Origin of the sequence: Bradyrhizobium monzae (assembly GCF_021458635.1) — a bacterium.
Classification (GTDB): Bacteria; Pseudomonadota; Alphaproteobacteria; order Rhizobiales; family Xanthobacteraceae; genus Bradyrhizobium.
Genome location: NZ_JAIRDQ010000006.1, coordinates 115,005 through 172,675 on the forward strand (window position 1 = coordinate 115,005; position 57,671 = coordinate 172,675).

The window sequence follows — 57,671 nt, forward strand, 5'->3', positions numbered from 1 at the left end:
GAGGCCGGGATGCGCATCGACTTCACCATCGTCGACACCGTGCCCCGCGGGGTCGACACGCCGGCGGACCTCGAGACCGCCCGCGGCATCCTTTCCAAATCCTGAGCCGCTGCTACAAGGCCCGTCATGAGCAAGATGAAGATCGCATTCCAGGGCGAACCTGGCGCCAATTCCCATATCGCCATTGCCGAGGCCTATCCCGACGCCGAGCCGATGCCCTGCGCCACCTTCGAGGACGCGCTGTCGGCGATCTCCTCGGGCGAAGCCGATCTCGGCATGATCCCGATCGAGAATTCGGTCGCCGGCCGCGTCGCCGACATTCATCATCTTTTGCCGGCCTCTGGCCTCTTCATCATCGGCGAATGGTTCCTGCCGGTCCGGCATCAATTGATGGCGATCAAGGGCACGAAGCTGTCCGACATCAAGTCCGTCGAGAGCCATGTGCACGCGCTCGGCCAGTGCCGCCGCATCATCCGCAAGCTCGGCATCAAGGGCATCGTGCACGCCGACACCGCCGGCAGCGCCCGCGACATCTCCGAGCGCAAGGACAAGACCGTCGCCGCGATCGCCTCGCGGCTGGCCGCGCAGATCTACGGCCTCGACATTCTTGCCGAGGACATCGAGGACGAGGCCCACAACACCACGCGCTTCGTGGTGTTGGCGCGCGAGCCGAAATGGGCGGCACAAGGTTCGGGCCCGCTGGTTACCACTTTTGTATTTCGGGTCCGCAACCTCCCCGCCGCGCTCTACAAGGCGCTCGGCGGCTTTGCCACCAACGGCGTCAACATGACCAAGCTCGAGAGCTACATGGTCGACGGCAATTTCTTTGCCACGCAGTTTTATGCCGACGTCGACGGCCACCCTGACGACAAGGGCCTTGCGTTTGCGATCGAGGAGCTGAAATTCTTTTCGCGCGAATTTCGTATCGTCGGCGTGTATCCCGGCCACCCGTTCCGGGCGACGTTCAGCGAGACGCAGCAGGACTAGTCGCATGTCCCGGACGCGCGAAGCGCGAGCCGGGACCTAGGCTGCCTGCTTCGCCAGCCCGAACGCCTCGGCCAGCAGCGAATACGATTTCTTGCGCGCCTCGTGATCGTACACGGCCGTAATCACCATCAACTCGTCCGGCCTGCTCGCATCCATCAGCGGCTGCAGCTTCTTCCGCACCGTCGCCGGATTGCCGACGAACAGGCGCGAGCGGTTGCGCGCGATCGAGACACGCTCGGAATCCGTATAAGGATGGGCCAACGCCTCCTGGGGGCTCGGCAGCGGCAGATATTGGCCGCGGTCGCGGCGCAGGCGGTTGAGGTCAAAAGACGCGGCGAGCTTTTCGGCCTCTTCGTCCGTATCGGCCGTAATGACGGCGACCGCGAGGATCGCGTGTGGGCTTGCGTTCCAGGCCGAAGGCTGAAAGCGGTTGCGGTAATGCACCATCGCGTCGATCGCATCGTGAGACGCAAAATGATGAGCGAAGGCGAAGCCCATGCCGACTTGCGCGGCAAGCTCCGACGAATAATCGCTGGAGCCGAGCAACCATATCGGCGGCAGCCGACTGTCGTCAGGCATCGCGACGACGTTGTGATAGGGGTGCCCTGCGGGGAATTCACGGGTCTCCCACAGGATCAATTCGTGCAGCCGCTCCAGAAAGTCGTCACCTTCGCGGCGGTCGAGCCGGCTTCGCAGCGCATAGGCCGTAGCGCCATCAGTACCGGGGGCGCGGCCGAGGCCGAGGTCGATGCGGCCTGGAAACAATGCCTCCAGCATCTTGAAGCGCTCGGCCACCACCAGCGGCGCGTGGTTGGGCAGCATCACGCCGCCGGAGCCGACGCGGATGTGCTTCGTCACCGCAGCGATCTGCCCGATCATCACGTCGGGCGCCGGGCTCGCGACCGAGGCGAGGTTGTGGTGCTCGGCGAGCCAGTAGCGGACGTAGCCAAGCCCATCGACATGGCGCGCCAGGTCGATGCTGTTGCGCAGCGCCGCGGCGGGCTTTGTGCCTGTGGTGACGACGGAGAGATCGAGGACTGAAAGCGGGATCATGGCGCGCTAACCTAGTGGAGGGCCGCGCGGCGGCAATGGGCCAACAGCGCAGGTCTGGCGTGTGCGGGCGCAAAGGTCGCGGGCGTGGCAACAGCGGTGTGTTGGGACAACCGTAGAGCACGTAACACAAAATACGTTCTGCCCACCCAACGTAGGCCAATTTTATCGGCCGATTGGATGGATCTATATTATTGATACTAATTGATAATAAATCCTTCTAGCCGATATCCCACTGCCATCCTCCGTATGCCAATATTTGACTCCATTCCATAAAAAGTGGGCGACTTCCCATCACCGATGGGCTGTCGAGAAACCTGCCTTTGTCCTATCTTAGCCTCTCCCAAGCTAGACCCGACCGCCGCCGCCAGACCGCTGGCGAATGCTCTGGAGTGAGTGGTGCCATGACCGATTTGACGACGCCTGCCCACACTGACGGGCAAGACGGGCACCTCGCCGCAAGGCGGCCTGCGATCTCCTTCGAGTTCTTTCCGCCCAAGACCGAAGATATGGAGCGGAATCTCTGGGAGACCATCAACCGGCTGGCCCCGCTCGACCCGAAATTCGTCTCCGTGACCTATGGCGCCGGCGGCTCGACTCGCGAACGCACCCATTCGACCATCTCTCGCATCCTCAAAGAGACTGCGCTGCTGCCGGCTGCGCATCTGACCTGTGTCGGTGCCTCGCGCGGCGAAATCGACGAGATCGTTGACCGCTATCACGAGGTCGGCGTCCGCCACATCGTCGGCCTGCGCGGCGATCCCGCCGGCGGCATCGGCACGCCCTACTCTGCCCATCCCGACGGATATCAGACGTCCGACGCGCTCGTCGCGGGCATCAAGAAGCGGCACCCCGACATCGAAGTGTCCGTCTCCGCCTATCCCGAGAAACACCCAGAAGCACGCGACTTCGACGCCGATATCGATACGCTGAAGGCCAAGGTCGATGCCGGCGCGACGCGCGCCATCACCCAGGTGTTCTTCGATAACGACCTCTACTTCCGTTATCTCGACCGCGTCCGCGCCCGCGGCATCAACATCCCGATCGTGCCGGGCATCATGCCGATGCACAATTTCAAGCAGGCCCGCAATTTCGTCACCCGCGCCGGCACCACCGTGCCGGACTGGTTCGCCGCGAAATTCGATGGCCTCGACGACGACGCCGAGACCCGCAAGCTGGTGGCCGCAACCGTTGCGGCCGGCCAGGTGCAGAAGCTCGCCAAGAACGGCGTCGACACCTTCCACTTCTACACCATGAACCGCGCCGATCTCGTGTTCGCGATCAGCCATTTGCTCGGCATTCGCGCCAAGAGCGCGCAGAAGGCGGCTTAAGACACCATGACTGTACCCACCTCGCCCAAGCGAACCGCCCTCATCAACGCCGCGCGCGAGCGCATTCTCGTGCTCGACGGCGCCATGGGCACGATGATCCAGAACCTGCAGTTCGACGAGGCCGCCTTCCGCGGCGAACGCTTCAAGAATTTCCATCGCGACCTGCGCGGCAACAACGATCTCCTGATCCTGACCCAGCCGCAGGCGATCGAGGACATCCACGCCGCCTATTTGCGCGCCGGCGCCGACATCGTCGCGACCAACACCTTCTCGACGACCTCGATTGCGCAGGCCGATTACGACCTCACCGACATCGTCTACGAGATGGCAAGCGAAGGCGCCCGCCTCGCCGGCAACGCCGCCAAGCGTGTCGCGGCCGAGGACGGCAAGCCGCGCTTCGTCGCAGGCGCCATCGGCCCCACCAACCGCACCGCCTCGATCTCGCCCGACGTTTCGAATCCCGGCTACCGCGCCGTCACCTTCGACGACCTGCGCAAGTCCTATGGCGAGCAGATCCGCGGTCTGATCGACGGCGGCGTCGACCTGCTGCTGGTCGAGACCATTTTTGATACGCTGAACGCCAAGGCCGCGCTCTATGCCATCGCCGAGATCACCGAAGAGCTCGGCATCGACATGCCGGTGATGGTGTCGGGCACCATCACCGACAAATCCGGCCGCCTGCTCTCGGGCCAGATGCCGGAAGCGTTCTGGAATTCGGTGCGGCACGCCAAGCCCGTCACCATCGGCTTCAACTGTGCGCTCGGCGCGGAAGATCTGCGCGCGCACATCGCCGACATCGGCCGCGTGGCCGATACGCTGGTCTGCGCCTACCCCAATGCCGGCCTGCCCAACGAGTTCGGCCAGTATGACGAGACGCCGGAGTACATGGCGCGACTGGTCGGCGAGTTCGCTGCGTCCGGCCTCGTCAACATCGTCGGCGGCTGCTGCGGCACCACGCCGGATCATATCGCGGCCATTGCCGCCGCGGTTGCCCCGCACAAGCCGCGCATCGTGCCGGAGATCGCGCCAAAGCTGCGCCTCTCCGGCCTCGAGCCCTTCATTCTGACCGACGCCATCCCCTTCGTGAACGTCGGCGAGCGCACCAATGTCACGGGCTCGGCCCGCTTCCGCAAGCTGATCACCAATGGCGACTACACGGCTGCGCTGCAGGTCGCACGCGACCAGGTCGAGAACGGCGCGCAGATCATCGACGTCAACATGGACGAGGGTCTTCTGGACTCGGAAGCCGCGATGGTGACCTTCCTCAACCTCGTCGCCGCAGAGCCCGACATCGCCCGCGTTCCCGTGATGGTCGACTCGTCGAAATTCTCGGTGATCGAAGCCGGCCTGAAATGCGTGCAGGGCAAGCCGGTCGTCAATTCGATCTCGATGAAGGAAGGCGAGGACAAGTTCATCCACGAGGCCAAGATCGCCCGCCGTCACGGCGCGGCCGTCGTGGTGATGGCCTTCGACGAGGTCGGTCAGGCCGACACGTTCGCGCGCAAGACCGAGATCTGCAAGCGCGCCTACGACATCCTGGTCAACCGCGTCGGCTTTCCGCCGGAAGACATCATCTTCGATCCGAATATCTTCGCGATCGCGACCGGCATCGAGGAGCACAACAATTACGGCGTCGACTTCATCGAGGCGACGCGCTGGATCCGCCAGAATCTGCCGGGCGCGCACATCTCGGGCGGCGTGTCGAACCTGTCGTTTTCGTTCCGCGGCAACGAGCCGGTGCGCGAGGCCATGCACTCGGTGTTCCTGTATCACGCCATCAAGGCCGGCATGGATATGGGCATCGTCAATGCCGGGCAGATGATCGTCTATGACGACATCGATCCTGAACTGCGTCAGGTGTGCGAGGACGTCATCCTCAACCGCGATCCGGGCGCGTCCGAGCGACTGCTGGCGCTCGCGGAGAAATTCCGGGGCAACAAGACCCAGACCAAGGAAGCCGATCTGGCCTGGCGCGAATGGCCGGTCGCGAAGCGGCTGTCGCATTCGCTGGTGCACGGCATCACCGAGTTCATCGAGCAGGACACCGAGGAAGCCCGCAAGAATTCGTCGCGCCCGCTCGACGTGATCGAGGGGCCGCTGATGGCCGGCATGAACGTGGTCGGCGACCTCTTCGGCGACGGCAAGATGTTCTTGCCGCAGGTGGTGAAGTCCGCCCGCGTGATGAAGCAGGCGGTCGCCTGGCTGATGCCGTTCATGGAAGAGGAAAAGGCACGCAACGCCGCGAACGGCATCGAGAGCGGCGCCACTTCGTCGGCCGGCAAGATCGTGCTCGCGACCGTCAAGGGCGACGTCCACGACATCGGCAAGAACATCGTCGGCATCGTGCTCCAGTGCAACAATTACGAGGTGATCGACCTCGGCGTGATGGTGCCGGCTGCAAAAATCGTCGAGACGGTGAAGGCGGAGAAGGCCGACATCGTCGGCTTGTCCGGCCTGATCACGCCGTCCCTCGACGAGATGGCGTTCTTCGCCGGCGAATTGCAGCGCGAAGGCCTCAAGCTGCCGCTCTTGATCGGTGGCGCCACCACCAGCCGCGTGCACACCGCCGTGAAGATCGATCCGAGCTATCGCGCTGGCCCCGTCGTCCACGTCAACGACGCCAGCCGCGCGGTCGGCGTCGCATCCTCGCTGCTGAGCCCTGAGAAGCGCGACGCCTATGCCGCCGACGTGCGCGCCGAATACGCCAAGATCTCGGATGCGCATATGCGCGCGCAGGCTGACAAGAAGCGGCTGAAGCTGGAGGCGGCACGCAAGAACCGCGTGCCGGTCGACTTTGCCGCCAACAAGCCGGTGAAGCCGACCTTCCTCGGCATCAAGAGCTTCGACGACTACGATCTCGCCGAGCTCGTGCCCTATATCGACTGGACGCCGTTCTTCCAGACCTGGGAACTGGCCGGCCGCTTCCCCGCGATTCTCGACGACGCCAAGGTCGGCGAAGTCGCGCGCTCGCTCTATGACGATGCGCGGAAAATGCTCGACCTGATCGTCAAGGAAAAATGGTTCCGGGCGCGCGCCACCGTCGGCTTCTGGCCGGCGAACGCGCAGGGCGACGACATCGTGCTCTATGCCGACGAGAGCCGCACCAAGCGCATCGCGACGCTGCACACGCTGCGCCAGCAGCTCGAGAAGCGCGAGGGCCGCTTCAACGCGGCGCTCGCCGACTTCATCGCGCCTGCGGGCGTGCCCGACTATGTCGGCGGCTTCGTGGTCACCGCCGGCATCGGCGAGGATGCGGTCGCCGATCGCTTCAAGATGGCCAATGACGACTACTCGTCGATCCTGTGCAAGGCGCTGGCCGATCGGCTGGCCGAGGCTTTCGCCGAACGCATGCATGCGCGCGTACGCCGCGAGTTCTGGGCCTATGCGCCGGACGAGGCGCTGTCGACCGACGATCTGATCCTGGAGAAGTACCAGGGCATCCGCCCCGCACCCGGCTATCCCGCGCAGCCCGATCACACCGAGAAGGCGACGCTGTTCGAGTTGCTCGACGCTGAGAACACCGCCGGCGTGAAGCTCACCGAGAGCTTCGCGATGTGGCCTGGCTCCTCCGTCTCCGGGCTCTACTTCGCGAACCCCGAGAGCTATTATTTCGGCGTCGGCAAGATCGAGCGCGACCAGGTCGAGGACTACGCCGCGCGCAAGGGCATGAGTGTGGCCGAGACCGAGCGCTGGCTCGCGCCGGTGCTGAACTACATCCCGTCGCGCGAGGACGCCGACAAGGCTTTTGCGGCGACACCCGCCAACGACGAGACCTCAAAGGACCTCGCCTCGCATCCGCCCGGCTGCACCTGCGCGGTGCATCTGGTCTGGCAGAAGAAGCGCGCAGGCGCGGGATAGCCGTCCCGGCGCTCAAAAGCGAAAAACAACCCCATGCACAGTAGGGATGGGGTTGAAAGGCTCGAGAGATTTTCGGTCTTACCGAAAATCACTTGCTCCGTCGGGCAAAACAGCTGTATCAAGGCAGGATCGGGTCGCGTGCCAATCACGGTCATTCCGGGGCGCGCCCCTTGGCGCGAGCCCGGAATCCATTTGTCCACATCACCCGCCGCACGATGGATTCCGGGCTCGCGCTACGCGCGCCCCGGAATGACGAGAGCCCTCACCCCTTCGGCAGCGCGGCTGCATGATCTCCTTGAACGGTGCCAGCGCCGTGAACGCAACGCGCGCTCGTCGCGACCAATGCCAGTCGCGGTCGGGGAGCAGGAATCAGATGCTGGATGCCCAAGGATTGATGTGGACGCAGATTGCCGCCGGCATCTCGACGCTGCTGTTTGGATTGATGTCGTTCAATCTGGTCCGCATGCGGGGCCGGATGCAGGCCGCGCGGAGCTGGGACAAGGTCGAGGGCATCATCACGGTCTCCAGGGTCGACCAACCGGCGGCGCACGTCTCGGACGATCAGAACGATGCCAAGCCTGTGGTCCGCTATCGCTATCATGCTGGCGGCGAGGAGCTTGAAAGCGACAAGGTCTTTGTCGGCGGCATCGCCATGATGACAAGGGTGCTCGCCGCCAAACTGGCCGGACGATATCCGGTCGGCGCCCATGTCGACGTCTATGTCGATCCGGCGTGCCCGGCCGAAGCGCTGCTGGAGCCCGCCGCAGCGCAGAACGTCGCGGCGCTCGTGGCATTCGCGATCGTGTTCGGTTTCATTGCCACCATCCTGACCGCGCATTCGCTCGCGGGGCACGTGCTTTACGCCGACAAGGGCGTTCCGCTGTTCGTGTTCGCGCTACCGATCATCGTGCTCGTGGGCGGCGTGTTCTGCGTCGCCGAGTATGTCAGCACCCGCCGGCTGGCGAGCGCCAGCCTGCGCTGGCCGACCGCGGCCGGCAGGGTTACCCATTGCGCCGTGATCGAGGAAATCATCGAGGACAAGGGCAACGACGACGACAAGTCACGGACCAGCAAGTTCCAGCACCGCTATCAGGTCGACCTCCGCTACGCCTACAAGGTCGGCAAGCGCGACTTCACCGGCACCGAAGTCAATTGGGGCGGCACCATGATCTCCGGGCTGCGCGAGGTCGCGGAAGAGGCCGCGGCGAAATATCATCCCGGGCAAAACGTCAAAGTTTATTACGATCCGGAACGGCCGGGACATGCGGTGCTGGAGCCTGCAAGCCGGGAAGGCGCGCTGGGGCCGCTGATCGGCGCCGCGGTCTGCGCGATCGTCGGAGGTCTTTTCCTGACATTCCTGATCAAGGTCGGGTTCGCATAGCGGCGCTTGATGTCCTTCCGGGCGAGCGCGCGCATCGGAATGACATCATGGGACTCACCCCTTCGGCGGCGCCAGCGGCTGCACGATCTCCCTGAACGGGGCCAGCGCCTCGCAGCGCTCGGCATGTGCCGCCAGCGCCGGGTAACTCGCCGTGTCGAACAATTGCGGATGCGCCTCGCGGGTGAAGCGGGTGACGCAGGCGACCGCGATGTCGGCGTGGCCGAGGCGGTCACCGAGCCAGTACGGCGTGGTCACCTTGGCACGTTCGGCCTCCAGCACGGCGAGCACGTCGCCGATCTGCGCCTGGCAGCGCTCGACCCACAGCGTGAGCTGCTCCTTCCGCAACACGCGCTCATAGAGCAGGCTGACCGCCTTGTCGCCGAGGCCGGTGGCGAGCGCGCAGATGCGCAAGTGTTTCCGGCGATCAACGCCGCTTCGCGGCAGCATCGCCTTGTCCGCACCGATGAGCTCGTCGAGATAGTCCAGGATGATCGTGCTCTCGATCAGCGCCTCGCCATCGTCGAGCACCAGCGTCGGCACGCGGCGCAGCGGATTGTACGGCGCGATTCTGTCGGCATCGCCGAAGGTCGACCACGGTCTGTGCTCGAAGGCGAGCCCGTAAAGCCGCAACGCAATCGCGACACGGCGGACGAAGGGGGAATCATATTGGCCGATCAGGAACATGGTTCTCGCTCTTCATTGGCAGGACAAGGCAGGGCCGGTCAGCTTCCACGATGAGATCGCAGCGACGCAAGCGAAATCCTGGACATGCAGCATTGCGCCCAATGCAATGGCGCTCGCGACAACGTCGCCCGGATGGGCTATCAAGGACGGCATCATGACAGCGACATCAGACATCACGCGCGAGCGGATCACGGCGACCGAGGCCGTCATCCGCCCGCACATCCGGCGCACGCCGCTGCTCGCAGCTGATCTGGCCGATTTCGGGCTTGCACCCGCGCCCGTCATCTTCAAGCTCGAGCTGCTGCAGCATTCCGGGTCGTTCAAGGCGCGGGGGGCGTTTGCCAATCTGCTGCTGCGGCAGGTGCGGCAAGCCGGTGTCGTCGCCGCATCCGGCGGCAATCACGGCGCGGCCGTCGCCTATGCGGCGCAGCGGCTCGGCATTCCCGCCACGATCTTCGTTCCTGACATCACCTCGCCCGCCAAGGCCGAGCGGATCAGAAGCTATGGCGCCGCGCTCGTGATCGCGGGCAACCGCTATGCCGATGCGCTTGCGGCTAGCGAGGCGCATGTCGCGCGCACCGGCGCCATGGCCGTTCACGCCTACGACCAGCCCGAGACTCTGCTCGGCCAGGGCAGCGTCGGACTGGAGCTGGAGCAGGATGCACCTGATGTCGACACGCTGCTGGTGGCCGTGGGCGGCGGCGGGCTGATCGGCGGCATTGCGGCGTGGAGTGGCGGGAGGACGCGCATCATTGCCGTTGAGCCGGAGCTATCGCCGACCCTGCACGCCGCCTTCGCAGCGGGAGCGCCGGTCGACGCGCCGGCCAGCGGCCTCGCCGCCGACAGCCTCGCGCCGCGGCGTGTTGGAGAGCTGATGTTTCCGATCGCGCGCGCCCATGTCGAGCACGTCGTCCTCGTCAGTGACGACGCGATCCGGCAGGCGCAGGGTGCACTATGGTCACGCCTGCGCCTGGTCGCCGAACCCGGCGGCGCGGCGGCCTTCGCAGCGCTGCTCTCCGGCGGCTATCGGCCGTCGCCGGGTGAACGTGTCGCGGTGCTGGTGTGTGGCGCCAACACGACGGCGGTGAACTTCGACAGCTAGTTGGGCTGCGCTTGCAATGACGGCGCGGAGAGAGCCGTGTGATCCCATTCAACAACGAGGCTTTGCGGCAACAGCCGCAGGTTTCCTTCGGTGTCCTCGTCAACTGCGTCTTGCCGAACAAATTGTCGCATGGTTCCATCCCCAAGAACTCGGGGGAGTGGCAATGGCTCGGCGGGCAATCCGCACCGCATCGATCGGCATGATCCTGGCCGCGGTGGCGTCTGGCGGAACGAGCGCACTGGCCGCCGATCTGCCGCTGAAAGCCGCGCCAAAACCGTTTAATTTCAATCCGTTCTGGGCCGAGGTCGACTATCTTGCCTGGAGTGTGACCGGCGACAAGCTGCCGGCGCTGGTGACGACGGCGCCTGCCGGCACGCCGTTCGGCCTGGCCGGCGTGCTCGGTCAACCGACCACGACGGTTCTATTCGGCAATTCCACCGTCAACAATGACTGGCGCTCGGGCGGACGGATCACCGCCGGCTATTGGTTCGATCCGCAGCGCAGCCGCGGCATCGAAACCTCGTTCTTCGGGCTGGAGAATATCGGAACCCGCTTTGCGGCCGACAGCAACACTTATCCGATCCTGACGCGGCCTTTCTTCAACGTCGCGACCGGGGGGCAGGATGCACTGATCGCGGCTTTTCCGGGGATCAGCACCGGTAGCGTCAAGGCCAACGAGACTTCATACCTGCTCGGCGCCGGCGCGCTCTATCGCCAGGACCTTGGCATGTGGAGTGGGCAGCGCGTCAGCGCGCTGATCGGCTATCGCTATTTGCGTTCATCCGACACGCTTTGGATCACCGACACCAGCAACGCCCCGGCCTTCGGCTCGTTCATCCCCACCGACAATTTCAAGGCGGCGAGCAATTTCCACGGCCTCGATCTCGGCCTCACCGGCGAATGGCGGAACGGCCCGTGGTCGCTGGAATGGCGCGGCAAGGTCGCGCTCGGCGCCAATTTCAGCACCGCTGATATCTCGGGCTCCACGACCAGCACCCTCTTCGGCGTCACTACGACGACTGCGGGCGGCTTCCTGACCGCCCCCAGCAATATCGGCCATTTCGAGCAGACCCGCTTTGCCGTCGTGCCGGAGATCTCGCTGAAGGCCGGCTATCAGGTCGCACCTGGCTGGCGGCTGATCGCCGGTTACGACGTCATGTACTGGACCGGCGTGCAGCGCGCCGGCGGGCTGATCGACACCAGCGTCAATCCAACCCTGGTGCCGGGCCCCGGCGTCGGACCGGTGCGGCCGCTGCCGGTGCTCAACACGACGAACCTGCTTGCGCAGGGTTTTAGTTTCGGCGTGCGGTATAATTATTGAGGGCGCGACGCGCGATCGCCACACTCGGTCATTGCGAGCGTAGCGAAGCAATCCAGAATCGTTCTGCGGAGGCATTCTGGATTGCTTCGTCGCAAGAGCTCCTCGCAATGACGGTGGAAGGAGCCGTCTTTTTTACTCAATGAGCAGGGTCCAAGAACCTGAAGGAGCGCCAGGTGGATCGTCACGGCGCGGAGCGTGTGCGGTCATCTCCAGATGGATGACGACAGCGGCGATCTTGCCGGCGGAGATGTCGGAATAGCCGTCGGGGAGGATCACGGAGGTGGCTTGTTCAGTTTAGTCAAAGCGGCGGTGCATTCCCTCCCCCCTTGTGGGGGAGGGCTAGGGAGGGGGGTAGCCCAGGAAAAGGTGCCGGTTGTTGATGATGCAGAGAGCGGGTGCGCGATCGATAGAATCCCTGTGTGGTTACCCCCCTCCCTGCCCCTCCCCACAAGGGGGGAGGGAACAGAGAGAGCTCTCGCTCACCGCGGCGTCAGCGTGATCGCTTCCGCGGTTGCGGCTTCGACCGCGGAGAGGCTGTAGAGCAACGGCACATACTGGCCGGTCGCCCAGAGCGGCGCGAGGTCGCGGTAGTGGCCGCTGAAGGGATCGCCGGACTGGCCGGGCGTGTTGATGGTGCGGCTCGCATCCCAATTGCCGACGTCGAGCACCATGCGGAACGAAGCGCCCGCAGTGAGCCGGTAATCCGAGCGCCGATAGGTGGCGGCGCGCGGCACGTTGGCGGCGCCGCCATAGGCGAGCGGGCCGACCGACAATTGCGCTGCGGTCGCCTTGTCGGCGAGCGGCATCAGCGCGTGATCGAATTTTGCGACATGCAGGCGGCCCCAGCGCCACGTGGAGGGATCAGGACCGAGCTTGCTGGCGACATCGGCCACGGCCGCACCGAGGCTGTCGCGCAGGATCTGGTCGCGCCCTGCCGCGGGATCGGAGCCGAACGACGCATCCGGAGCTTCCAGCGCGGCGACGAGCGCCGAGATGCTGGAGGCCTCGGGCGCGATCAAGTCCGCGGCCTTGGGCGCTGTGACCTTCAGCAGCACCGGACCGAGATGATTGGCGATCCAGACCTCGAACACGGCGGCCGCCGCGCTATCGGCGGAATCGCGCGCGTCCCACGGCTTGAGCAGATCGAGGCCCTGTTTCACATTGGCGTCGTCCGACGACAAACGCTGCAACAGTTTGACCAGCCGGCGCCCCATCATGGCGGTGTCGTCGTTCTGCAAATCCATGGCGTCGGCAATCGTCACTTTGTTGTTCGCCGCGAGCACCTCGGTAATCCGCTGCCAGCGTGCGCTGTCCGACCATTCGAAGCCGACCCTGCGCTCGTTGACGGGATAGTCAGACGGCAGGTTCATGTGGTTCGCTGTGGCGAAAAAGCCCTGCTTCGGCTGATACGATTTCGGCAGCTCGTCGAGCGACAAAAATCCCTGCCACTCGTAGCGGCCATCGCCGGGCACCGGCATCAGGCCGTCGAAGTTCAGGCGGCGCGGCGTCTTGCCGGCGGCGACCCAGCCGATATTGCCCTTGGTGTCGGCATAGACCTGATTCTCCGACGGCGCGCCCCAGCGCCGCATGGCGCCGAGAAAGCCGGTCCAGTCCTTCGCGGTCATGTAATCCGACGAGCCGAAATAGGCCGACGTGCCGGGCTCGAACCAGATCGAGCGCACGGCGAAGGCGCGGTTGTTCTTGTCATCAACGAAGATCACAGGGCCGTGGCGGGTGAATTTCAGCTCGAGGTCGCGGTCGGCCTCGCCCTTCACCTGCTCTTTCTCGTGAACGTTGCGCATGTCTTCCCAGCCATTGCCGTAGCGATACTGGTTGGGATTTTGCGGATTGAGCTCGTAGACGTAGAGGTCTTCCTGGTCGACGTTGAAGATGGTGAGGCCGAAGGCGATGGTGTCGTTGTGGCCGATCGAGATACCGGGCAGCGCCGGCTCGCCGGCGCCGATCACGGAGAGGCCGGGCGCATTCAGCCCGACGATATAGCGCAGCGAGGGCACGCTGTGCTCGCGATGCGGATCGTTGGCGAGGATCGGACGGCCCGTCGCGGTGCGCGAGGCCGCGATCACCCAATTGTTGGAGCCGATGGTGTCGCGCTGCTGGTCGGCTTCGGTGAGATATTTGTCGGGATCGTGCGCGAGCGCGGCCTTCTGGTCCTTTGGCGCGGCAAAGGCCACCGGGCGCGTCGCGAGGTCATAGGCCGCGAGCACCGCCTTCGGCACGCTGCAGGCGTCGAGACCATCTGGGATTTTCGTGGTCCAGGCCGGCTCGAGCTTCACACGAAACCGATCCGCATCGAGACCGGCCGCGCAGGCGACCAGCGAGCGCTTGACCTCGGAAGAGACGTTGCGCGTCAGCCCGTGGCTGCGGATGCGGACGACATCGTCCGCGGTCCAGGCATCAGGCATGGTGCCAGCGATCCTGAACTCGATCGGCAACGGACGTTTTCCCGCGCGCACGTCGGCGACATAGGCGTTGACGCCGGCGACAAAGGCCTCCGCATAGGTCTTGGCCTTGGGACCGTAGGCCGCCCACTCCGCCTTCATGTCGCCGCGATAGAGAAACAGCCGCAGCGCCTTGTCCTGCTCGACATAGGGCTGGCCGAAATCCTTCGCGAGCAGGCCGAGGCCTCGTTTGCGCCAGAGATCGATCTGCCAGAGCCGGTCGCGCGCGGCGTTGAAACCCTGCAGGAAAAACAGGTCGTGCTCGTTGCCGGCATAGATGTGCGGGATGCCCCAGACGTCGACCAGAATCTGGGCGGGCGCGTCGAGACCGGCGACGTCCGTTTTGGTTTGCCGCGCGCTGCCGAGCGGGTTCGGTTTTTCGCGCGCCATGGCTGGCGAGGCGAGCAACGCGGCGCAGATGGCCGCGCTGCTGAGCTTCTGGATGACCCGGTTGAAATCCGTGTTCATTGTTGGTCCTCTCGTTTGTTGTTGATTGGGGCGCAGCGCGCCCGCTCACTCCCCTTCGTCGCTTGCCAGCACGCCCTTCACCGCGCGGGCCCAGCCGGCGAGCTTTCGATCGCGTGTGGCCTGGCTCATGTTCGGCTTGAAGCGGTGCTCGAGCCGCCAATTGTCGGCGAACTTCGTCGGCTCGGGATAGACATCGGCCTGGAGGCCGGCGAGATAGGCCGCGCCGAGCGCCGTTGTTTCCTGGATCACGGGACGGTCGACCGGCGCGTCCAGGAGATCGGCGAGGCGCTGCATGGTCCAGTCCGACGCCGTCATGCCGCCGTCGACGCGGAGCACGACGCTCGCGGTTTCCGAGCTCGGCCAGTCCGCGCGCATCGCGGCCCAGAGATCGAAGGTCTGGTAGCAGACGCTTTCCAGTGCGGCATGCGCAAGCTCGGCCGGGCCGGTGTTGCGGGTGAGGCCGAACAGCGCGCCACGCACACGCGGATTCCAGTAAGGCGCGCCCATGCCGACGAAGGCCGGCACCAGATAGACGCTCTGCATGGAATCGGATTGATCGGCAAGAGGTCCGGTCTCGGCCGCGTGCTTGATGATGCCGAGGCCGTCGCGCAGCCACTGCACCGCCGAGCCCGCAACGAAGATCGAGCCTTCGAGCGCATAGGTGCGTTTTCCCCCGAGCTGGTAGGCGATGGTGGTGAGCAGCTTGTTCTTCGACGCCACCGGCGTGGAGCCGGTGTTGAGCAGGGCAAAGCAGCCGGTGCCATAGGTCGATTTCATCATGCCCGGGCGGAAGCAGGCTTGCCCAATGGTCGCGGCCTGCTGGTCGCCGGCGATGCCCGCGATCACAATCGGGCCGCCGAACAAATCCGGCGTGCTCTCGCCGAAATAGGCCGAGGAGTCCTTCACCTCGGGCAGCATCGAGCGCGGCACGCCGATGATCTCCAACAGCTCGTCATCCCACTGGCCGGTGTGGATGTTGAACAGCAGCGTGCGCGAGGCGTTGGTGGCATCGGTGGCGTGCACCTTGCCGCCGGTGAGGCGCCACAGCAGGTAGCAGTCGACGGTGCCGAACATCAGCTCGCCGCGCGCGGCGCGTCCCCGCGCGCCAGGGACGTGGTCGAGGATCCAGGCGACCTTGGTGCCGGAAAAATAAGGATCGATGATCAGGCCGGTCTTTTGCGAGATTAGCGGCTCGTGGCCTTCGTGCTTGAGCTTCGCGCAGATATCAGCGGTGCGGCGATCCTGCCAGACGATGGCGCGGTGCACGGCCTGCCCGGTGGCGCGGTCCCACACCACGGTGGTTTCGCGCTGGTTGGTGATGCCGATCGCGGCGATATCCTTGGCCGTGATGCCGGCCTGCGCGATCGCGTCGCGGCAGACCATCACGGTCGAGGTCCAGATGTCCTCCGGCTCGTGCTCGACCCAGCCCGAGGCCGGAAAATGCTGCGGAAACTCCTGCTGCGCTTTCGCCGCGATGGAAATGTCGCCACGAAACACGATCGCGCGCGAGGAGGTGGTGCCCTGGTCGATGGCGAGGACGAAAGACATGGAAGCTTACCTTGGCGTTTTCTTGGCGTTTCCCGGTGACGGTCATGGTGTCGGGCCAAAGAAACGAGATTGCCGGCAAGAGGTCAAGGTCGGATGAGCGGGCGCGATCCTTACCCTCCCGTGGAGGGGGAGGGTCGGGTCGCATTGAGCGCAGCGAAATGTGAGACGGGGTGGGGTGATCTCTCAACACGGGCGGCGTTCAATGCGGAGAGACCGTCACCCCACCCCGCTACGCATTCCGCTGCGCTGCATGCGTATCGACCCTCCCCCTCCAGGGGAGGGTAAGAGAAGAGCGCCCCGTCGCTAAGTCCGGCGATGCCTCAAGAGTGCGGCCTCCGCTTCGCGCGAACCGTACAGCTCGACATAGATGCGTTCGAGGACGGCGGTGAGATTGCCCGCGATCTCGGAATTCCAAAACCGGACAACACGGTATCCTTCGCTCTCGAGCCAACGTTGGCGTTCGAGGTCTCGTTTGGCCGTTTCATCTTCGTTGTGGTGCCCGCCGTCGAGCTCGATAATGAGGCGCTTGGCAGGACAGAAGAAATCAACGACGTAACGGCCGATCGGCGCTTGCCTGCGAAAATGCGATCCTTCGATCGGAATATCCTTCAGAGCCCGCCAGAGCTTGCGCTCGTGGGGCGTCGTGTTCGCCCGGAGCCTCTTCGCCGCTGCGCGTCGGATTGATGTTGAGACCATTTGCGCGGCTTCACCCCACCCCGGCTCGCGTTGCGCTTTGCGCAACACGAACTGACCCACGAGCGAGCTCCGCTCGTCTCGGACCCTTCCAGGGGAGGGTAAGCGAGACAGCGCATTCCGGCAACTACAAGTCGCGCCCACCCAAGGGGGTCAACAAGGCTATGACCATCTCGGCCAAAGTGGTACATGCCGGACGGGACAATCCGGGGCGGCATGAGTTTCACTTCGTTTCAGTTCGGCGTCTTCGTCGCGGTGGTGTTCGGCGCCTATTATTTGCCGCCGTTGCGCCGCTTCCAGGTGCAGCTGCTGGTGCTCGCAAGCCTGGTATTCTATGGCTCCGGCCAGCCGGACCTGCTGCCGCTGCTGCTGCTCGCCGTGCTCGGGACCTATCTCTGCCTGGTGCTGGCGTTCGACAACCGCGCGGTCTGGATGCCGGCCGGCATCGTGTTCAATCTCGCGCTATTGGCGTTCTTCAAATACAAGCTGCTGTTCATCGACCCGGGTGCGGTTCACCCGACCGGCGTCGCGCCGCTGGATGTACTGCTGCGGCTGCCGCTGCCGATCGGCATCTCGTTCTTCGTGTTCCACAATATCAGCCTGCTGGTCGACCTGACGCGGGAGAAGCGGTCGCCGCCGCTGCGGGATGTGTTTCTCTACATCATCTTCTTTCCGCAGCTGGTCTCGGGGCCGATCACCCGCGCGGGGCAGTTCATGCCGCAGATCGCGCCCAAGCAACTGGGCGACGTGGACTTCGTGGCGGCGGCCAAATGGATCCTGACCGGCTTCTTCTTCAAGCTCTACGTCGCGAACAATCTCAACGAGATGACGTCCTATATGGACTATCCGCTCTACGAGACCGTGGCGACGCCGGACCGCTGGCTGCTCGTGTTCCTGTACAGCTACCAGATCTATGCCGACTTCTTCGGCTATTCGGCGATCGCGCTCGGCCTGGGGCTGCTGTTCGGCTACCGCCTGCCCGTCAACTTCGACCTGCCCTACATCTCGGTCTCGTTCTCCGAGTTCTGGACCCGCTGGCACATCTCGCTGTCCACCTGGCTCAGGACCTATCTCTACATCCCGCTCGGGGGAAATCGGAAGGGGCCGGTGTGGACCTGCCTCAATCTGATGATCGTGATGACGCTCGGCGGGCTCTGGCACGGCGCGAGCCTGAGCTACGCCTTGTGGGGCATGCTGCACGGCCTGCTGCTGGTCGTTGAACGGCCGTTTCTGAAACTGCTCGGCGAAGCCGGGCCCGTGGTGCGGGTCGTCCGCATGGGCGTGGTGTTTTTCTGCGTGACGATGCTGTGGATCTTCTTCAAGCTGCCGAACTTCGATCACGCACTCGGCTATCTCTCGGGCATGTTCGCGCCGACGGACAATCCCAATCCGACAAAGCTGTTCCGCAACATGGCGCTGCTCTACGCCCTGCCCGTCCTGATCCAGCACCTCGGCATCGGCGCGCTGCTGGAGGGCAGATTGCGGCGATGGGAGCCGTATCTCTATGGCGCGCTGGCGGCGATGGCCTGGCTCGAGGCAGGTCCCGACGCCGCCTTCATCTATTTCCAGTTCTGACCATGCAGCACGCATCCAGGTTTTCATGGCTGATCAAATGCGCCGGCGTCGCAGTGGCGCTGCTGCTGGCCTGCGGCCTGGCGACGGAACGGTTCGGCCTGGCTCTGCAGCAGCCAGCCGTTACCACCCGCGACAGCAGCCTCGTCACCCTCGACCGCTACGCGCGGGAGCCGACGCCGGACATCGTGCTGGTCGGCAGCTCGGTCATGTGGCGCCTCAAGGAAGAGTATTTCTCGCTTCCCCAAGTCCGCAACCTGGCTCTGGCCGGAGGCACGCCAGTGACCAGCATGGAGATCCTTGCAGGGCGGCGAAACCTGCCGAAGCTCATCCTCATCGAGACAAACGTCCTCACGCGCGCGCCGGACACCACACTGATCGAGAAATTTTCGGGCGGCGTTGGCGCAGAAAGGCTGTTTCTACGTCCGATACGCGCGGCAACCGCGGCGTATGAGACCTGGAATCATGCCGCTCCCAGTCCCGCTCAGGCGCGAGCACAGCAGGATCACCTGCTCAGCCAGCCACCAAGCACGTTCGACAACAAGGTCTATCTCGACCGCGCAGTGGAACAGATGAACACGGAAGATCCGACCAGGTCGACGCGCACAAATGTCGCCCTTATCAGGACGCTCATCGAAGACCTGCAGCGGCGCGGTACGCGCGCCCTTCTGGTCCATGTCCCCTTCGCACCCGAGATCGAGGACTCCCGCTTCGTCCGGACCACCAAGGAGATCGTCGACCAAGCCTTCCCCGATCGCGGGCTTTGGCTACCGATCAATCCGCCGATCGGCGAACTGCGCTGGGATGACGGCGTACATCTCGACGAGCGCTCGGCCCTGCTCGTCGTGCGTGCTATCGAGAGCGCGCTGGCCGAGCGCGACGACGTACAGCGTCGCTAAAGCTACACCGAAGCCGTGGTCACGCCGCCGTCGATGACGATGGTCTGGCCGGTCATGAAGCTCGACGCATCCGAGGCGAGATAAGCGACCGCGCCGGCGATCTCGTCGGGCTCGCCGATACGTCGCAGCGGCGTGGTCGCGGTGCGACGCTTGAGGTTGGCTTCGTCCTCCCACAGCGCGCGGGCGAAATCGGTTTTCACAAGGCCCGGCGCGATGCAATTGATCCGGACGCCTTTCGGGCCCCATTCGCCGGCGAGCGAGCGGCACAGCGCGAAGTCGGCGGCCTTGGAGATACCGTAGGCGCCGATCACGGTCGAGCCGCGCAAGCCGCCGATCGAGGAGATGATGACGACAGAGCCGTTGCCGCGCTCGGCCATCTGCGGGATCGCGAGCGCGGAGAGCCAGATGTTGCTCTTGACGTTCGAGCCCATGATCTTGTCGAAGGCCTCGTCGGTGATGTCGAGCAGCGGGCCGTAATACGGGTTCACCGCGGCGTTGCAGACGAGGATATCGATCTTGCCGTAGTGTTTCGTGGCGCCCGCAATCAACGCCTCGACCTCGGCCTTGCGCGCGATGTTGCAGGGGATGACGGTGGCGTCACCGCCGGACGCATTGATGCCGTCGGCGACCTCCTTGCAGGCGTCGGCCTTGCGCGAGGAGACCACGACCTTGGCGCCGAGTTTTGCCAGCAGCTCGGCGGAGGAGCGGCCGATGCCGCGGCTGGAGCCGGTGACCACGGCGACTTTTCCGGTGAGATCGAACGGGGTGTTTTTCATTGACTGTCTCCCTCTTCTATTTCGTGCTCGCAGCTCCATCGTCATGGCCGGGCTTGTCCCGGCCATCCACGTTCTTCACTTGCCGCCAAGACGTGGATGCCCGGGACAAGCCCGGGCATGACGATCATTGTGCGGCTGCCGTCTCGCGATACGGCGATTAGACCAACCCACCCGCATCCGCGACGCGGCGCTGGTGGTAGTCGGTGTCGCCGAAGGTGTTCTCGATCATGGTCAGGCGCTTGAAGTAGTGGCCGATCTTCGCCTCCATGGTCATGCCGATGCCGCCGTGAAGCTGGATCGACTGCTGACCGACGAACTTCAGCGACTTGCCGATCTGCACCTTGGCCGCGGCGATCGCGTTGGAGCGTTCCCTGGCGTCCTCGAAATCGCCCGCCATGGTCGCGAACATCGACATCGAGCGCGCCTGCTCGGCGGCGACGAACATGTCCGAGGCGCGGTGCTGCAGCGACTGGAACGATCCGATCGCGACGCCGAATTGCTTGCGTGTCTTGATGTACTCGACGGTGGTCTTGAGCGATTCGTCCATCAGGCCGACCGCCTCGGCGCAGAGCGCGATGCGGGCCTCGTCCACCACGCGCTCGATCAGGGCGAGCGCGTCGTCGGGGTTGCCGATCGCAGCGTCGCTGCCGACCTCGACACCCGTCAGGGTGATGTCGGCGGCGTGCAGGCCGTCCTGCGTCGGGTACGACTTCTTGGTCACGCCCTTGGCATTCGCGGGCACCAGGAACACGCCGATGCCGGTCGTATCGCGGCGGTTGCCCCTGGTGCGCGCGGTGACGATGAGCGTGTCGGCATTCTCGCCGTTGAGCACGACGAATTTCTCGCCGTCGATGACCCAGCCGTCGCCCTTCTTCTTCGCCGTCGTGGCGACATCGAACAGATCATAGCGCGAGTTCTTCTCGAGCTGGGCGAACGCCAGCGTCTTGCTGCCGTCGACGATGCCGGGCACGTGCGCGGCCTTCTGCGCGTCGGTGCCGGCATGGCGCAGGAAGCCGCCGCCGATCACGACCGTCGCGAGATAAGGCTCGAGCACCAGCGCCTTGCCGAGGGCTTCCATCACGATCATGGTCTCGACACCGCCGCCGCCGAAGCCGCCATCGGCTTCCGCGAAGGGCAGGCCAAGCAGACCCTGCTCGGCGAGCTTGCCCCAGACGGCTTTGCTCCAGCCGCCCTTCTCCTTCATGTACTTCTTGCGGCTCTCGAAATCGTAGGAATCGGTCAGCAGGCCGTCGATGCTGTCCTTCAGGAGCCGCTGCTCCTCGGTCAAATCAAAATCCATGGTTCTCTCATCTCCCGGTGTCGATTTCGTCATGCCCGGGCTTGTGCCGGGCATCCACGTTCTTCGTGCGGTTAGGCGTGGATGGCCGGGTCAAGCCCGGCCATGACGGCGAGTGTGTGGCGGCGGGTAGAATTCACAATCCCAGCACCGCCTTGGCGATGATGTTGCGCTGGATCTCGTTGGAGCCGCCGTAGATCGAGACCTTGCGGTTGTTGAAGTAGCTCGGCGCGATCTGGGCGGTCCAGTCCATGGCCTCGTTCGAGCCGTCGTCGCCGTGCACGTCGTAGGGAGCGGCGAACGGGCCGATCACTTCCATGAGCAGCTCGGTGGTGGTCTGCTGGATCTCGGAGCCCTTGATCTTCAGCACCGATGAGGCCGGATTGGGCTTGCCCTTGCCGTGCTTGCCTTCGTCGGCGACGACGCGGAGCTGGGTGAGCTCGAGCGCCTTCAGCTCGATCTCGCAGGCCGCCAGCTTCTCGCGGAACGCGGCGTCCTGGATGATCGGCTTGCCGCCGGATTCGACCTTGGAGGCCAAATCGCGGATGCGGCGCAGCCGCTCCTTGGAGACGCCGACCCGCGCGATGCCGGTGCGCTCATTGCCAAGCAGGAATTTGGCGTAATCCCAGCCCTTGTTCTCCTCGCCGATCAGGTTCTCGTAGGGAACCTCGACGTCATCGAAGAAGACCTCGTTGACCTCTACGCCGCCGTCGATGGTCTGGATCGGGCGCACGGTAACGCCCTTCGACTTCATCGGGAACACGATGAAGGAGATGCCCATCTGCTTCTTGGCATTGTTGTCGGTGCGGCAGAGGCAGAAGATCATGTCGGCGTGCTGGGCGAGCGTGGTCCAGGTCTTCTGGCCGTTGATGATCCACTTGTCGCCCTTGCGCTCGGCTTTCGTCTTCAGCGAAGCGAGATCGGAGCCGGAGCCAGGCTCCGAGAAGCCCTGGCACCACCAGTCGTCGACATTGGCAATGCGCGGCAGGTACTTCTTCTTCTGCTCTTCGTTGCCGAAGGTGTAGATGACGGGGCCGACCATGCTGACGCCGAAGGCGAGCGGCTGCGGCGCCGGATAGGACTGCAGCTCCTCGTTGAAGATGTAGTGCTGCACCGAGGTCCACCCCGTTCCGCCATACTGCGTCGGCCAGTGGCTGGTGCCCCAGCCCTTCTTGTTGAGGATGCGCCACCACGTCACCATCTCGTCCTTCGAGAGATGACGGCCCTCGACCAGCTTGCGCCGCGTATCCGGCGGCACGTTGTCGCGGAAGAATGACCGCACTTCCTCGCGAAACGCCTGCTCTTCCTTCGTGAATGCGAGATCCATCGGATCCTCCTGTGAACTACTGCAAAATCTCGAACAAGCCGGCCGCGCCCATGCCGCCGCCGACGCACATCGTGACGACCGCGTACTTCGCCTTGCGGCGACGGCCTTCGATCAGAGCGTGGCCGGTCAGGCGCGCGCCCGACATGCCGTAGGGGTGGCCGACCGCGATCGCACCGCCGTCGACGTTGATCTTCTCGGGGTCGATCCCGAGCTTGTCGCGGCAATACAGCACCTGCACCGCGAACGCCTCGTTCAACTCCCAGAGATCGATGTCGTCGACCTTGAGCCCATGACGCTTGAGCAGCCGCGGCACCGCGAAGACGGGGCCGATGCCCATCTCGTCCGGCTCGCAGCCGGCGGAGACGAAGCCGCGAAAAATGCCGAGCGGCTTGAGACCGCGTTTCGAAGCTTCCTTGTCGCTCATGATCACCGAGGCGCTGGCGCCATCCGAGAGCTGGCTGGCATTGCCGGCGGTGACGGAGAAACCTTCGCCGCGCACGGCCTTGAGGCCAGCAAGGCCTTCAGCGGTGGTCTCGGGACGCGGACCTTCGTCCTGCGACAGCGTCACTTCCTTCATCGACACGGCGCCGGTCGCCTTGTCGGTGACCGCCATCTGCGTGGTGATCGGCGCGAGCTCGTCCTTGAACTTGCCGCCCTGCTGGGCCGCGGCGGTGCGGCGCTGGCTCTCCAGCGAATATTCGTCCTGCTTCTCGCGCGAGATGCCGTAGCGCTTGGCAACGATCTCGGCGGTGTCGATCATGGGCATGTAGACCTCGCCCTTGATCTTGAGCAGCGCGGGATCTTGCGCGTGGAAGCCGTTCATCTTGTCATTCTGTACCAGCGAGATCGACTCGCCGCCGCCGCCGACCGCGACCTCGACGCCGTCGAAGATCACCGAGCGTGCGGCAAGCGCAATCGCCTGCAGGCCCGAGGCGCACTGACGGTCGATCGTGGTGCCGGCAACGGTGACGGGCAGACCGGCTCGGAGCAGCGCCTTGCGCGCGATGTTGCCGCCGGTCGCGCCCTGCTGCAGCGCCGCGCCCATCACGACATCCTCGATCTCCTTCGGATCGACCTTTGCGCGCGCGACGGCTTCGCCGATGGCGTGGCCGAGCAGCGTGGCGCCCTCGGTGGCGTTGAGCATGCCGCGATAGGCCTTGCCGATCGGCGTGCGGGCGGTGGAAACGATGACGGCGTCGGTCAAGAGCGACCTCCTGGTTGCTTGGATTGTGACGGTTTCTGCTGCTGACGCAATTCGTGGCGCGACAGCTTTCCAACCGGCGTGCGCGGCAGATCGTCGACGTACTCGACCTCTGCCGGCAATTCGTGCTTGCCGACCTTGCCGGTAAGCTGCGCACGAAGCTCGTCGAGCGAGAACGGCTTTGCGTCCGGCTTCAGCTTGATGAAGGCCTTTGCGGCCTCGCCGCGATACTGGTCGGGAATGCCGAGCACGATCACCTCGTGCACGCCGGGAACGGTGTAGATCGCCTGCTCGATCATCTGCGGATAGACGTTGAAGCCGCCGGAGATGATCATGTCCTTCTTGCGATCGACGAGGAAGAAATAGCCGTCGGCGTCGACATAGCCGATGTCGCCGGTGAGGAAACGGCCGTCGGAGAAATATTCCGCGGCTTCCTTATGCTTGTTCCAATAGCCCTTGGTGACATTCGGGCCCTTGATGCGGATTTCGCCGACCTCGCCCGTCGGCAGCACCTTGGTCGGATCATCCAGCGACACCACGTCGAGCTCGATGCCGGGCAGCATCAGGCCGATCGAGCCCGGCTTCTCCGGCCCCGTCGGCGGATGGCCGGTGCCGGGCGAGCAGGTCTCGGTCATGCCCCAGCCGCTCTTGAGCTTCTTGCCGACCTTACGCTCGAAGAAGCTCGCGACCTCGACCGGCAGCGGCGCGCCGCCGGAGCCGATCGCGACAAGCGAGGAGAAGTCACGCCTGTCGAGATCCGGCAGCGCGGCAATTGCGATCCACATCGTCGGCACGCCCGGGAAATAGGTCGCGCGCTTGACCTCGATGTCGCGCATCACCGCTTCGACGTCGAAGCGCTGGTGCAGCGAGATCAGATTGCCGCGGCTCAGCGACGACAGCAGCACGACGGTGAGCGCATAGATATGAAACAGCGGCAGCACGCAGATCACGCGCTCGACGGCCGCGCCGCGCGCCGCGCGCGTCGGCAGACCCCAGACCTCGTAGATCGACACCGCCGAGGTGAGATTGCCGTGCGTCAGCATGGCGCCTTTCGGCAGGCCGGTGGTGCCGCCGGTATATTGCAACAGCGCGACGTCGTCGACCGCAACAGCCGGCCATTGCGCCGGCAGCGGCGCGCCTTCGACGAAGGCCTTGAAGGTGACGATGCGGGGATCGTCGGGGATCGCCGCCTGCGGCGTGCCGACCTTGCCCCAATCGTCGTCCTCGCAGACGACGAGGCGATCGATCAGCCTCTTCTCCAGGAATTTCAGCGCGGTTGGGAGCAGCGCCAGGAGGTTCGAGGTGACCAGCACGCGCGAGCCGGAGTCCGAGACCTTGTGCGTCAGCGCGATCTCGCCGTCGAGCGGCGAGAGATGCGCAACGCGGGCGCCGGCCTTCAGCGCACCGAAGAAATTGACGGGATGATCCGGCGTGTTGCCGAGGAACAGCGCAACAGAATTGTTCTTGCCGCAGCCGGCACGCAGGAACGCCGCCGCCGCACGCTCGGCCATCGCGGCGAGCTCGGTATAGGTGATCGGACGATCGCGAAACTCGAGCGCAGCGCGCGCGCCGTAATTCGCGGCCGCCGTCGAGAGCAGGTCGGGGAGCGTGCCCTGGGCGATGGTGTCGTCCCAATGCACGCCCTCGGGGTAAAACTGTTCGCCGGGATGGGTCATTTACAATTGATACTCTGCGAGGCGGTCGTGACTGCGTCGTGTGAGGTGAGCACCGGTGGACGGGCTCCCTTCCCCCTTGTGGGAAAGGGTTGGGGAAGGGGATGCCACGAACGCTGACGTCGCTTGGGGCTACCCCCCTCCCTAACCCTCCCCCACAAGGGGGGAGGGAACTGTGAGAGCGAGCCAAGCAGCATCAAGCCGCCTTCGACGCCGCGGCGAGCGAGGCGAACGTCTTGCCTTCCGCCGCGAGCTTCTTCAGCAAGGGCGCCGGCTCGAGGCTCGGGTCGTTGGTCTCCTTGGCGTAGTAGGCGAGACGGTCGGCGATGTGCTTGAGGCCGACGGTGTCGGCCCAGAACATCGGGCCACCGCGATAGATCGGCCAGCCATAGCCGTAGAGCCAGACCACGTCGATGTCGGAAGGACGTGCCGCGATGCCCTCCTCGAGGATCTTCGCGCCTTCGTTGATCATCGGGTACATCATGCGCTCGAGGATCTCGTCGTCGCTGACGACGCGCTTCTTGCGTCCGAGACGCAGCAGCGTCTCGTCGATCAGCTTCTCGACCTCAGGATCGGGCAGCGCCGAACGCGAGCCGGCTTCATACTTGTAGTAGCCCTTGCCGGTCTTCTGACCGAAGCGGCCTGCTTCGCAAAGCGCATCCGCGATCTCCGACTTGATGCCCCGGTCCTTGCGCGAGCGCCACCCGATGTCGAGGCCGGCGAGATCGCCCATCGCGAACGGTCCCATCGGCATGCCGAATTTTGTCACCACAGCGTCCACTTGCTGCGGCAGCGCGCCTTCGAACAGCAGCTTCTCGGACTGCTTGCCGCGCTGGGCCAGCATGCGGTTGCCGACAAAGCCGTCGCAGACGCCGACCACGGCCGGCACCTTCGCGATCTTGCGAGCGATATTCACCGCGGTCACCAGCGCATCCGGCGCGGTCTTGTCGGCGCGCACGATCTCGCACAGCTTCATGACGTTGGCCGGCGAGAAGAAGTGCATGCCGAGCACGTCCTGCGGACGCTTGGTCGACTTCGCGATCTCGTCGATGTTGAGATACGAGGTGTTGGAGGCCAGCACCGCACCCGGCTTGACGTACTGGTCGAGCTTGCCGAACACTTCCTTCTTCACCGCCATGGTCTCGAACACGGCTTCGATGACGAGGTCAGCATCGCCGACATTCTCGATGCCGACGACGCCGTTGATCAGCGCCATGCGCTTGGCCGGCGCATCAGCGGGAATGCCGCCGCGTGCAGCGGTCGCTTCCCAGTTCTTCTGCATGATGCCCATGCCGCGCTTGAGCTGTTCCTCGCCGGTCTCGATCAGGGTGACGGGAACGCCGGCATTGGCAAAGGACATCGCGATGCCGCCGCCCATGGTGCCGGCGCCGAGAATGGCAACACGGTTAACGGGACGCGACTTGGTACCTTCGGGCACGCCCGCGATCTTGGCGGCTTCGCGCTCGGCGAAGAAGGCATAGCGCTGCGCCTTGGACTGGTCGCTGGCGACGAGCTTGAGAAAACCCTCGCGCTCCTTCTTCAGACCTTCGTCGAATGGCAGGTCGATCGCCGCGCCGACGGCGTCGGCGGCCGCGAACGGCGCTTCCAGGCCGCGCGACTTCTTGGTCATGGCGGCAACGGCATTGGTGAAGATCGAGCGATCGGCCTTGGCCGCCGCGATCTTGGAATCGTCGTCGCGCAGGCGGCGCAGCGGACGCTTCTCGGCCAGCAGCTTGCGGACGAAGGCTTCGCCGCCGGAGGCCGGGCCCTCGACGATCTCCTCGATCAGGCCATTCTTCAGCGCCTCAGCGGCGCCAATCGGATCGCCACCGACGATCATCTTGACGGCAAGCTCGGGGCCGACCGCGCGCGGCAGGCGCTGGGTACCGCCGGCGCCCGGCAGCAGGCCGAGCTTCACCTCGGGCAGACCGAGCTTTGCCTCCTTGACAGCCACGCGGAAATGACAGGCCAACGCGACCTCGAGGCCGCCACCGAGCGCAGTGCCGTGGATCGCAGCCACGATCGGTTTCGGCGAATTCTCCATCTCGGCCAGCACTTCGTTCAGGCCGGGCGGCTTCGGCGGCTTGCCGAATTCGGTGATGTCGGCGCCGGCAATAAAGGTTCGGCCGGCGCAGGTCAGCACGATGCCCTTGATCGCGGGATCGGCGATCGCGGCTTTCATGCACTCCAGGATACCACCGCGGACTGCGGCACTCAGCGCATTGACCGGAGGGCTATTGACCGTGACGATCCCGACTTCGTCATGACGCTCAAGCTTGACCACTTCGCTCACGGTTTCCCTCCTTGGTGGGATTTACTTTTGTTCGATTTCGCGGTGCGGAATTTAATTCCGCATCTTGACGGCAGGGTTATTTTGAAGCACGTGGCTTGTCAACGACTCCGCGCAAGAGCAGATCAGGGATGAAGCGTACAGGAAAGAAGACCGCGGCCGATCGGAATTTCGTCGTCGCGCTTTCCCGCGGGCTTGACGTATTGCGAGCATTCCAACCCAGTGACGGACTTCTCGGCAATCAGGAGATTGCGTCCCGCACCAACCTGCCGAAGCCGACCGTTTCGCGGCTGACCTACACGCTGACGAAGCTCGGCTATCTGACACCGGTTCCCCGTTTCGAGAAGTATCAGCTGGCACCTGCCGCGATGGCGCTCGGTTACGCAGCGCTCGCCAATCTCGGCGTTCGGCATTTGTCCGAGCCGTTTCGCGAGGAAATGATGCGTGCCACCGGCGGCGCCGTCGCGATCGGCGGCCGCGACCGCCATAGCATGATCTATTTCGGGCAAAGCCGTGGCAGCGAGACGGTCGGCGTTCAACTCGACGTCGGCTCCCGCGTGCCGATTGCAACCAGCGCGATGGGTCGCGCTTATTTCTGGGCGCTCGGCGACGAGGATCGCGCCGAAGTGACCCGCATCCTGCGCGAACACTACGGCAGCCGCTGGCCCAAGATGCGCGACGGGCTGGAACGTTCGGGCGAGACCGTTGCGAAATACGGCTTCGCGATGTCCGTCGGCGACTGGCACGACGACATCGGTGCCGCCGGCGTCGCACTCAAGCTCAACGACGGAACCGGTCCCTACGCATTCAATTGCGGTGCACCCGCATTCCGCTTCACGGAAGAGCGTTTGATCAACGACATTGGACCGCGACTGCTGGCGATGGTAAGGAACATCGAAGCGGCACTTGGGGGTCTGATGCCGCAATCCAAAAAAGAAGTCAGCAAAAAGCTGAAATCAGGAGGAAAAGTTGCGCGTGTGGCCGAGGGGTTCAGATAGCCTTTGTCATCATCGGGAGCGGTCCGCATCGCCCCATCGCCCGCGGAATAGCGTGGGCGAGACGACATGACGCAGGCACAGCTCGCGCAGGGGACATCGCCCCTGCTCGCCGTTCGCGACGTCAGCGTCGTGTTCGGCGGCATCGTCGCGCTCAACGGCGTGTCCTTTGACATGCACAAGGGCCAGATCCTCGGATTGATCGGCCCCAACGGCGCCGGCAAGACCACGCTGTTCAATTGCCTCTCGCGCCTGTACCAGCCGTCGTCCGGCGACATCCTGATGGAAGGCGCGAGCATCCTGACGCGGCCGCCGCACCGGATCGCCGAGATCGGCATCGGCCGCACCTTCCAGAACGTGGCGCTGTTTCCGAACCTTTCGGTGATGGACAATGTCCGCGTCGGCACGCATGCCCGCACCTCCTCTGACATCATCAGCGACTCACTGCGCCTCGCCTGGATTCGCCGCAGCGAAACCAGCGTGAACAAGAAGGTGCACGAGATCCTCGCCTATCTCGACCTCGAGGACTTCGCCCACACCGTCGTCTCCGGTCTCCCTTTCGGCACTCAGAAGCGCGTCGAACTGGCGCGGGCGCTCGCGGCCGATCCGAAGATCCTGCTGCTCGACGAACCCGCCGGTGGCCTCAACCACGAAGAGGTCTACGTCCTCGGCGACCTCATCCGCAAAATCCGTGACGAGCGCCACATGACGGTGCTGCTGGTCGAGCACCACATGGGCCTCGTGATGTCGATCGCCGACCACGTCGTCGCGCTGAACTTCGGCAAGAAGCTCGCGGAAGGCACGCCCGCCCAGGTGCAGGCAGATCCCGACGTCATCAAGGCCTATCTCGGGAGCAAGGACCAATGACTGTTCTGCTCAACGTCAAGGACCTGCGTGCCTATTACGGCCAGGTCCAGGCGCTCCATGGCCTCTCCTTCTCGCTCGACGAGGGCTCGCTGACAACCCTGCTCGGCGCCAACGGCGCCGGCAAGACCACGACGCTGCGCGCGATCTGCAACATGGTGCGCTCCACCGGCGGCATCGAGTTCGACGGCAAGCCGCTGAACAACCGCTCGACCGAGAGCATCGTCCGGTTCGGCATCGCCCATGTGCCGCAGGGCCGCGGCACCTTCACCACCATGACGGTGGAGGAAAACCTCCAGCTCGGCGCCATCACCCGCAAGGACAATGCCGGCATCGTCTCCGACATCGAGCGCATGTATGCGCATTTCCCGGTTCTGAAGCAGCGGCATACCCAGCAAGCCGGCACGCTCTCCGGCGGCGAGCAGCAGATGCTCGCGGTGGCGCGTGCGCTGATGCTGCGGCCGCGGCTGATGCTGCTCGACGAGCCGTCCTTTGGCCTTGCGCCGCTGGTCGTGCGCGACCTGTTCGGCATCCTCGGCAAGATCAACCGCGAGGACAAGGTGTCGATCCTGGTGGTCGAGCAGAACGCCCAGCTCGCGCTCGAGCTCGCCGACCAGGCCTATGTGATCGAGACCGGCCGTATCGTGATGTCGGGCAATGCCAAGGACATCGCGAACAACGAAGAAATCCGCAAATCCTATCTGGGTTACTGAGGAGCCGGCACGATGGAGCTTTTTACCAACCAGGTGCTGGCCGGCATTGCCACTGGCGCGATCTACGCCTGCATGGCGCTCGCCGTGGTCATGATCTACCAGGCGATCGACCATCTCAACTTCGCGCAGGGCGAGATGGCGATGTTCTCGACCTTCATCTCGTGGCAGTTGATGCAGTGGGGCGTGCCGTATTGGGCCGCGTTCGTGATCACCCTGGTCTTCGCCTTCTTCGGTGGCATCGCCATCGAGCGCGTCCTGTTCAAGCCGCTCGCGAAAGCGCCGATCCTGACCAACGTCGCCGGCTTCATCGCTCTGTTTGCGATCATCAATTCCTCAGCCGGCCTGATCTGGGACTTCACCATCAAGCAGTATCCGACCCCGTTCGGCTCCGCGCCGTTCCTCGGCAGCCAGCTGATCTCGACCCACCAGGCCGGGATGATCGGCGTCACCGTGCTGATGCTGATCGGACTCTACTTCTTCTTCCAGTACACGCGGATCGGCCTCGCCATGCGGGCGGCCGCCTCGGTGCCTGAATCGGCGCGCCTGGTCGGTATCAACACGTCCTGGATGATCGCGCTGGGCTGGGGCATGGCGTCGGCGATCGGCGCAATCGCCGGCATGCTGATCGCCCCGGTCGTGTTCCTCGAGCCCAACATGATGGGCGGCGTGCTGATCTACGGCTTCGCCGCGGCGGTGCTCGGCGGACTGACGAGCCCGCTCGGGGCCGTGGTCGGCGGTTTCCTCATGGGCATCTTCGAGAACCTCGCCGGCACCTACATCCCCGGCGTCGGCAATGAGCTGAAGCTCCCGATCGCGCTCGCGCTGATCATCTCCGTCCTGGTCGTCAAACCCGCTGGTCTGTTCGGCCGGCACATCGTCAAGCGAGTTTGATCATGAGCGCAGTCGAAGACGTCGTCGAAGGCCACGAGGCGGTCGAGGCCGTTCCGAAGCGGGCCATGACGCTGGGCACGGGCACCTCGGTGGTGGTGCTGTTGCTTCTCATCGCCGTTCCGCTGTTCGCGAAGAACTTCGTGATCTTCCAGCTGACCCAGCTGTTGTATCTGGGCCTCGCCGTGCTGGCGCTGAACATCCTGACCGGCGGAAGCGGCCAGTTCTCGCTCGGCCAGAGCGCGTTCTACGGCATCGGTGCCTATGTCACCGCTGTCATGATGGAGCAGTTCAACATCCCCTACTTCCTCTGCCTGCCGGTCGCGGGCGTGGTCTGCTTCGGCGCGGGCTTCCTGTTCGGCCAGCCGGCGCTGCGGCTCTCCGGCGTCTACCTCGCGCTTGCGACCTTCGCGCTGGCCACCGCGATGCCGCAGCTGCTCAAGCTGAACTTCCTCGAGAAGTGGACCGGCGGCGTGCAGGGTCTTGTCGTCACCAAGCCCGACGCGCCGTTCGGGCTGCCGATGTCGCAGGACATGTGGCTGTATTATTTCACGCTCGTCGTCGTGCTCGCGATCTACATCTTCTCGGTGAACCTGCTGCGCTCCCGCTCGGGCCGCGCATTCATGGCGATCCGCGACAACGAGATCGCGGCCTCCGCCATGGGTGTCAACGTCGCGCTGTACAAGACGCTGGCCTTCGGCGTCTCCGCGGCCATCACCGGCGTCGCCGGCGGCCTGAGCGCGATCGCGGTGCAGTTCGTCGCGCCCGACAGCTTCACCATCACTCTCGCGATCCAGCTGTTCCTCGGCATGGTGGTCGGCGGCGTCGGCTGGCTGCCCGGCTCGATCGTGGGTGCGGCCTTCATCATCTTCGTTCCGAACATCGCGGAAGGCATCTCCAAGGGCCTCTCCGGCGCCGTGTTCGGCGTGCTGCTGTTCCTCGTCATCTACCTCGTGCCGCATGGCGCAAGGCAAGTCGCGATCCTGGGCCAGCAACTCGCCGGGCGACTCAGGAAAAACTAAGACCTTCATCAAGACTGTTGTTTTAACCAAGGAGACCCAATTGCTTTTCGGAAGAACACTGCGAACCGCAGCGCTCGCGACTGCGGTCGCAACCCTCGCCTCCAACGCAGCCCTCGCCCAGAAGAAATACGACACCGGCGCGTCCGATACCGAGATCAAGATCGGCAACATCATGCCGTACAGCGGTCCGGCGTCGGCCTACGGCATCATCGGCAAGACCGAGGAAGCCTATCTCAAGATGATCAACGACAAGGGCGGCATCAACGGCCGCAAGATCGTCTACGTCACCTATGACGACGGCTATTCGCCGCCCAAGGCAGTCGAGCAGGTCCGCAAGCTGGTCGAAAGCGACGAGGTGCTTGCCGTGTTCAACCCGCTCGGCACGCCCTCGAACACCGCGATCCAGAAATATCTCAACGCCAAGAAGATCCCGCAGCTGTTCGTTGCCACCGGCGCGACCAAGTGGAACGACCCCAAGACCTTCCCCTGGACCATGGGCTGGCAGCCCTCCTACCAGAGCGAAGCGCAGATCTACGCGAAGTGGCTGATGAAGGAGAAGCCCGACGCCAAGGTCGCGATCCTCTATCAGAACGACGATTTCGGCAAAGACTACCTCAAGGGCACCAAGGACGGTTTTGGCGCCAAGGCGTCGTCCGCGATCATCCTGGAGGAAAGCTATGAGGTCTCCGAGCCGTCGATCGACGGTCACATCGTCAAGATCAAGGCCGCCAATCCCGACGTGCTGCTGATCTACACGACGCCGAAGTTCGGCGCGCAGACCATCAAGAAGACCGCCGAGCTCGGCTGGAAGCCGCTGCAGATCATCACCAACGTGTCGGCCTCGGTCGGCAGCGTGATGAAGCCGGCGGGGTTCGAGGCTGCGCAGGGCGTGCTGTCGGCGGCTTACGCCAAGGACGGCGCCGATCCGCGCTGGGCCGACGATGCCGACATGAAGAAATGGGTCGAGTTCCTCGACAAGTACATGCCTGGCGCCGACAAGACCGACTCCAGCGTCGTCTACGGCTACGGCGCCGCGCAGACGCTGGTCAAGGCGCTGGAACAATGCGGCGACGATCTCACCCGCGCCAACCTGATGAAGCAGGCGGCGAGCCTCAAGGACTTCTCGCCGGATACCCTGCTGCCCGGCGTCAAGATCAACACCGGACCGAATGACTTTGCCCCGATCAGCCAGCTGCAGATGCAGCGGTTCAAGGGCGAGAAGTGGGAACCGTTCGGCGACATCCTGAGCGGCGACATCGCTCCCGAGTGACGCGCTGACGCAATAGTCCAAGGTCGAAAGCCCCCGCGAGCAATCGCGGGGGCTTTTTGTTGACGTCGTGCATCAATCTTGTTCAATGCGGCGCCGATCCAGGTGAGGTGGGAGAATGATGACTGCCGTTCGATTTCAGGTTGTGGTGTTTTCAGCCGCATTCGCGTTGTGCGCTGCGATGAATCCCGCACTGGCGCAGAAGTCCTACGACAGCGGCGCTTCCGATACCGAGATCAAGATCGGCAACATCATGCCCTATAGCGGCCCGGCCTCGGCCTACGCCGTGATCGGCAAGGCCGAGGAAGCCTATTTCAACAAGGTCAATGCCGAGGGCGGCATCAACGGCCGCAAGGTCAAGTTCATCTCGTATGACGATGCCTATTCGCCGCCGAAGACGGTGGAACAGGCGCGCAAGCTGGTCGAGAGCGACAACGTGCTCTTGATCTTCGGCTCGCTCGGCACCTCCACCAACAGTGCCATCCGCAAATACATGAACGAGAAGAAGGTGCCGCAATTGTTCGTGGCGAGCGGCGCCTCGAAGTGGAACGATCCGCAGAACTTCCCGTGGACGATGGGCTGGCAGCCGAGCTACGCCAGCGAAGCCAAAATCTACGCCAAGTACATCATGAAGGAGAAGCCGGACGGCAAGATCGGCGTGCTCTACCAGAACGACGATTTCGGCAAGGACTATCTGAAGGGGCTGAAGGACGGGCTCGGCGACAAGGCCTCGATGATCGTGATGGAGGAGCCTTACGACACCTCGGAGCCTGCGATCGACGAGCACGTCGTGAAGCTGAAAGCCGCGGGCGCGGAAATCTTCATCAGCATCACCACGCCGAAATTCGCGGCGCAAGCGATCAAGAAGGCGGCCGAGATCAACTGGCACCCGATGCACATCGTCTCCAACGTCTCGACTTCGGTCGGCGGCGTGATCGAGCCGGCGGGCTACGAGATCTCGCAAGGCATTTTGTCGGCGAGCTACACCAAGGACGGCTCCGACCCGCAATGGAACGCCGACGAGGGCATGAAGCGGTTCTACAACTTCATCGCGCAGTTCAATCCGAAGGCCAACAAGCTCGATGCCGGCGTGGTGTTCGGTTATGCGGCAGCCCAGACCATGGTGAAGGTGCTGCAGATGTGCGGCGACAACCTCACCCGCGACAACATCATGAAGCAGGCGGCGTCCTTGAAGGACTTCGAGCCGGACACGCTGCTGCCCGGCATCACGATCAACACCGCGCCCGACAATTTCGCGCCGATCGAGCAGCTCCAGATGATGCGGTTCAAGGGCAAGACGTGGGAATTGTTCGGCGAAATCATCTCGAGTGACCTCGGTCACTGATCGCAACTCAGAATAGCCTGGGTCCCGCCAGGCAACTCAAGACGGTCTCGCCTTCTCGCAGTTGCACAGGAGGCTCTGACTACTAAAGACGCAGCCCCTGCGACGTTGTCGCGGGGGCTTTCTGTTGAAGGCCCGGGGTAAATCGTATTGAATTGCGGTCGCGTCGCCAAAAACAGTCAAGGCAAAAAAAGGAGCGCACACACACCAAGAAAATAGGGAGATTGGAATGCCCGCTGTCACCGGCAAGCTTGCGGCCGCGTCACTGGCGCTCGCGCTCATTGCGGCCACGACCTCCATCGCATCGGCCCAGAAGAAATACGATACCGGCGCGACCGATACCGAAATCAAGATCGGCAACATCATGCCCTACAGCGGACCGGCCTCCGCCTACGGCATCATCGGGCGGACCGAATCCGCCTATTTCAAGAAGATCAACGACGAAGGCGGCATCAACGGCCGCAAGATCAACTACATCAGCTATGACGACGCCTATTCGCCACCGAAGACGGTGGAGCAGGCGCGCAAGCTGGTCGAGAGCGACGAGGTGTTGTTCATCTTCAACTCGCTCGGCACGCCGCCGAACTCCGCGATCCACAAATACATGAACTCGAAGAAGGTGCCGCAACTGTTCGTCGCCACCGGCGCCACCAAGTGGAACGACCCGCAGAACTTCCCCTGGACCATGGGCTGGCAGCCGAACTACCAGAGCGAGACGCAGATCTATGCGAAGTGGCTGTTGAAGAACAAGCCCGACGCCAAGATCGCCGTGCTCTACCAGAACGACGACTACGGCAAGGACTATCTCAAGGGCCTGAAGGACGGCCTGGGAGCCAAGGCCGCCTCGATGATCGTCATGGAGGAGAGCTATGAGACTTCCGAGCCGACCATCGACAGCCACATCGTCAAGATGAAGTCGACCGGCGCCGACGTGTTCATGAACATCACGACGCCGAAATTCGCCGCACAGGCGATCAAGAAGGTGGCGGAGATCGGCTGGAAGCCGCTGCACTTCCTCAACAACGTTTCGGCTTCAGTGGGCAGCGTGATGAAGCCCGCCGGATACGAGAACGGCCAGGACATCATCTCGGCCGACTATCTCAAGGACGTGTCGGATCCGGAATGGAACAACGATCCCGGCATGAAGGACTTCCTGGCCTTCATGGGCAAGTACTTCCCCGAGGGCGACAAGCTCGACAAGGGCACCATCGTCGGCTACGCCGTGGCGCAGACGCTGGTCCAGGTGCTGAAGCAGTGCGGTGATAATCTCACGCGCGAGAACATCATGAAGCAGGCGGCGAGCCTGAAGGACTTCCGCACCGAGGCGCTGCTGCCGGGCGTGAAGATCAACACCTCGCCGACCGATTTCGCGCCGATCAGCCAGCTTCAACTCGAGAAGTTCAAGGGCGAGAAGTGGGAGCTGTTCGGGGACGTGATCAGCGCCGACGTCGGCGGTTAGCTCGACTGGACATGCGACGATAAAAAGCCCCCTGCGAGATGATCGCAGGGGGCTTTTGCTGCGGCGATTATGATCACGCGATTGCACAATCGAATGATGGTAAAGCCTGCTTACCCTTTCGCGCCCGATGCGCTAGGCAGGTGCATGGCGACGTTGTCGCCCTCCCTCTAGTCTGCTCACGAGTTTGCTGAAGGCCCTCGTCATGACCGATCGACGCCCCCTGCTCCGCGCGCTCTACGACGCCGCCGTTGCCGCCGCGCATCCCAACACGATCCTGGCGCCGCATCTGCACCCCGCACCCAAGGGGCGCGTGATCTGCCTCGCCGCCGGCAAGGGCGCGGCCGCGATGGCCGCGGCTGCGGAGCGGCACTATCTCGACACGCTCGCGCTCGCGCCAGAGCGGCTCGTCGGCATCGCCACCACCCGCCATGGCTACGGCGTGCCGACGCGCCGCATCCGCGTCGTCGAGGCCGGCCATCCCGTGCCGGATGAGGCTGGCCTTAAGGGCGCGGCCGACACGCTCGCACTCGCGGGCGAGGCCGGACCGGACGATCTGCTGCTGGTGCTGCTCACCGGCGGCGGTTCGGCAAACTGGATCGCGCCGGTGGACGGCATCAGCTTTGCGCAGAAGCAGGCCGTCAACAAGGCGCTGTTACGCTCGGGCGCGCCGATCGGCGAGATGAATACCGTCAGGAAGCACCTGTCGCGCATCAAGGGCGGGCGACTGGCGCGCGCAGGCCAAAACGCCGCCGAGATCGTGACGCTCGCGATCTCCGACGTGCCGCATGACGACCCGTCCGCGATCGCGTCCGGCCCGACTGTGCCCGATCCGACCACGCTTTCCGATGCGCGCGCGATCGTTGCGAAATACAAGCTCGCGATCGACGATGCCGTGCGCCGCGCGCTGGACGATCCCGCCAACGAAAGCGCCAAGCCTGATGATGCCGCCTTTGCGCGCGCGCGTTTCGAATTGATCGCGCGTCCCAAGCAGTCGCTCGACGCCGCGGTGACGCTTGCCAAGAACGCCGGTTACGAGACCATCGACCTCGGCGCCGATCTCGAAGGCGAGGCCCGCGAGGTCGCGTCCGATCACGCCAGGCTGGCGCTGCAGGCCCGCGCGCAAGGCAAGCGCGTCGCAATTCTCTCCGGCGGCGAGCTCACGGTGACTGTGCGCGGCAATGGCCGCGGCGGTCCCAATCAGGAATACGCGCTGGCGCTGGCCGCCCTGCTCAAGGACACGCCAAATATCTCGGCACTCGCCGGCGACACCGACGGCGCCGACGGCGGCGCGGGCCATCCCACCGATCCCGCCGGCGCGCTGATCGACGCGGCGACCTTTGCGAAGATGAAGGCGCTGGGGCTCGCGCCGCAGGCGTATCTCGACAACAACGACGCGACGACGTTCTTCGAGGCGACGGGCGATCTGCTGATGCCGGGTCCGACGCTGACGAACGTCAACGACATCCGGGTGCTTTTGGTGGATTAGGGCTCGCCCTATTCGACGCCATCGCGGCTTGGCCAGACCGTAATCCACCCACAACACCGCTGTCATTCCGCGCGAGAGCGGTGACGGAGCGTGGGTGCGGCGGCTTACCGCGTGCCGCTGACGTGCTTCAGCAGCGCGAGCAGGCCCTTTAACAAGTCCGTCGGCGATGGCGGACAGCCCTTGATGTGCAGATCCACCGGAACGGTCTCGGATACGCCGCCGACGCAGGCGTAGCTGCCTCTGAAAATACCGCCATCGATCGCGCAACCGCCGACCGCGACCACCCATTTCGGATCGGGCGTCGCGTTGTAGGTCCGTTCCAGCGCCTGTCGCATGTTCTTCGTCACGGGCCCCGTGACCAGCAGCACGTCGGCATGGCGCGGCGAGGCGACGAAGCGCAGCCCGAAACGTTCGATGTCGTAGAAGGCGTTGGACAGCGCGTGGATCTCGAGCTCGCAGCCGTTGCATGACCCGGCATCGACCGCGCGAATGGCAAGAGAACGCCCAAGCCTGGCCTGGGCGGCGCGGTCGACTTTCGCTGCGAGCTCCGCCAGCGCTGAATCGTCCGGCGCTGGCGCGGGCTCCGTCAGCGAACCATGGGTGAGGCTTTCGAGCAGGGTCTTGCGCATGGCTTAGAGGTCCACGCCCGAATAGGAACAGTTGAACGACTTATTGCAGAGCGGGAAGTCGGCAATGATGTTGCCCTCGATCGCGGTTTCCAGCAGCGGCCACTGGAACCACGACGCGTCGCGCAGGTGGCAGCGTTCGACGCGCAACTCGCCATCGAGCCGCAGCCACACCAGAACGTCGCCGCGGAAGGCCTCGGTGAGAGCCATGCCTTCGCAGGCACCGCGGCCGATCCCGGGAGGCAGCGCGGTTTCGAGCCCTCCCGGCCCAAGTTGGTCGAGGATCTGCTCGATCAACCCGATGCTCTGCTCGACCTCGCGGATTCGGATCCAGACCCGCGCGTTCACGTCACCGGCCTGGAGTACCGGCACCTCGAACGATAACGTGTCGTAAGGCGCGTAGGCAATCGCCCGCCGCGCATCGAAATCGCGGCCCGAGGCGCGGCCGACATAACCGCCGGCGCCAAACCGGCGCGCATATTCCGCCTTCACGATGCCCGTGGTGACGGTGCGGTCCTGCAAGGACGCCGTGTTGTCATAGAGCTCGACCAGGCGCGGAAAGACCTTGCGTAGCTCCGCGAGCAGCGCGCGTAGCGCGGCAACGCCGTCCGGCGCGATGTCACGGGTCACACCACCGGGCACGATGACGTCCATCATCAGGCGATGGCCGAACGCGACATTCGCAGCGCGCAAGCAGCGCTCACGCAAAATGCCGGTCTGGGCATGCATCAGCGCGAACGACGCGTCGTTGCAGATGGCCCCGATGTCGCCCAAATGATTGGCGAGCCGCTCCAATTCCGCCATCAGCGCCCGCAAAAGGGTCGCTTGCCTCGGCGCCTCGATCTGCAGCGCCGCTTCCACGGCACACGCAAAGGCGAAGGCATAGGCGACGGCGCTGTCGCCGGAAGTGCGGCTGGCGAGCTTCGCAGCAACCTCCAGGCTCGCGCCCTGCATCAGCGATTCGATGCCCTTGTGGGTGTAGCCGAGCCATTGCTCCAGCCGCACGACATGCTCGCCATTGGCGGTGAAGCGGAAATGGCCGGGCTCGATGATCCCGGCATGGACGGGGCCGACCGCCACCTGGTGCAACGCCTCGCCCTCGGCCGGCAGGAACTGGTATGGCCGCACGTCGCGCGATGCGTTGCGGCCGGAGAGCGGATAGGATTTGCCCCAGGCATGGTGATCGAGCCATGGCCGCAGATCGTCGGCGACACTTGGAACGAGCCCGAACAGATCGTGGATGGTCCGCTCCAGCCGAAGCGCCGGCGGATGACGGCTGGCGACGCTTGGAAATGTGCCGGCCGCACACTCGTAGGTGACGACCGCGATCTCGGCCGAGCCTCCATCGCGCACAGCCATATGCACCGCGGTCGGCTCACCCCAGAGGCCAAGCAGTGTGAGGCCTCCCTCGACCAGTCGATCGATCGCCGCCTGCCACCCCGCCTCCGTCACGACCGCGCGCGGCCAGGGCCGGTGCGACAACACCGCTTTGACTTGGGGGATGTTGTCGAGGATGTCCATCGCTACCCCAGCAGCTTCGCGACGTTCTGGAAACCGGTGACCAGCACCGGCGGCAGATAGATGCCGGCCATCAGCACCAATCCGAGGTGCGTGAACATCGGCACGTAGGAGGCTTCCGCCGGCGCGGTCTTGCCTTTGGGCTCGCCGAACATCACCGCGCCGACCCGCAAGAAAAGACCGCCGAGCGCGATGATGATGCCGAGCACCAGGATCACCGTCAGCCAGGGCGCGCGGGCGAAAGTCGAGCTCACCACGAGAAACTCGCTCATGAAGATGCCGAGCGGCGGCAGCCCGACGATGGCGATGACGCCGAGCATCAGGCCCCAGCCGAGCGCAGGGTTGGTCACCGTGAGCCCGCCGATATCGGCGATCTTCTGTGTGCCCTTGACCTGTGCGATATGGCCGACCGCGAAGAAGATGGCCGACTTGGTCAGCGAATGCATGGTCATATGCAACAACCCTGCGAAATTCGCGAGCGGCCCGCCCATGCCGAAGGCGAAGACGATGATGCCCATATGCTCAATCGAGGAATAGGCGAACATCCGCTTGATGTCGCGGCGCCGGTACAGCATCAGTGCGGCGAAGATCACCGAGATCAGGCCCATGGTCACCATCAGCGGACCCGGCGCGATCGCCGCGGAGTTGACCGCGAGCATCATCTTGAAGCGCAGGAGCGCATAGAGCGCGACATTGAGCAACAGACCGGACAGCACCGCCGAGATCGGCGTCGGGCCCTCGGCATGCGCATCCGGCAGCCAGGCGTGCAGCGGTGCGAGGCCGACCTTGGTGCCGTAGCCGAGCAGGAGGAAGACGAAGGCGACGTTGAGCAACGCCGGGTCGAACTGTGCGGCGTGCTTCACCAGCACCGTCCATACCATGCCGTCCAGCCCCTCGCCCACCGCGGGACGCGCCGCCATATAGACCAGGATCGTGCCGAACAGCGCGAGCGCGATGCCGACGCTACCGAGGATGAAATACTTCCAGGCGGCTTCCAGCGCCTCGTGGGTGCGGTAGATACCGACCATCAGCACGGTCGTCAGCGTCGCCATCTCGACCGCGACCCACATCAGGCCGATATTGTTGGCGACGAGCGCGAGGTTCATCGCGAACATCAGCGTCTGGTACATCGCGTGGTAGAAGCGCAGGAAGGCCGGCGTCAGCCGACCGGTCTCGATCTCGTGGTGGATGTAGCTCGCGCTGAACACCGATGTCGTGAAGCCGACGAAGGTCGTCAGGACGATGAAGACCTTGTTGAGGTCGTCAAGCAGCAGATATTGCCCCGACGTCGGCTCGATCACGAACAGCGACAGCGAGGTGAGGAAGGTCGCGAACGCCGCAACGACATTGAGCTTCGCCGTCAGCAGGTAGCCGGGCAGGATCGCGAGCAGCGCGGCCGAGATGGCCGGGATCAGCAGGATCGCCCCGAGCGCGTCGATCGTCATCGCCGCTCTCCTCTGAAGCGATCGAGCTCCTGCACGTCCACGCTGTCAAAACGCTCGCGGATGCGGAACAGGAAGATGCCGATCACGATGAAGGCGATCAGCACCGAGAAGGCGACGCTGATCTCGACCACCAGCGGCATGCCCTTGGCGCCGGTTGCCGCCAGCACCAGCCCGTTCTCCAGCGACATGAAGCCGACCACCTGGCTCACCGCGTTACGCCGCGTCACCATGATCAGGAGGCCGAGCAGCAGCACCGAGAGCGCAAAGGCAAGGTCTTCGCGCGCCAGCGCGTCGGCGCCCGGGGTGACACGCAGCATCACCACCATCGACAGCGCGACGAGGCCGATCCCGGCCATCATGGTCAGGCCCACGCCGATCACGTTCTCGATCTCGCGGTGAATGCCGAGTTGTCGGATGATCCGGTGCAGCGCCACCGGAATGATGATGGCCTTGAAGACCAGTGCGATCAGCGCCGTGACGTAGAGATGTGGCGCGTGCTGCACATAGGCCTGCCAGGCGACCGACAGCGCCAGCACGCCGGCGTGCAGCGCATAGACGTTGAGCAGCGCATAGAGCCGGTCCTGGTAGAGCATCATGAAACTCGCGAGCACCAGAGAGCCGGCGAGCAGATGGGCGATGTCGAATTGCAGGCTGCTCATCGCTAGAGGCTCCCGGATACGAAGCGCAACAGGGTGGCAAGCAGCGCCAGCATCAGCGCCGCGCCCAGGAACTCGGGGATCCTGAATACCCGCATCTTGGCGATCGACGTCTCGAATACGGCGAGCAGGAAGCCGAGGACCACGAGCTTGCCGAGATAGAGCAGTGCACCAAGGCCGAGCCTCACGACGCCTGCATCCGCCGCCGCCGTGCCCCATGGCAGGAACACGCAGGCGATCAGTGAGACATAGAGCAGGAGCTTGAGCTGCGACGACAGATCGATCAGCGCGAGATGCCGCCCCGAGTATTCCAGCACCATGGCCTCATGCACCATGGTGAGTTCGAGATGGGTGGCCGGATTGTCGACGGGGATCCGGGCATTCTCCGCCAGCGCCACGATGGTCAGCGCGACGAAGGCCATGCCAAGCGACACGCGCAGGCCGACCGCGTCCGAGCCCATGAATTCGGCGACGTTGGACAGCTGGGTCGAGCCCGCGATCATCGCGACGGAGAAGACGGTGATCAACATCGCAGGCTCGGCGAGCGAGGCGATCATCACCTCGCGGCTGGAGCCGATGCCGCCGAAGGCGGTGCCGACGTCCATGCCGGCGAGTGCCTGGAAGAAACGGGCGCTGCCGAGCAGCGCGATGATGGCGATGAGGTCGGCGCTCCAGGAGAACAGGAGCCCATTGCCGAAGGTCGGCACGAGCGAGGCCGCGACCCAGGTGCCTGCGAACATCAGATAGGGGATGACGCGGAACAGCCAGGAGGCGTTGTCCGCCAGCACGACGTCCTTGCGCATCAGGCGGATGAGATCGCGATAGGGCTGCATGAGCGGCGGACCGCGCCGGCGCAACAGCCGCGCTTTCACCTTCCGGACGAAGCCGGTGAGCAATGGCGCAAGCAGCAGCACGAGGCACATCTGGACGCCTTGCGAGAGGATGTCGCGAAGCGTGGTCATAGCGCCACCACCAGGAGCAGCACGACCAACGCGGCGAAGACCAGGGTCAGATAGCGGCGGATGGTGAGGAATTGCAGCGTATTGATGCGCTCGGTCGCGACGCTGATCACCTTGGCGATCGGCGCGTAGAGCGCATCCCAGATCAGGTCGCGCATGTCGACCGTGAGCCGGGCCGGCGCGGGCGACAAGGGCGGCGGCATCTCGCCGATCTCGCGCGCGGCAAGGATGACGCTGCCGAACACGCGGCGGATCGGCTGCGAGAAACTGGAGGCGGAGTACTGGATCGCGGGGCTCGGATCCGGATAGCCGCAATCCCAGGCTGGTGCGCGACGCAGGCGATCGGACGCCAGGCGATGAATGGCGGAGGCTGCGGCCATGCCGCTGAGCGCTGCGAACAGAAACACCAAGAGGCCGTTATAGGAGCTGCGGCTCTCCGCGATCGGCACGATGGTCAGCCACTCCAGTCCGGTCTGGTGCGGCATGACGTTGCCGACCATGGCCTTGCTCACCGGCGCGAGCGCGTCGATGAAGAGGCCGGGCAGGATGCCGGCGACGAGGCAGAGAGCAGCAAGCGCGAACATCGCCGCGAGCGAGAAGCGATCCGTCTCGTGCGCGGATGCGGCGACATCCGAACGGGGACGGCCGAGGAAGCTGATGCCGTAGAGTTTGACGAAACACGCCGCGGCGAAAGCAGCGGCGAGCGCCAGCAGTCCGCCGACCGCCGGGATGATCAGCTTCAATCCCCAGTTCGGCAGCTGCGGTGAGAGCAGGATGGCCTGGAAGGTCAGCCATTCCGAAACGAAACCGTTGAACGGCGGCAATGCCGAGATCGCGACGCAGCCGACCAGCACCGCGAACGCCGTCTTCGGCATGCGATGGATCAGCCCGCCGAGCTTCTCCATATCGCGCTCGCCGGTGACTTCCAGCACGGCGCCGGCGCCGAAGAACAGCAGGCTCTTGAACAGCGCGTGATTGAAGACGTGCAGCAGCGCCGCAGTGAAGGCGAGCGCGGCCACCCAATCGAGCCCCTGCGCCTTGAAGGCGAGTGCCAGCCCCAGGCCGGTAAAAATGATGCCGATATTCTCGATGGTCGAATAAGCGAGCACGCGCTTGATGTCGCGCTGCATGAGCGCATAGAGCACACCCAGCGTCGCGGTCGGTCCGCCGACCAGGAGCACCACCACGCTCCACCACCACACCGGCTCCGGCAGCAGATCGAAGACGATGCGTACGAAGCCGTAGACGGCGACCTTGGTCATGACGCCGCTCATGAGGCCGGAGACGTGGCTGGGGGCGGCAGGATGGGCGAGCGGCAGCCAAGCGTGTAACGGCACCAGGCCAGCCTTGGAGCCGGCGCCCAGCAGCACGAGGATCACCACCATGCCGGCCAGCGCAGCAGAAGGATGCGAGGCTCGGATCGCGTCGAAATCGTAACCGGCGCGGCTCGCGAGCAGGCCGAAGGCGAGCAGCAGCGCCAGCGTGCCGAAACTTGCCATCAGAAGATAGACATAGCCGGCGCGGACATTCTCGGCCTCCCGGTGATGCGACACCACCATCGCCCAGGAGGTCAGCGACATGAATTCCCAGGCGACCAGGAAGCTGAAGGCATCATTTGCCAGCACGACGACGTTCATCGCCGCGAGATAGGCAGGATAGAACGGCAACACGCGGCCGGGAGAGTCCTCGTGTTGACCGTAACCGAGCGCGAACAGGCTCGCAGCGGCGCCGCCGAGATTGACGACGACGAGGAAGAACGCGGACAGTGCATCGAGCCGGAAATGGGCACCGAGCCAGGGCAGGCCGATCGGCAGAGTCGCGGTCGGCGTCAGATAAGGGAAATAGAGCAGATCGGACAGCGCCGTGACACATAGCGTCGATGTGGCGATCAGGCATCCGCCGTAAAGGATGAACGAGCCGCGCGGGCGCGCCGACAGCACGACCCCCGCAGGCGCCAGCGCCAGCAGAGCCGCCACCGACCATAGCGCCACGGCGATCATGGCCGCTCCTCGATCATGATCCGCGCGCGCGTCGCCATCGCTATTGGCCGCCTGCGCTCGGGGGTGAAGATTTCAGCCGCACACCACGGCCCCCGGCGCTCGACGCCGCCCCCTCGGCGATCAGCTCGATGCCGGCAACCGACAGCGCCTCGACCAGCTTCACCAGGGAATCGACATTGCCGCGGATCACCCCTTCGGAGGCCTCCATTCGCTGGATCGTCGGCAGCGACAGCGAACAGAGCTGCGCGAGTTCGCGCTGGTCGATCCTGAGCAAGGCACGGGCGGCTCGAAGCTGCGCGGCGGTGATCACGGGGCGAATGTCCGTGGCAGTTGCGGTGATGGATTTGCCAAGCTTAGGACGCGTAAAATGACGTTTCAAGCATCATTTTCTATATGCAACGCATCATTGCGTGCGACGTCCGCGGAGCTCACGCCGCGCACCCCGCCATCAGGCTCGTCCCGACCCACCGTCATTCCGGACACGCGTTGCGCGAACCCCAGTTGCGCATCCGATGACTGTCCGCCTCAAAACTCGTTTGCGATCTTCGACAGCATCCCCAGCAGGGCCTCGCGGTTGGCCTGGCCGAGCAGCTCGTTCAGCCGTGACTCGTGCTTGGTGGCGACGAGCTTCTTGGCGCGCGTCAGCACGGCCTTGCCCTTGTCGGTCAGAACCAGGATGTGCGAGCGGCGGTCGTTGGTGGAGCGGATCCGGGCGCAGAGGTCGCGGCTCTCGAGATTGTCGAGCAGGGCGACGAAGTTCGGCCGGAGGATGCCGAGAGTGGAGGCGATCTCGGTCTGGTTCCGGCCCGGGTTCTTCTCCACCAGCAGCAGCACCGAGAACTGCGCCGGCGTCAGCTGGAGCGAGGCCATGCAGCGCAAGAAGTTCTCGAACACCTTGAGCTGGGCGCGCTTGAGCACGTAGCCGAGCTGCTCCGAGAGCTCGCCGAGCTGGAGGGCCTCGGGCAGGCCCTCGGCGGCATCCTTGCGGCCCTTGGTCGCGTCACCGGGCTTTTCGGAGGACTTTTCAGCGGTTTTGGAAACGGTCATCGCCTCATGCTCGCATTCCCGCTAAATTCGGGACGGGTCATTTGCTGCCCTTGAGATTATATTTGATAATTGTTATGGACCATATCAAATATCGTCAGCGTATTTCAATGGCTGTGAACGGACCCTCCACCGCAACCGCGGAGATTGGTCCGGATCGTTGAGGGGGAGCGTCCGGTCTTGAACACCACCATCATGCTGTTCCTGCTGCAGGACGGCATTACCAATGGCGCGATCTATGCGCTGCTCGGCCTGGCGCTGGTGCTGGTGTTCGCCGTCACCCGCGTCATCCTCATCCCCCAAGGCGAATTCGTCACCTATGGCGCGCTGACCTATGCCTCGCTGGCCTCGGGCCAGATGCCGGGCACGGCCAAGCTTGCGCTGGCCATGGGCATCGGCGCCTGCGCCTTCGACCTGTTCGCGGCCCGCAAGGCCCTGCATGGCCGGCTGATCGTCCGCAGCGTCCTCGCCAACATCGTGCTGCCGGCCATCGTGCTGGCGCTGACGATCTACTTCGCGGCCCAGAAGCCGCCGGTCGCAGTCTGCATCGCGCTGTCGCTGGTGATCGTGGCCATGATCGGCCTCTATCTCTACCGCATCGCGTTCCAGCCGCTGGCGCACACCTCGGTGCTGGTGCTGCTGATTGCCTCGGTCGGCGTCCATCTGGCGCTGCAGGGACTGGGCCTGCTGTTCTTCGGCGCCGAGGGCCAGCGCGGACCGGCGGTGCTCTCCGGCGCCTTCAGCGCGGGCTCGCTGCGCTTCACCGGCCAGAGTCTCACGGTCTACGGCATCACCATCGCCTTCATCGTCGGGCTCTGGCTGTTCTTTGGGCTAACGCTTTACGGCAAGGCGCTGCGCGCCACCGCCGTCAACCGGCTCGGGGCGCGGCTCGCCGGCATCCGCACCACGCTGTCGGGCCAGATCGCCTTCCTGCTGGCCTCCGTCATCGGCGCGCTGTCGGGCATCATGATCGTGCCGATCACGACGCTCTACTATGACTCCGGCTTCCTGATCGGCCTGAAGGGCTTTGTCGCCGCGATCATCGGCGGCCTCGTCAGCTATCCGCTCACAGCGGTCGCAGCCCTCTTCGTCGGCATCGTCGAGGCGTTCTCGTCCTTCTATGCCTCGAACTACAAGGAGGTGATCGTGTTCATGCTGCTGATCCCCGTCCTGCTGTTGCGCTCGCTCGCCGCGCCTGCCGTCGAAGAAGAGAAGGACTGAGGCAGAGATGCAGAGCCGGCTTCCCATCCTCATCTTCGCGGTTTTGATGGCAGCGATCCCGTTCGTCCCGGGCATGCCGCCATTCTGGATCGTGCTGCTCGACAATATCGGCCTCACCGCACTGGTCGCGATGGGGCTCGTGCTGCTGACCGGCGTCGGCGGCCTGACCTCGTTCGGCCAGGCCGCCTTCGTCGGCTTCGGCGCCTACACCACGGCGCTGCTGACGACGGCCTACGGCCTGTCGCCCTGGCTGACCTTGCCGCTGTCGCTCGTGGTCAGTGGATTGCTCGCGGTGCTGCTCGGCCTGGTGACGGTCCGCCTCTCCGGCCATTACCTGCCGCTCGGTACGCTGGCCTGGGGGCTCGGCCTGTTCTACCTCTTCAGCAAGCTGGAATTCCTCGGGCGTAACGACGGCATCTCGGCGATCCCGCCGCTGTCGGTCGGCTCGTTCAGGATGCTCGATCCCGGCTCGATCTACTTTGCGATCTGGGTCGCGGTCATCCTCTCGGCCCTGGTCACGATGAACCTGCTGGACTCCCGCACCGGCCGCGCCATCCGCGCGCTGCGGCGCGGCCACGTCGCGGCCGAAGCGTTCGGCGTGCACACCCCGCGCGCCAAGCTCCTGGTGTTCATCCACGCCGCCGTGCTCGCCGGCCTGTCCGGCTGGCTCTACGCCCATCTCCAGCGCGCGGTGAACCCAACGCCGTTCGGCGCGCAGGCCGGCATCGAATATCTCTTCATCGCGGTGGTCGGCGGCGCCGGCTATGTCTGGGGCGGCGTGCTGGGTGCTGCCATCGTCGTGATCCTGAAAGAGGTGCTGCAAAGCTACCTGCCGCTGATCCTGCCCGGCTCCGGCCAGGTCGAGACCATCGTGTTCGGCATCATGCTGGTGGCGCTGCTCCAACTCGCGCCGGGCGGTGTCTGGCCCTGGCTGATGTCGCTGCTGCCCGAGCGCACCGGCGGCAAAAAGCCGGACACCTCGCTGAAGCTCGAGGCGCGCCCCCGCTCGCCCGGCCAATCCGGCGTGCTGCTTCAGGTCGAGAAGGCGCGCAAACAATTCGGCGGCGTGGTCGCGGTCAACAACGTCTCCTTCGACGTCCACGCCCGCGAGATCGTGGCGCTGATCGGACCGAACGGCGCCGGCAAGAGCACCACCTTCAACCTGATCACCGGCGTGCTGTCGGCGACCTCGGGCTCGATTTCGGTGCTCGGCAAGAAAGTGGATCGCGCGCCGCCGCAGGAGATCGTCAAGCTCGGCATCTCCCGCACTTTCCAGCACGTCAAGCTCGTGCCTGACATGACCGTGCTGGAGAATGTCGCGATCGGCGCGCATCTGCGCGGCCATTCCGGGCCGCTCGCCTCGATGCTGCGTCTCGACCGCGCCGATGAAGCAAAACTGCTTGCGGAAGCCGCCCGCCAGATCGAGCGCGTCGGCCTGCCCGACCAGATGCATCAGCTCGCAGGCTCGCTGTCGCTCGGACAGCAACGCATCGTCGAGATCGCCCGCGCGCTGTGCGTCGACCCGATGCTGCTGCTGCTCGACGAGCCCGCGGCCGGCCTGCGCCACATGGAAAAGCAGCAGCTTGCGAAACTGCTGCGCGATCTGCGCGACGGCGGCATGAGCGTGCTGCTGGTCGAGCACGACATGGGCTTTGTGATGAATCTCGCCGATCGCATCGTGGTGCTGGATTTCGGCACCAAGATCGCGGAAGGCACGCCCGCGACGATCAAGACCAATCCCGAAGTGATTAAGGCCTATCTCGGAGTGGCGGCATGAGCGCGCTGTTGTCCGTCACCGATGCGCATGTCGCCTATGGCAAGGTCGAGGCCGTGCGCTCGGTCGCGCTCGACGTCGGCGAGAACCAGATCGTCACCATCGTCGGCGCCAACGGCGCCGGCAAGACCACGCTGCTGTCGGCCATCATGGGCATCCTGCCGTTGAAGGGCCGTGTCAGCTTTGCCGGCCGGGACCTGGCCCGGCTCGACATCGAGGACCGCGTCGCGATGGGGCTTGGCCTCGTGCCTGAGCACCGCGAATTGTTCGTGACCATGAATGTCGAGGACAATCTCGAGCTCGGCGCTTTCCGCATCGAGCGAAGCAAGGCAAAGGCCTCGATGGAGCAGGTCTATGCGCTGTTTCCGCGGCTGAAGGAGCGGCGCAAGCAGCTCGCCGGCACGCTCTCCGGCGGCGAGCAGCAGATGCTCGCCATGGGCCGCGCCCTGATGGGCGCGCCGAAGCTGCTGATGCTGGACGAGCCGAGCCTCGGCCTCGCACCGATCATCGTCGCCGACATTTTCCGCATCATCACCGAGCTGCGCGCCAGCGGCGTCTCCGTGCTGCTGGTCGAGCAGAACGCCCAGGCCGCGCTGAAGATCGCCGACCAGGCCTATGTGATGGAGCTCGGCGAGTTCGTGCTCAGCGGCAAGGCCAGCGATATCGCGGCGAACGAGCGTGTGGCGGCCAGCTATCTCGGCTTCCAGCACGAAGGTGAGAGCGCAATCTGATTAGGCGCGCTGTGTGGCCCGCACAAAGCCCCAGGCGGCGATCCCTGCCATCAGCAGCGAGATCAGCACGTTGTAGCCGGCGAGCGAGAGGCCGAGGAAGCGCCACTGCACCTCGTCGCAGCGCACCACCTTGACGGTGTCGAGCCGCGACAGGAGATCGCCGGCGTTGCCGAGATTGACGACCGGACCGCTGCAATCGGTCGGCCCCTTCCACAACCCCCATTCGACGCCCGAGTGATAGGTCCCGAGGCCGGCATTGGCGAGCGCCGCCAGGGCGAGGATCGCGAGCCCGGCCAGCAGCAGCGGCCGCGGTGCACCGCTTCGCGCCGCCAGCACGGTGAGCGCACCAAGCGGGATCGCGAGATAATAGGCGTAGCGCTGCTCGAGGCAGAGCGGACAGGGCAGGATCTCCAGGACGAGCTGGAAGAACCAGGCCCCCGCGATCGTCGCCGCCGCGATCAGGGTGACGGCCAGCGAGGCGGTCACCGCAGGCGCACTGGCGGCCGGTCGAAATGCGGGTACTGCAGCACTCTGGGTCGTCACGGCGGCCTCTCCGGATCAGGCGTGGCTTTAAGGCTCTAACCCCGGCCCAGGCCCCTGTCGAGAACGCCCGGGATCACTTTGGCGCGGGTTGACCCCGGTTTTTCCATGGCTATAGTCCGCCGGCTTCGCGAGGCTCCTTCCGGGACCGACCGAGGGCCCCTGTGGCGGAACTGGTAGACGCGCTCGACTCAAAATCGAGTTCCGCAAGGAGTGCTGGTTCGATTCCGGCCAGGGGCACCAAGATGAAAACATCAATAATAACAATAGCTTACGATGATGGTTCGATTCCAAGATTTCGCGAAAATTCTCAACGCACATTGAAAACACATGTAAAAATTCGCTCCAGCCGTGCGTGTTGTCGGTATTTTTGTCGGTATTTGGGAGAACCACCGTTCGCGGCGAATTTCGTTATTCCGAACGAATTGAGCAGATGACGCGTAAGAACGATGGCGCGTGCGCTAACCCCAAGCAGCGACGGCAGGTTCGATTTCGGAATCTCTGAACCGCGGTATTCGCGCTCGGTGTGATCTACCTAGGCGGCTTTCAGCTTGCTGATCGCCGGGTCGGCGAACCCGGCGACGCGTATGGAAAGCCCGCTTCGCTAGCTGCCACCGCGAAGGAGTAACGCTGCAACGGTCCCACCGCCCGCCGGCAGCGGGACGTTGCCTGTTGTTCGATCTGGCGAGGTCACTTCACCGCCATCTTGGCGGCGAGCGGCTTACGCATGACGGGCATGTAGTCTCTAGCGAAAAGCATCCTCCGAACGGACCGCGAAGAACTACGGCTTGTGCGAAGAATTCACGCAGTATCGCGAAATTCTTCGGTAGTTTGAAGGTAGATTCGAACAATCGGATCCAAGGGTGAGTTGTAGCGAAGCGTGGCGGAGAGAGTGTCAGTCAATCCCCATTGAAAGATAAAGCATTTTCGACCTTCATAGACCAAAACCCGCCGTCTGAGCTACGGTCGGAAATGGTTTCGCTTCCGACAAGTGCCAATGCTGAAATCATAGCCTAGGCAGCCGCCGAGCCACACCAGGCCAGGTCGGGAGCTTTCATTCGATGGGATAGGGATGGCGGCCACGACGCTTTGGATACGTTAGGCGCCTCATGGCGAACAACGAATCGGGGCGTCGAGTCAGGCGCCGCTACAGCGCTAGACCTTCCCAACTAAGACCTAGCCGGAAGCGAACTACGGTGGAAATGCCGACGCCTTCGCAAGCACGGAGCGTTAACTCAAACACCTGGGAGTTCTATGTCGCACGCGTCTCCCTGAACGGACTAGGCTCAAATGCCGGTCAAAGAGTCCTGTCCTGTCCTCCACGGACCGGAGGTCCAGATTCCGTGTCCGCAAATCCACGCGCCGGATTTCAGCTTTGACGGGCAACTCGCCTATGCCCCAATGGTGGAGAAAGGTTCGTGACAGAACTTCCGATTCTGCGACGGAAGAAATATCAGGCGCAACACAGATTCAAACCTTGGGACCATGGCGACCTTCGCGCAAGATCAAGGTCGGCCGCCAAGTCTTCCGAACCGTTCGTGAAAAAGTTGTGGTTGAAGGAAAGCGGCATGGAACAGCCCCCCCAGATCGGTGACAGGATCACTGACAAGTCAGCATCGCCCGATGATAGCACCGTCCGCGACTGGATCGGACCGGGCGCGTTCAAGCACTGGGCCTCTCTGCAGAACTGGATCGCGGAATTCTACCCCGGTGTCTTCGCGCCGGAATGGCTCTATGGCGGTAAGAAGCGCGGCTGGTCCCTACGCTACAAGAAAACAAAGGCGTTCTGCACGTTAGTGCCAGAATACAGGCGGTTTTCGGCCGTGGTGGTCTTGGGGGGAGCAGAACGAGAGAAGTTTGAGGAGCGCCGTTATGTCTGGCGCTCGCAGTTGGTCAAGCTTTACGGTGAAGCCAAAACATACCCGGACGGGAAGTTCCTGACAGTTGCGATCTCATCCGCAGACGATCGGCATGATGTGACGGAGCTTTTAACCATGAAGCGCCCTCCACCGTCGCGCGGTTGAATGTCGCGGAAATCCTAGGTTTCGCGACCAAGTCGACGACGCTGAACTTTCGGAAGCGCAAGACGAGGTTATCCAGTAACCAGAATATATGGTTCGCCGTGGCATGCAGCACCGCTCGCGCCGAGCGGAGCGTCGTGGCTGCATTCCCCGTTGCTATGGAAACTATACAAGCCGGCTATTGGAAAGCTTCGGCCCGTGTTGCGATCAATGCGTAGAGCTTTCGCGGATTTCATGAGTGACGTTGATTGGCTCATGGCTCACTCCCTACGCGCTCAAGAGGCATTTATGGCTTTCACATTAAAGGTCAACGGCTCATCCCATGAGATCGATGTCGACGGCGACATCCCGTTGCTGTGGGTGCTGCGCGATGTGCTCGGCATGACCGGGACCAAATTCGGTTGCGGCCAAGCACTGTGCGGCGCCTGCACCGTGCATATCGACGGCCAACCGGTCCGCTCCTGCCAGACGTCGGTCAATAGCATCGGCGACAGCGTGGTCACCACCATCGAGGCGATCGGCCACACGCCGCAAGGCGCGGCCTTGCAGAAGGCGTGGTTGGATCTGGAGGTGGTGCAGTGCGGCTACTGCCAGTCCGGCCAGATCATGTCAGCGGCGGCATTGCTGAAAGATACTCCGAAGCCGAGCGATGCGGATATCGACTCGGCGATGTCGGGAAATGTCTGCCGTTGCGGTACCTACCAGCGTATCCGGGCCGCGATCAAGCAAGCAGCGGGAGTTTGAGCCATGGATGGGTCGATTCTAACGAACCGGATCGAAGGTGAAACGGCGATGTCGCGGCGCACCTTTTTTCAAGGCACAGGTTTGCTGCTCGGTTTTGCTCTGACCGGTGCACGCACGGAGCCCGTGTTCGCGGCGCCTGTTTCGCAAGTAACCGAAAACGACGTCACGGGTACTTTCGCGCCCAATGGATTTATACGGATCAATCCGACTGGCGCCGTGACCCTGGTCATTCCGATGATCGAGATGGGACAGGGCGTTTACACGTCGCTCTCGATGCTTCTCGCTGAAGAGCTGGAAGTGAAGCTTGACCAGATTCAGGTTCAGCATGCGCCGCCAAATCATGCGCTTTACGTCAACTCGATCATAGGCATTCAAAATACAGGCGGTTCCGCCTCTGTCCGCGCCTTCTGGACACCACTACGTCAGGCAGGGGCAGTGGGTCGTAATCTGCTGATCGCGGCAGCCGCAAAGCGCTGGAATGTCGATCCAGCGTCTTGCCGCGCCAAGGATGGCGTCGTGTTCGATGCATCAGGCTCGAAGCATCTGAGCTACGGCGAACTTGCGAGGGCTGCGGCGGAATTGCCTGTGCCGCCGGTGAAAAATGTCAAATTGAAGGATCCGAAGGATTTCACCCTGATCGGCACGCGTGCCAAGCGCGTGGATTCACCGATTAAGGTCGATGGGCGAGCGCTCTACGGCATCGATACGCGACTGCCGGGTATGAAGGTTGCAGCGGTTGCTATTTCGCCCGTGCTCGGTGGCAAAGCGAAAACGGTGAACGAGAAGGCCGCGCTGGCAGTGAAGGGCGTCCGGCAGGTGGTCAATATCGATGAAGCTGTTGCCGTGGTAGCGGATCACATGGGTGCGGCGAAGAAGGGGCTCGAGGCTGCCGCCATCACGTGGGATGACGGGCCGAACGGCAAGGTCAACAACGCCGATATCGTCAAGCAATTGGAGGAGGAATCCAAAAAGCCGGGCGTTGTTGCCCGTAACGAAGGCGATGCGGGGAAGGCTCTTGCGGAGGCAGCGCAACGGGTTGACGCCATCTATCAGGTGCCTTTCCTGGCCCATGCGGCGATGGAGCCGATGAACTGCACCGTTCATCTGCGGAAGGATCGTTGCGACATCTGGGTCGGAACACAAGCGCCTACGATCACGCAGTCTCTGGTGGTCGAACTCACCGGCCTGCCAAAGGATGCGATCAAAATTCACAATCATCTGATTGGCGGCGGCTTCGGCCGAAGGCTGGAGGCCGATGGCGCGGTGCTGGCCGTCAAGATCGCCAAGCACATCGATGGCCCGGTGAAGGTGATCTGGAGCCGCGAGGAAGACATCCAGCACGACATGTATCGGCCGTACTATCTCGATCGGCTGTCGGCCGGACTTGACGCAGCCGGCAAGCCGGTTGCCTGGACGCATCGGATCGCCGGCTCCTCAGTCATGGCTCGCTATTATCCCCCTTACTTCAAGGACGGATTGGACCCCGATGCCGTAGAAGCGGCAGCCGAGCCGCCCTACGCGCTGCCCAATATCCACGTCGACTTTGTCCGGGTCGAGCCCCCTGGTGTCCGGACGTCCTGGTGGCGCGGCGTCGGACCGACTCACAACGTTTTTGTGGTCGAAAGCTTCATGGATGAGCTCGCTCATGCCGCGAAGCAGGATCCCGTCGCTTATCGCAAGGGATTGCTAGGCCACAATCCGCGAGCCCTCGCTGTTCTGTCGCTGGCGGCGGAAAAAGCAGGCTGGGGATCACCCCTTCCCGCGCGGCATGGCCGCGGAATTTCGGTACAATTCGCATACGGAAGTTACACGTCGCAGGTCGCCGAGGTCGAAGTGGCGGCCGATGGTTCTGTCAAGGTCAAGCGGATCGTCTGTGCGATTGACTGCGGCATGTACGTCAATCCAGATACGATCGAAGCACAGATTCAAGGTGGAACACTTTTCGGCCTGACCGCCGCTCTCCATGGGTCAATCACTTTCAAGGATGGACGGGTCGAGCAGAGCAATTTCGACAGCTATCTGCCGATGCGTATCGACGAGGTGCCGGTGGTGGAGACACACCTGGTTAGGAGCTCAGAGGCCCCGGGCGGCGTTGGTGAAACTCCGACAGCCGTTGTCAGTGCTGCAGTGGCCAATGCGATCTTCGCCGCGACCGGCACGCGTGTGCGCCGCCTTCCGGTCGATAGCAATTCGCTGAAGTCGTCGTCTTAGTCCCCTGCCTGTCATCCCGCGCGTCGCAGCGCGCACGGGACGACGGTGGGGAACTAAAGCCCCGGAGCATAATGGCTGTGGGAGCGTTCGCGTTCTCCGTAGGTCCCAATTTCGTCTAATGGCAAGAGACGAGGTTCAGTGGTACGAACGAGCATGGCGACGCCCCCGCTGATCCTTGGAGAACAGGCTCGGAGCACAATCGGTGCCGGGAGCCGGCAGTAAAGGGCCACCACAGTCATGCATGCTTCGAAACCGGTTCCAAAACAGGTTCGCGTCGGGCAGAACGTTTCTCCGGCCGCGGGCGCCACTGTCAAATTGTCGGCGACAGACCTCAACAACTTGATGCAGGCGCTCGACATCGATGTCATCGCGCTGACTGAGATTTTGGTGCCGCAGGGCCATCGAGTCGAATTTGGGACGATTGATGTACCCGGGATCCACTACAACTTGAGTGGCGTGGGACGCATATCGATCAACGGAGGACCGACGATACCGTTGAGCCCTCATTTGCTCATCATCGTGCCGCCAAACACTCCGTTCATGATCGAGGTTGACGGTGGAAGTGGCCCACCGAAGCTCATTTCGAGAGACTGCTGGACTCGTCAAGACGGCATCCTGCGCGTCGCAATGCCGAACGAGCAGCCCGAAATCGTGCAGATATGCGGATTTTTTAACGCATCCTTTGGCCAGTCTGTGAGGCTGTTCGGAGAACTCCGCGAACCGGTGATCGAGCAGTTCGACCCGGCGGACAAGATCGATCTGAAGCTTCGCGAGGCTATGGACGAGTTGCTGCAGCAGGAGGTCGGCGTGGGAGCCATGACGGCGTCTCTGCTCAAGCAGATCGTTGTCTCGTTGGTGCGACGGTCCCTCAGGTCATCCCGGCGGTGGACTGAGCGATTTTCGATACTTGCCGACAGGCAGGTCACCCGTGCTTTTGCGGATATGGTGGCGCGGCCGGGAGCCGCCCATTCAATTCAAAGCTTGGCACACAGTGCAGGATTGAGCCGTTCGGCGTTCATGGCGCGTTTCTCGGACATCTTTGGACAATCCCCGATGGCCACATTGCGAGACTTGAGAATGCGCCAGGCTGCGATCGATTTGACGGCAACGACGACGTCGATCGACGTCGTTGCTCTCAATGCGGGGTACGAGAGTCGTTCAAGTTTCGTGCGAGCTTTTCGAAAGACGTACAATCGCGATCCGAGCGACTATCGGCGGATAGCCAAGGAGGGCAAAGCCCATAAGGATATCTGAGACGAGGTGCGATCCGATCGTAGGCGCTATGCACTCTGCGATGGATACCCTAAGCATCCTAGACGAAGTGTTTGATGGGTTGGACGTGTGCAGCCAAAGCACGAGTTCCTACATATCGAGGCCGCTTGCAACATTTCGCTTCAAGTTGGCTGCGGCGAAGGCGTACCCGCCGGAAGCACCGTCAACGAAGTGCACGTGATTCGCTCGCGTGGGTGATGGCACGAAACACGTAAGATTTGCCATCAACTGTCGATGCGTTCCGAAAAAGCATGCACCTCGTCGCTGGGCCTCTTCCAGGCGTGCGTCTACGACGTCGGCGAGTTCAGACGAGCAGTCCACCGTCATACGTAGGCCGTCATCGAATTTTCGGTAATCTGTATTCTCCACAAGCTCGCGTCGGAACTGGCCTTCATGAAAGCCACCAGCGGACCTTCCCAATGGGGCGCCGATCCGCGCCAGAAGGGCGCGCAAGCGCTTCGCAGGCCAAGCCGCAAAGGGACTCTTCCGACTGCCTTTCTTGGTGGCATGATCGAGACCGTCGTCGGCCCATGCGGGAAGCGGGCCTTCGGTGGGCAATGGATGTAGGGCGGGCTCATCCGAACCGAGCGTCCGCAGGAGATCCTGTATGAACTCCACGAACGAAGTCGGATCATCCCGCGGAACGACGATAAGAGACAAGATGACGCCGTGCCTGGTACCGATCGGCGCAAATCGGCACGAAAGACCCGTGAGGTCGGCGGTTACTCCCATGGGCGCACGCGGGACGGTGTAGCCGCCTTGCTTGAGTTCGCGTTCGGCCCAGGCAAGTCCCCTGCCGGCAAACATCGCGTAGGTGACATTTGAAGACGGCGCGAAACGGGCGACCAGGACGTCCAAATGCTGAGCGCGAATTTCCGCGACAGGAATAACCGCAATGCGCAACGTGAGACCCAAGGCGTCTTCGGCCCAAGCGGCGGTTTTTGCCAACGCATCCT

At 63.9% G+C, this 57,671-nt stretch carries 46 protein-coding genes, 1 tRNA gene and 1 pseudogene (2 of these 48 cut by a window edge); 26 read left to right on the forward strand and 22 right to left on the reverse strand.

What is annotated here, in order from left to right:
• Both K3F49_RS22415 and K3F49_RS22420 read left to right on the forward strand, forming a co-directional pair.
• Positions 1–105 carry the 3' portion of a 3-deoxy-manno-octulosonate cytidylyltransferase gene (locus K3F49_RS22415; protein WP_234683121.1) on the forward strand. 636 nt of this gene lie to the left of the window's left edge, so only the last 105 of its 741 coding nucleotides appear in the window; the start codon falls outside the window, past its left edge; it ends in the stop codon at positions 103–105.
• Between the two features lie 21 nt (positions 106–126).
• Complete coding sequence (locus K3F49_RS22420; RefSeq protein ID WP_234683122.1) at positions 127–987, forward strand: prephenate dehydratase; 861 nt, start codon at positions 127–129, stop codon at positions 985–987.
• A 36-nt stretch (positions 988–1,023) separates the two neighbouring features.
• Here K3F49_RS22420 and K3F49_RS22425 read toward each other — a convergent pair whose 3' ends face one another.
• Positions 1,024–2,040, reverse strand: coding sequence for an LLM class flavin-dependent oxidoreductase (locus tag K3F49_RS22425; RefSeq protein WP_234683123.1), 1,017 nt, complete (start codon positions 2,038–2,040; stop codon positions 1,024–1,026).
• A gap of 401 nt (positions 2,041–2,441) precedes the next feature.
• On the opposite strand from K3F49_RS22425, the gene metF reads away from it, so the two are divergent.
• The 3 genes from metF to K3F49_RS22440 all read left to right on the forward strand — a co-directional run bounded on the left by metF (position 2,442) and on the right by K3F49_RS22440 (position 8,607).
• Positions 2,442–3,368, forward strand: coding sequence for a methylenetetrahydrofolate reductase [NAD(P)H] (gene metF, locus K3F49_RS22430; protein WP_234683124.1), 927 nt, complete (start codon positions 2,442–2,444; stop codon positions 3,366–3,368).
• A 6-nt stretch (positions 3,369–3,374) separates the two neighbouring features.
• Entirely contained in the window at positions 3,375–7,226 is a 3,852-nt protein-coding gene (metH, locus tag K3F49_RS22435) for a methionine synthase (RefSeq protein WP_234683125.1), read from the forward strand.
• Between the two features lie 373 nt (positions 7,227–7,599).
• Positions 7,600–8,607, forward strand: coding sequence for a DUF3592 domain-containing protein (locus K3F49_RS22440; protein ID WP_234683126.1), 1,008 nt, complete (start codon positions 7,600–7,602; stop codon positions 8,605–8,607).
• Positions 8,608–8,661: 54 nt separating this feature from the next.
• Here the strand turns inward: K3F49_RS22440 and K3F49_RS22445 are convergent, their stop codons facing one another.
• Entirely contained in the window at positions 8,662–9,291 is a 630-nt protein-coding gene (locus K3F49_RS22445; protein WP_234683127.1) for a glutathione S-transferase family protein, read from the reverse strand.
• A gap of 154 nt (positions 9,292–9,445) precedes the next feature.
• Between K3F49_RS22445 and K3F49_RS22450 the strand changes: the two genes are divergently transcribed.
• Both K3F49_RS22450 and K3F49_RS22455 read left to right on the forward strand, forming a co-directional pair.
• Positions 9,446–10,393 (forward strand): threonine/serine dehydratase, encoded by a 948-nt coding sequence (locus tag K3F49_RS22450; RefSeq protein ID WP_234683128.1) that lies wholly within the window; start codon positions 9,446–9,448, stop codon positions 10,391–10,393.
• Between the two features lie 163 nt (positions 10,394–10,556).
• Positions 10,557–11,714, forward strand: a complete 1,158-nt coding sequence (locus tag K3F49_RS22455) for a BBP7 family outer membrane beta-barrel protein (RefSeq protein WP_234683129.1) — start codon at positions 10,557–10,559, stop codon at positions 11,712–11,714.
• A 144-nt stretch (positions 11,715–11,858) separates the two neighbouring features.
• On the opposite strand, the pseudogene K3F49_RS22460 reads toward K3F49_RS22455, so the two are convergent.
• The 4 genes and pseudogenes from K3F49_RS22460 to K3F49_RS22475 form a co-directional block, all read right to left on the reverse strand.
• Positions 11,859–11,990: pseudogene (locus tag K3F49_RS22460) on the reverse strand (GNAT family N-acetyltransferase); the annotation flags it as partial.
• Positions 11,991–12,193: 203 nt separating this feature from the next.
• Complete coding sequence (locus tag K3F49_RS22465; RefSeq protein WP_234683130.1) at positions 12,194–14,641, reverse strand: penicillin acylase family protein; 2,448 nt, start codon at positions 14,639–14,641, stop codon at positions 12,194–12,196.
• Positions 14,642–14,686: 45 nt separating this feature from the next.
• Positions 14,687–16,189: a glycerol kinase GlpK gene (gene glpK, locus K3F49_RS22470; RefSeq protein WP_234683131.1), complete on the reverse strand. Its 1,503-nt coding sequence runs from the start codon at positions 16,187–16,189 to the stop codon at positions 14,687–14,689.
• 303 nt (positions 16,190–16,492) lie between these two features.
• Complete coding sequence (locus tag K3F49_RS22475; protein ID WP_234683132.1) at positions 16,493–16,945, reverse strand: endonuclease domain-containing protein; 453 nt, start codon at positions 16,943–16,945, stop codon at positions 16,493–16,495.
• Between the two features lie 153 nt (positions 16,946–17,098).
• Between K3F49_RS22475 and K3F49_RS22480 the strand changes: the two genes are divergently transcribed.
• On the forward strand, positions 17,099–18,457 hold the full coding sequence (locus tag K3F49_RS22480; protein ID WP_234683133.1) for an MBOAT family O-acyltransferase: 1,359 nt from the start codon (positions 17,099–17,101) through the stop codon (positions 18,455–18,457).
• Between the two features lie 2 nt (positions 18,458–18,459).
• Positions 18,460–19,353, forward strand: a complete 894-nt coding sequence (locus tag K3F49_RS22485) for a hypothetical protein (protein ID WP_234683134.1) — start codon at positions 18,460–18,462, stop codon at positions 19,351–19,353.
• A gap of 2 nt (positions 19,354–19,355) precedes the next feature.
• On the opposite strand, the gene K3F49_RS22490 is transcribed toward K3F49_RS22485, so the two are convergent.
• The 6 genes from K3F49_RS22490 to K3F49_RS22515 form a co-directional block, all read right to left on the reverse strand.
• Positions 19,356–20,129: an SDR family NAD(P)-dependent oxidoreductase gene (locus K3F49_RS22490; protein WP_234683135.1), complete on the reverse strand. Its 774-nt coding sequence runs from the start codon at positions 20,127–20,129 to the stop codon at positions 19,356–19,358.
• A 157-nt stretch (positions 20,130–20,286) separates the two neighbouring features.
• The gene (gene pimD / locus K3F49_RS22495; protein ID WP_234683136.1) at positions 20,287–21,429 is read right to left on the reverse strand and encodes a pimeloyl-CoA dehydrogenase small subunit; all 1,143 of its coding nucleotides are present in this window, start codon (positions 21,427–21,429) and stop codon (positions 20,287–20,289) included.
• A gap of 133 nt (positions 21,430–21,562) precedes the next feature.
• Positions 21,563–22,753 carry a pimeloyl-CoA dehydrogenase large subunit gene (gene pimC, locus K3F49_RS22500; RefSeq protein WP_234683137.1) on the reverse strand — a complete coding sequence of 397 codons (1,191 nt, stop codon included), beginning with the start codon at positions 22,751–22,753 and terminating at the stop codon, positions 21,563–21,565.
• A gap of 16 nt (positions 22,754–22,769) precedes the next feature.
• Entirely contained in the window at positions 22,770–23,957 is a 1,188-nt protein-coding gene (locus tag K3F49_RS22505) for an acetyl-CoA C-acyltransferase (protein ID WP_234683138.1), read from the reverse strand.
• Positions 23,954–25,630, reverse strand: a complete 1,677-nt coding sequence (gene pimA / locus K3F49_RS22510; RefSeq protein WP_234683139.1) for a dicarboxylate--CoA ligase PimA — start codon at positions 25,628–25,630, stop codon at positions 23,954–23,956. The genes K3F49_RS22505 and pimA overlap by 4 nt, the downstream gene beginning before the upstream one ends.
• Positions 25,631–25,823: 193 nt before the next feature.
• Entirely contained in the window at positions 25,824–27,920 is a 2,097-nt protein-coding gene (locus tag K3F49_RS22515; RefSeq protein WP_234683140.1) for a 3-hydroxyacyl-CoA dehydrogenase NAD-binding domain-containing protein, read from the reverse strand.
• A 128-nt stretch (positions 27,921–28,048) separates the two neighbouring features.
• Between K3F49_RS22515 and K3F49_RS22520 the strand changes: the two genes are divergently transcribed.
• From K3F49_RS22520 to K3F49_RS22560, 9 genes are all read left to right on the forward strand, one after another.
• Positions 28,049–28,915: an IclR family transcriptional regulator gene (locus K3F49_RS22520; RefSeq protein ID WP_234683141.1), complete on the forward strand. Its 867-nt coding sequence runs from the start codon at positions 28,049–28,051 to the stop codon at positions 28,913–28,915.
• 66 nt (positions 28,916–28,981) lie between these two features.
• A complete protein-coding gene (locus tag K3F49_RS22525) occupies positions 28,982–29,779 on the forward strand; it encodes an ABC transporter ATP-binding protein (RefSeq protein ID WP_234683142.1) in 798 nt (265 codons plus the stop codon).
• On the forward strand, positions 29,776–30,489 hold the full coding sequence (locus K3F49_RS22530; RefSeq protein WP_234683143.1) for an ABC transporter ATP-binding protein: 714 nt from the start codon (positions 29,776–29,778) through the stop codon (positions 30,487–30,489). The genes K3F49_RS22525 and K3F49_RS22530 overlap by 4 nt, the downstream gene beginning before the upstream one ends.
• A gap of 12 nt (positions 30,490–30,501) precedes the next feature.
• Positions 30,502–31,380 (forward strand): branched-chain amino acid ABC transporter permease, encoded by an 879-nt coding sequence (locus K3F49_RS22535; protein WP_234683144.1) that lies wholly within the window; start codon positions 30,502–30,504, stop codon positions 31,378–31,380.
• A gap of 2 nt (positions 31,381–31,382) precedes the next feature.
• Complete coding sequence (locus tag K3F49_RS22540; RefSeq protein WP_234683145.1) at positions 31,383–32,399, forward strand: branched-chain amino acid ABC transporter permease; 1,017 nt, start codon at positions 31,383–31,385, stop codon at positions 32,397–32,399.
• 40 nt (positions 32,400–32,439) lie between these two features.
• On the forward strand, positions 32,440–33,669 hold the full coding sequence (locus K3F49_RS22545; RefSeq protein ID WP_234683146.1) for an ABC transporter substrate-binding protein: 1,230 nt from the start codon (positions 32,440–32,442) through the stop codon (positions 33,667–33,669).
• 118 nt (positions 33,670–33,787) lie between these two features.
• On the forward strand, positions 33,788–35,011 hold the full coding sequence (locus K3F49_RS22550) for an ABC transporter substrate-binding protein (RefSeq protein WP_234683458.1): 1,224 nt from the start codon (positions 33,788–33,790) through the stop codon (positions 35,009–35,011).
• Between the two features lie 226 nt (positions 35,012–35,237).
• Positions 35,238–36,467, forward strand: a complete 1,230-nt coding sequence (locus K3F49_RS22555; RefSeq protein WP_234683147.1) for an ABC transporter substrate-binding protein — start codon at positions 35,238–35,240, stop codon at positions 36,465–36,467.
• 202 nt (positions 36,468–36,669) lie between these two features.
• Complete coding sequence (locus K3F49_RS22560; RefSeq protein ID WP_234683148.1) at positions 36,670–37,953, forward strand: glycerate kinase type-2 family protein; 1,284 nt, start codon at positions 36,670–36,672, stop codon at positions 37,951–37,953.
• Between the two features lie 104 nt (positions 37,954–38,057).
• On the opposite strand, the gene K3F49_RS22565 is transcribed toward K3F49_RS22560, so the two are convergent.
• The 8 genes from K3F49_RS22565 to K3F49_RS22600 form a co-directional block, all read right to left on the reverse strand.
• Positions 38,058–38,582, reverse strand: a complete 525-nt coding sequence (locus K3F49_RS22565; protein WP_234683149.1) for an NADH-quinone oxidoreductase subunit B family protein — start codon at positions 38,580–38,582, stop codon at positions 38,058–38,060.
• A gap of 3 nt (positions 38,583–38,585) precedes the next feature.
• Entirely contained in the window at positions 38,586–40,100 is a 1,515-nt protein-coding gene (locus K3F49_RS22570; RefSeq protein ID WP_234683150.1) for a hydrogenase large subunit, read from the reverse strand.
• A 2-nt stretch (positions 40,101–40,102) separates the two neighbouring features.
• Positions 40,103–41,542, reverse strand: a complete 1,440-nt coding sequence (locus K3F49_RS22575) for a hydrogenase 4 subunit F (RefSeq protein WP_234683151.1) — start codon at positions 41,540–41,542, stop codon at positions 40,103–40,105.
• Positions 41,539–42,201 carry a hydrogenase-4 component E gene (locus tag K3F49_RS22580; protein ID WP_234683152.1) on the reverse strand — a complete coding sequence of 221 codons (663 nt, stop codon included), beginning with the start codon at positions 42,199–42,201 and terminating at the stop codon, positions 41,539–41,541. The genes K3F49_RS22575 and K3F49_RS22580 overlap by 4 nt, the downstream gene beginning before the upstream one ends.
• Positions 42,202–42,203: 2 nt before the next feature.
• Complete coding sequence (locus tag K3F49_RS22585) at positions 42,204–43,160, reverse strand: respiratory chain complex I subunit 1 family protein (protein WP_234683153.1); 957 nt, start codon at positions 43,158–43,160, stop codon at positions 42,204–42,206.
• Positions 43,157–45,157, reverse strand: coding sequence for a hydrogenase 4 subunit B (gene hyfB, locus K3F49_RS22590; protein ID WP_234683154.1), 2,001 nt, complete (start codon positions 45,155–45,157; stop codon positions 43,157–43,159). Before hyfB ends, K3F49_RS22585 begins: the two co-directional genes overlap by 4 nt.
• A 40-nt stretch (positions 45,158–45,197) precedes the next feature.
• The gene (locus K3F49_RS22595) at positions 45,198–45,467 is read right to left on the reverse strand and encodes a transcriptional regulator (RefSeq protein ID WP_234683155.1); all 270 of its coding nucleotides are present in this window, start codon (positions 45,465–45,467) and stop codon (positions 45,198–45,200) included.
• Positions 45,468–45,682: 215 nt separating this feature from the next.
• A complete protein-coding gene (locus tag K3F49_RS22600; protein WP_234683156.1) occupies positions 45,683–46,204 on the reverse strand; it encodes a MarR family winged helix-turn-helix transcriptional regulator in 522 nt (173 codons plus the stop codon).
• Between the two features lie 177 nt (positions 46,205–46,381).
• On the opposite strand from K3F49_RS22600, the gene K3F49_RS22605 reads away from it, so the two are divergent.
• Genes K3F49_RS22605 through K3F49_RS22615 form a run of 3 tightly spaced genes read left to right on the forward strand, consistent with a single transcriptional unit; the run spans position 46,382 to position 49,927 of the window.
• Positions 46,382–47,422, forward strand: coding sequence for a branched-chain amino acid ABC transporter permease (locus K3F49_RS22605; RefSeq protein WP_234683157.1), 1,041 nt, complete (start codon positions 46,382–46,384; stop codon positions 47,420–47,422).
• 7 nt (positions 47,423–47,429) lie between these two features.
• Entirely contained in the window at positions 47,430–49,199 is a 1,770-nt protein-coding gene (locus K3F49_RS22610; protein WP_234683158.1) for a branched-chain amino acid ABC transporter ATP-binding protein/permease, read from the forward strand.
• Positions 49,196–49,927 (forward strand): ABC transporter ATP-binding protein, encoded by a 732-nt coding sequence (locus K3F49_RS22615; RefSeq protein ID WP_234683159.1) that lies wholly within the window; start codon positions 49,196–49,198, stop codon positions 49,925–49,927. The genes K3F49_RS22610 and K3F49_RS22615 overlap by 4 nt, the downstream gene beginning before the upstream one ends.
• Here K3F49_RS22615 and K3F49_RS22620 read toward each other — a convergent pair whose 3' ends face one another.
• The gene (locus K3F49_RS22620; RefSeq protein WP_234683160.1) at positions 49,928–50,470 is read right to left on the reverse strand and encodes a disulfide bond formation protein B; all 543 of its coding nucleotides are present in this window, start codon (positions 50,468–50,470) and stop codon (positions 49,928–49,930) included.
• Between the two features lie 155 nt (positions 50,471–50,625).
• On the opposite strand from K3F49_RS22620, the gene K3F49_RS22625 reads away from it, so the two are divergent.
• The 5 genes from K3F49_RS22625 (at position 50,626) to K3F49_RS22645 (ending at position 56,697) form a co-directional block, all read left to right on the forward strand.
• A tRNA-Leu gene (locus tag K3F49_RS22625) sits at positions 50,626–50,710 on the forward strand.
• 1,325 nt (positions 50,711–52,035) lie between these two features.
• Positions 52,036–52,491, forward strand: coding sequence for a DUF3788 domain-containing protein (locus K3F49_RS22630; protein WP_234683459.1), 456 nt, complete (start codon positions 52,036–52,038; stop codon positions 52,489–52,491).
• Between the two features lie 285 nt (positions 52,492–52,776).
• Positions 52,777–53,232 (forward strand): (2Fe-2S)-binding protein, encoded by a 456-nt coding sequence (locus K3F49_RS22635; RefSeq protein ID WP_234683460.1) that lies wholly within the window; start codon positions 52,777–52,779, stop codon positions 53,230–53,232.
• 3 nt (positions 53,233–53,235) lie between these two features.
• Positions 53,236–55,443 carry a xanthine dehydrogenase family protein molybdopterin-binding subunit gene (locus K3F49_RS22640; RefSeq protein ID WP_234683161.1) on the forward strand — a complete coding sequence of 736 codons (2,208 nt, stop codon included), beginning with the start codon at positions 53,236–53,238 and terminating at the stop codon, positions 55,441–55,443.
• A 237-nt stretch (positions 55,444–55,680) separates the two neighbouring features.
• On the forward strand, positions 55,681–56,697 hold the full coding sequence (locus K3F49_RS22645; protein WP_234683162.1) for a helix-turn-helix transcriptional regulator: 1,017 nt from the start codon (positions 55,681–55,683) through the stop codon (positions 56,695–56,697).
• A gap of 108 nt (positions 56,698–56,805) precedes the next feature.
• Here K3F49_RS22645 and K3F49_RS22650 read toward each other — a convergent pair whose 3' ends face one another.
• Positions 56,806–57,671, reverse strand: partial view of a DUF3095 domain-containing protein gene (locus tag K3F49_RS22650; protein WP_234683163.1) — the 3' portion only. The gene runs 352 nt beyond the window's last position; only the last 866 of its 1,218 coding nucleotides appear in the window; its start codon lies beyond the right edge, outside the window — the gene reads right to left on this strand; it ends in the stop codon at positions 56,806–56,808.

What these genes read in the sequence shown, in the direction of transcription:
- K3F49_RS22420 (WP_234683122.1), top strand. Translation starts at nt 127, where the DNA reads ATGAGCAAGATGAAGATCGCATTCCAGGGCGAACCTGGCGCCAATTCC.
- K3F49_RS22425 (WP_234683123.1), bottom strand. Translation starts at nt 2,040, where the DNA reads ATGATCCCGCTTTCAGTCCTCGATCTCTCCGTCGTCACCACAGGCACA.
- metF (WP_234683124.1), top strand. Translation starts at nt 2,442, where the DNA reads ATGACCGATTTGACGACGCCTGCCCACACTGACGGGCAAGACGGGCAC.
- metH (WP_234683125.1), top strand. Translation starts at nt 3,375, where the DNA reads ATGACTGTACCCACCTCGCCCAAGCGAACCGCCCTCATCAACGCCGCG.
- K3F49_RS22440 (WP_234683126.1), top strand. Translation starts at nt 7,600, where the DNA reads ATGCTGGATGCCCAAGGATTGATGTGGACGCAGATTGCCGCCGGCATC.
- K3F49_RS22445 (WP_234683127.1), bottom strand. Translation starts at nt 9,291, where the DNA reads ATGTTCCTGATCGGCCAATATGATTCCCCCTTCGTCCGCCGTGTCGCG.
- K3F49_RS22450 (WP_234683128.1), top strand. Translation starts at nt 9,446, where the DNA reads ATGACAGCGACATCAGACATCACGCGCGAGCGGATCACGGCGACCGAG.
- K3F49_RS22455 (WP_234683129.1), top strand. Translation starts at nt 10,557, where the DNA reads ATGGCTCGGCGGGCAATCCGCACCGCATCGATCGGCATGATCCTGGCC.
- K3F49_RS22465 (WP_234683130.1), bottom strand. Translation starts at nt 14,641, where the DNA reads ATGAACACGGATTTCAACCGGGTCATCCAGAAGCTCAGCAGCGCGGCC.
- glpK (WP_234683131.1), bottom strand. Translation starts at nt 16,189, where the DNA reads ATGTCTTTCGTCCTCGCCATCGACCAGGGCACCACCTCCTCGCGCGCG.
- K3F49_RS22480 (WP_234683133.1), top strand. Translation starts at nt 17,099, where the DNA reads ATGAGTTTCACTTCGTTTCAGTTCGGCGTCTTCGTCGCGGTGGTGTTC.
- K3F49_RS22485 (WP_234683134.1), top strand. Translation starts at nt 18,460, where the DNA reads ATGCAGCACGCATCCAGGTTTTCATGGCTGATCAAATGCGCCGGCGTC.
- K3F49_RS22490 (WP_234683135.1), bottom strand. Translation starts at nt 20,129, where the DNA reads ATGAAAAACACCCCGTTCGATCTCACCGGAAAAGTCGCCGTGGTCACC.
- pimD (WP_234683136.1), bottom strand. Translation starts at nt 21,429, where the DNA reads ATGGATTTTGATTTGACCGAGGAGCAGCGGCTCCTGAAGGACAGCATC.
- pimC (WP_234683137.1), bottom strand. Translation starts at nt 22,753, where the DNA reads ATGGATCTCGCATTCACGAAGGAAGAGCAGGCGTTTCGCGAGGAAGTG.
- pimA (WP_234683139.1), bottom strand. Translation starts at nt 25,630, where the DNA reads ATGACCCATCCCGGCGAACAGTTTTACCCCGAGGGCGTGCATTGGGAC.
- K3F49_RS22520 (WP_234683141.1), top strand. Translation starts at nt 28,049, where the DNA reads ATGAAGCGTACAGGAAAGAAGACCGCGGCCGATCGGAATTTCGTCGTC.
- K3F49_RS22525 (WP_234683142.1), top strand. Translation starts at nt 28,982, where the DNA reads ATGACGCAGGCACAGCTCGCGCAGGGGACATCGCCCCTGCTCGCCGTT.
- K3F49_RS22530 (WP_234683143.1), top strand. Translation starts at nt 29,776, where the DNA reads ATGACTGTTCTGCTCAACGTCAAGGACCTGCGTGCCTATTACGGCCAG.
- K3F49_RS22535 (WP_234683144.1), top strand. Translation starts at nt 30,502, where the DNA reads ATGGAGCTTTTTACCAACCAGGTGCTGGCCGGCATTGCCACTGGCGCG.
- K3F49_RS22540 (WP_234683145.1), top strand. Translation starts at nt 31,383, where the DNA reads ATGAGCGCAGTCGAAGACGTCGTCGAAGGCCACGAGGCGGTCGAGGCC.
- K3F49_RS22550 (WP_234683458.1), top strand. Translation starts at nt 33,788, where the DNA reads ATGACTGCCGTTCGATTTCAGGTTGTGGTGTTTTCAGCCGCATTCGCG.
- K3F49_RS22555 (WP_234683147.1), top strand. Translation starts at nt 35,238, where the DNA reads ATGCCCGCTGTCACCGGCAAGCTTGCGGCCGCGTCACTGGCGCTCGCG.
- K3F49_RS22560 (WP_234683148.1), top strand. Translation starts at nt 36,670, where the DNA reads ATGACCGATCGACGCCCCCTGCTCCGCGCGCTCTACGACGCCGCCGTT.
- K3F49_RS22565 (WP_234683149.1), bottom strand. Translation starts at nt 38,582, where the DNA reads ATGCGCAAGACCCTGCTCGAAAGCCTCACCCATGGTTCGCTGACGGAG.
- K3F49_RS22570 (WP_234683150.1), bottom strand. Translation starts at nt 40,100, where the DNA reads ATGGACATCCTCGACAACATCCCCCAAGTCAAAGCGGTGTTGTCGCAC.
- K3F49_RS22575 (WP_234683151.1), bottom strand. Translation starts at nt 41,542, where the DNA reads ATGACGATCGACGCGCTCGGGGCGATCCTGCTGATCCCGGCCATCTCG.
- K3F49_RS22580 (WP_234683152.1), bottom strand. Translation starts at nt 42,201, where the DNA reads ATGAGCAGCCTGCAATTCGACATCGCCCATCTGCTCGCCGGCTCTCTG.
- K3F49_RS22585 (WP_234683153.1), bottom strand. Translation starts at nt 43,160, where the DNA reads ATGACCACGCTTCGCGACATCCTCTCGCAAGGCGTCCAGATGTGCCTC.
- hyfB (WP_234683154.1), bottom strand. Translation starts at nt 45,157, where the DNA reads ATGATCGCCGTGGCGCTATGGTCGGTGGCGGCTCTGCTGGCGCTGGCG.
- K3F49_RS22600 (WP_234683156.1), bottom strand. Translation starts at nt 46,204, where the DNA reads ATGACCGTTTCCAAAACCGCTGAAAAGTCCTCCGAAAAGCCCGGTGAC.
- K3F49_RS22610 (WP_234683158.1), top strand. Translation starts at nt 47,430, where the DNA reads ATGCAGAGCCGGCTTCCCATCCTCATCTTCGCGGTTTTGATGGCAGCG.
- K3F49_RS22615 (WP_234683159.1), top strand. Translation starts at nt 49,196, where the DNA reads ATGAGCGCGCTGTTGTCCGTCACCGATGCGCATGTCGCCTATGGCAAG.
- K3F49_RS22630 (WP_234683459.1), top strand. Translation starts at nt 52,036, where the DNA reads ATGGAACAGCCCCCCCAGATCGGTGACAGGATCACTGACAAGTCAGCA.
- K3F49_RS22635 (WP_234683460.1), top strand. Translation starts at nt 52,777, where the DNA reads ATGGCTTTCACATTAAAGGTCAACGGCTCATCCCATGAGATCGATGTC.
- K3F49_RS22640 (WP_234683161.1), top strand. Translation starts at nt 53,236, where the DNA reads ATGGATGGGTCGATTCTAACGAACCGGATCGAAGGTGAAACGGCGATG.
- K3F49_RS22645 (WP_234683162.1), top strand. Translation starts at nt 55,681, where the DNA reads ATGCATGCTTCGAAACCGGTTCCAAAACAGGTTCGCGTCGGGCAGAAC.